At 39.0% G+C, this 57,671-nt stretch carries 53 protein-coding genes, 1 riboswitch and 1 other annotated feature (2 of these 55 cut by a window edge); of the genes, 36 read left to right on the top strand and 17 right to left on the bottom strand.

Translation table 11 applies throughout. The features are described from left to right. The 5 genes from AC1ECF_RS07610 to AC1ECF_RS07590 all read right to left on the bottom strand — a co-directional run. A protein-coding gene (locus AC1ECF_RS07610; protein WP_480388801.1) for a MetQ/NlpA family ABC transporter substrate-binding protein crosses the window boundary here: on the bottom strand, positions 1-735 show its 5' portion. 117 nt of this gene lie to the left of the window's left edge; 735 of the gene's 852 nt are visible here — the first part of the coding sequence; its start codon is at positions 733-735; its stop codon lies off the left edge, out of view. A 12-nt stretch (positions 736-747) separates the two neighbouring features. Further along, positions 748-1,410 (bottom strand): methionine ABC transporter permease, encoded by a 663-nt coding sequence (locus tag AC1ECF_RS07605; protein ID WP_480388800.1) that lies wholly within the window; start codon positions 1,408-1,410, stop codon positions 748-750. Further along, positions 1,400-2,425, bottom strand: a complete 1,026-nt coding sequence (locus AC1ECF_RS07600) for a methionine ABC transporter ATP-binding protein (RefSeq protein WP_480388799.1) — start codon at positions 2,423-2,425, stop codon at positions 1,400-1,402. The genes AC1ECF_RS07605 and AC1ECF_RS07600 overlap by 11 nt, the downstream gene beginning before the upstream one ends. A 214-nt stretch (positions 2,426-2,639) precedes the next feature. Further along, positions 2,640-2,743: riboswitch (SAM riboswitch) on the bottom strand. A gap of 117 nt (positions 2,744-2,860) precedes the next feature. Next, on the bottom strand, positions 2,861-3,172 hold the full coding sequence (locus AC1ECF_RS07595; protein ID WP_480388798.1) for an AzlD domain-containing protein: 312 nt from the start codon (positions 3,170-3,172) through the stop codon (positions 2,861-2,863). Position 3,173: 1 nt separating this feature from the next. Further along, positions 3,174-3,875: an AzlC family ABC transporter permease gene (locus AC1ECF_RS07590; protein ID WP_480388797.1), complete on the bottom strand. Its 702-nt coding sequence runs from the start codon at positions 3,873-3,875 to the stop codon at positions 3,174-3,176. 109 nt (positions 3,876-3,984) lie between these two features. Here AC1ECF_RS07590 and AC1ECF_RS07585 point away from each other — a divergent pair, with 109 nt between their 5' ends. From AC1ECF_RS07585 to AC1ECF_RS07550, 8 genes are all read left to right on the top strand, one after another. Next, positions 3,985-4,626, top strand: coding sequence for a TVP38/TMEM64 family protein (locus AC1ECF_RS07585; RefSeq protein WP_480388796.1), 642 nt, complete (start codon positions 3,985-3,987; stop codon positions 4,624-4,626). Next, a complete protein-coding gene (gene lepB, locus AC1ECF_RS07580; protein ID WP_480388795.1) occupies positions 4,619-5,158 on the top strand; it encodes a signal peptidase I in 540 nt (179 codons plus the stop codon). Before AC1ECF_RS07585 ends, lepB begins: the two co-directional genes overlap by 8 nt. A gap of 79 nt (positions 5,159-5,237) precedes the next feature. After that, positions 5,238-8,732 (top strand): helicase-exonuclease AddAB subunit AddB, encoded by a 3,495-nt coding sequence (gene addB, locus AC1ECF_RS07575; RefSeq protein ID WP_480388794.1) that lies wholly within the window; start codon positions 5,238-5,240, stop codon positions 8,730-8,732. Further along, entirely contained in the window at positions 8,719-12,423 is a 3,705-nt protein-coding gene (addA, locus tag AC1ECF_RS07570) for a helicase-exonuclease AddAB subunit AddA (RefSeq protein WP_480388793.1), read from the top strand. The genes addB and addA overlap by 14 nt, the downstream gene beginning before the upstream one ends. A gap of 8 nt (positions 12,424-12,431) precedes the next feature. After that, on the top strand, positions 12,432-13,604 hold the full coding sequence (locus AC1ECF_RS07565) for a DUF418 domain-containing protein (protein WP_480388792.1): 1,173 nt from the start codon (positions 12,432-12,434) through the stop codon (positions 13,602-13,604). A gap of 69 nt (positions 13,605-13,673) precedes the next feature. Further along, entirely contained in the window at positions 13,674-14,570 is an 897-nt protein-coding gene (locus AC1ECF_RS07560; protein WP_480388791.1) for a fumarylacetoacetate hydrolase family protein, read from the top strand. A 43-nt stretch (positions 14,571-14,613) separates the two neighbouring features. Next, complete coding sequence (locus AC1ECF_RS07555) at positions 14,614-14,985, top strand: YisL family protein (RefSeq protein WP_480388790.1); 372 nt, start codon at positions 14,614-14,616, stop codon at positions 14,983-14,985. Positions 14,986-15,664: 679 nt separating this feature from the next. Beyond that, positions 15,665-17,098: an alpha-amylase family glycosyl hydrolase gene (locus AC1ECF_RS07550; RefSeq protein ID WP_480388789.1), complete on the top strand. Its 1,434-nt coding sequence runs from the start codon at positions 15,665-15,667 to the stop codon at positions 17,096-17,098. A 65-nt stretch (positions 17,099-17,163) separates the two neighbouring features. On the opposite strand, the gene AC1ECF_RS07545 is transcribed toward AC1ECF_RS07550, so the two are convergent. The 3 genes from AC1ECF_RS07545 to AC1ECF_RS07535 all read right to left on the bottom strand — a co-directional run bounded on the left by AC1ECF_RS07545 (position 17,164) and on the right by AC1ECF_RS07535 (position 19,477). Next, complete coding sequence (locus AC1ECF_RS07545) at positions 17,164-17,670, bottom strand: DUF3231 family protein (protein WP_480388788.1); 507 nt, start codon at positions 17,668-17,670, stop codon at positions 17,164-17,166. 118 nt (positions 17,671-17,788) lie between these two features. Next, positions 17,789-18,646 carry a DegV family protein gene (locus AC1ECF_RS07540; RefSeq protein ID WP_480388787.1) on the bottom strand — a complete coding sequence of 286 codons (858 nt, stop codon included), beginning with the start codon at positions 18,644-18,646 and terminating at the stop codon, positions 17,789-17,791. A gap of 21 nt (positions 18,647-18,667) precedes the next feature. Next, positions 18,668-19,477 carry a Cof-type HAD-IIB family hydrolase gene (locus AC1ECF_RS07535; RefSeq protein WP_480388786.1) on the bottom strand — a complete coding sequence of 270 codons (810 nt, stop codon included), beginning with the start codon at positions 19,475-19,477 and terminating at the stop codon, positions 18,668-18,670. A 122-nt stretch (positions 19,478-19,599) separates the two neighbouring features. Here AC1ECF_RS07535 and AC1ECF_RS07530 point away from each other — a divergent pair, with 122 nt between their 5' ends. Beyond that, the gene (locus AC1ECF_RS07530; RefSeq protein WP_480388785.1) at positions 19,600-20,358 is read left to right on the top strand and encodes a prolyl oligopeptidase family serine peptidase; all 759 of its coding nucleotides are present in this window, start codon (positions 19,600-19,602) and stop codon (positions 20,356-20,358) included. A 54-nt stretch (positions 20,359-20,412) separates the two neighbouring features. Further along, entirely contained in the window at positions 20,413-20,721 is a 309-nt protein-coding gene (locus AC1ECF_RS07525) for a metal-sulfur cluster assembly factor (RefSeq protein ID WP_480388784.1), read from the top strand. A 246-nt stretch (positions 20,722-20,967) separates the two neighbouring features. Here the strand turns inward: AC1ECF_RS07525 and AC1ECF_RS07520 are convergent, their stop codons facing one another. Further along, entirely contained in the window at positions 20,968-21,663 is a 696-nt protein-coding gene (locus AC1ECF_RS07520) for a Crp/Fnr family transcriptional regulator (protein WP_480388783.1), read from the bottom strand. 123 nt (positions 21,664-21,786) lie between these two features. Here AC1ECF_RS07520 and AC1ECF_RS07515 point away from each other — a divergent pair, with 123 nt between their 5' ends. Next, the gene (locus AC1ECF_RS07515) at positions 21,787-23,919 is read left to right on the top strand and encodes an ATP-dependent Clp protease ATP-binding subunit (protein WP_480388782.1); all 2,133 of its coding nucleotides are present in this window, start codon (positions 21,787-21,789) and stop codon (positions 23,917-23,919) included. Positions 23,920-23,973: 54 nt separating this feature from the next. Here AC1ECF_RS07515 and AC1ECF_RS07510 read toward each other — a convergent pair whose 3' ends face one another. Continuing rightward, positions 23,974-24,168 carry a DUF2929 family protein gene (locus tag AC1ECF_RS07510; protein WP_480388781.1) on the bottom strand — a complete coding sequence of 65 codons (195 nt, stop codon included), beginning with the start codon at positions 24,166-24,168 and terminating at the stop codon, positions 23,974-23,976. 162 nt (positions 24,169-24,330) lie between these two features. Here AC1ECF_RS07510 and AC1ECF_RS07505 point away from each other — a divergent pair, with 162 nt between their 5' ends. From AC1ECF_RS07505 to opp4C, 7 genes are all read left to right on the top strand, one after another. Continuing rightward, the gene (locus tag AC1ECF_RS07505) at positions 24,331-25,266 is read left to right on the top strand and encodes a beta-ketoacyl-ACP synthase III (RefSeq protein ID WP_480388780.1); all 936 of its coding nucleotides are present in this window, start codon (positions 24,331-24,333) and stop codon (positions 25,264-25,266) included. Between the two features lie 25 nt (positions 25,267-25,291). Continuing rightward, complete coding sequence (fabF, locus tag AC1ECF_RS07500; RefSeq protein WP_480388779.1) at positions 25,292-26,530, top strand: beta-ketoacyl-ACP synthase II; 1,239 nt, start codon at positions 25,292-25,294, stop codon at positions 26,528-26,530. A gap of 361 nt (positions 26,531-26,891) precedes the next feature. After that, positions 26,892-27,920, top strand: coding sequence for an ABC transporter ATP-binding protein (locus AC1ECF_RS07495; RefSeq protein ID WP_480388778.1), 1,029 nt, complete (start codon positions 26,892-26,894; stop codon positions 27,918-27,920). After that, a complete protein-coding gene (locus AC1ECF_RS07490; RefSeq protein ID WP_480388777.1) occupies positions 27,917-28,936 on the top strand; it encodes an ABC transporter ATP-binding protein in 1,020 nt (339 codons plus the stop codon). The genes AC1ECF_RS07495 and AC1ECF_RS07490 overlap by 4 nt, the downstream gene beginning before the upstream one ends. A gap of 21 nt (positions 28,937-28,957) precedes the next feature. Next, positions 28,958-30,688, top strand: a complete 1,731-nt coding sequence (opp4A, locus tag AC1ECF_RS07485) for an oligopeptide ABC transporter substrate-binding protein (protein ID WP_480388776.1) — start codon at positions 28,958-28,960, stop codon at positions 30,686-30,688. Between the two features lie 147 nt (positions 30,689-30,835). Then, positions 30,836-31,801 carry an oligopeptide ABC transporter permease gene (gene opp4B, locus AC1ECF_RS07480; RefSeq protein WP_480388775.1) on the top strand — a complete coding sequence of 322 codons (966 nt, stop codon included), beginning with the start codon at positions 30,836-30,838 and terminating at the stop codon, positions 31,799-31,801. 15 nt (positions 31,802-31,816) lie between these two features. Then, a complete protein-coding gene (opp4C, locus tag AC1ECF_RS07475) occupies positions 31,817-32,743 on the top strand; it encodes an oligopeptide ABC transporter permease (RefSeq protein WP_480388774.1) in 927 nt (308 codons plus the stop codon). A gap of 413 nt (positions 32,744-33,156) precedes the next feature. Here opp4C and trpS read toward each other — a convergent pair whose 3' ends face one another. Both trpS and AC1ECF_RS07465 read right to left on the bottom strand, forming a co-directional pair. Continuing rightward, positions 33,157-34,146 (bottom strand): tryptophan--tRNA ligase, encoded by a 990-nt coding sequence (trpS, locus tag AC1ECF_RS07470; RefSeq protein ID WP_480388773.1) that lies wholly within the window; start codon positions 34,144-34,146, stop codon positions 33,157-33,159. 43 nt (positions 34,147-34,189) lie between these two features. Then, positions 34,190-34,404, bottom strand: a binding site (T-box leader). 52 nt (positions 34,405-34,456) lie between these two features. Further along, on the bottom strand, positions 34,457-34,801 hold the full coding sequence (locus AC1ECF_RS07465) for a DUF3899 domain-containing protein (RefSeq protein WP_480388772.1): 345 nt from the start codon (positions 34,799-34,801) through the stop codon (positions 34,457-34,459). A 1,114-nt stretch (positions 34,802-35,915) separates the two neighbouring features. Here AC1ECF_RS07465 and AC1ECF_RS07460 point away from each other — a divergent pair. From AC1ECF_RS07460 to pepF, 11 genes are all read left to right on the top strand, one after another. Beyond that, positions 35,916-37,625 (top strand): peptide ABC transporter substrate-binding protein, encoded by a 1,710-nt coding sequence (locus AC1ECF_RS07460; protein WP_480388771.1) that lies wholly within the window; start codon positions 35,916-35,918, stop codon positions 37,623-37,625. A gap of 200 nt (positions 37,626-37,825) precedes the next feature. Further along, positions 37,826-38,758 (top strand): oligopeptide ABC transporter permease, encoded by a 933-nt coding sequence (gene opp3b, locus AC1ECF_RS07455; protein ID WP_480388770.1) that lies wholly within the window; start codon positions 37,826-37,828, stop codon positions 38,756-38,758. After that, positions 38,758-39,777, top strand: coding sequence for an oligopeptide ABC transporter permease (gene opp3C, locus AC1ECF_RS07450; RefSeq protein WP_480388769.1), 1,020 nt, complete (start codon positions 38,758-38,760; stop codon positions 39,775-39,777). The genes opp3b and opp3C overlap by 1 nt, the downstream gene beginning before the upstream one ends. A 14-nt stretch (positions 39,778-39,791) precedes the next feature. After that, complete coding sequence (locus AC1ECF_RS07445) at positions 39,792-40,856, top strand: ABC transporter ATP-binding protein (RefSeq protein ID WP_480388768.1); 1,065 nt, start codon at positions 39,792-39,794, stop codon at positions 40,854-40,856. Continuing rightward, complete coding sequence (locus AC1ECF_RS07440; RefSeq protein WP_480388767.1) at positions 40,856-41,797, top strand: ABC transporter ATP-binding protein; 942 nt, start codon at positions 40,856-40,858, stop codon at positions 41,795-41,797. Before AC1ECF_RS07445 ends, AC1ECF_RS07440 begins: the two co-directional genes overlap by 1 nt. 538 nt (positions 41,798-42,335) lie before the next feature. Further along, positions 42,336-43,550, top strand: a complete 1,215-nt coding sequence (locus tag AC1ECF_RS07435) for a putative glycoside hydrolase (protein WP_480388766.1) — start codon at positions 42,336-42,338, stop codon at positions 43,548-43,550. Positions 43,551-43,930: 380 nt separating this feature from the next. Beyond that, on the top strand, positions 43,931-44,326 hold the full coding sequence (gene spxA / locus AC1ECF_RS07430) for a transcriptional regulator SpxA (protein WP_053590237.1): 396 nt from the start codon (positions 43,931-43,933) through the stop codon (positions 44,324-44,326). Between the two features lie 202 nt (positions 44,327-44,528). Then, positions 44,529-45,194 carry an adaptor protein MecA gene (gene mecA, locus AC1ECF_RS07425; RefSeq protein WP_480388765.1) on the top strand — a complete coding sequence of 222 codons (666 nt, stop codon included), beginning with the start codon at positions 44,529-44,531 and terminating at the stop codon, positions 45,192-45,194. 86 nt (positions 45,195-45,280) lie between these two features. Continuing rightward, complete coding sequence (locus AC1ECF_RS07420; protein WP_480388878.1) at positions 45,281-46,408, top strand: competence protein CoiA; 1,128 nt, start codon at positions 45,281-45,283, stop codon at positions 46,406-46,408. Between the two features lie 16 nt (positions 46,409-46,424). Then, a complete protein-coding gene (locus AC1ECF_RS07415) occupies positions 46,425-46,547 on the top strand; it encodes a hypothetical protein (protein WP_480388764.1) in 123 nt (40 codons plus the stop codon). Between the two features lie 129 nt (positions 46,548-46,676). Next, positions 46,677-48,491, top strand: a complete 1,815-nt coding sequence (gene pepF, locus AC1ECF_RS07410; protein ID WP_480388763.1) for an oligoendopeptidase F — start codon at positions 46,677-46,679, stop codon at positions 48,489-48,491. 488 nt (positions 48,492-48,979) lie between these two features. On the opposite strand, the gene AC1ECF_RS07405 is transcribed toward pepF, so the two are convergent. From AC1ECF_RS07405 to AC1ECF_RS07390, 4 genes are all read right to left on the bottom strand, one after another. Beyond that, a complete protein-coding gene (locus tag AC1ECF_RS07405; RefSeq protein ID WP_480388762.1) occupies positions 48,980-49,789 on the bottom strand; it encodes a ClpXP adapter SpxH family protein in 810 nt (269 codons plus the stop codon). Continuing rightward, the gene (locus AC1ECF_RS07400; RefSeq protein WP_480388761.1) at positions 49,786-50,184 is read right to left on the bottom strand and encodes a globin domain-containing protein; all 399 of its coding nucleotides are present in this window, start codon (positions 50,182-50,184) and stop codon (positions 49,786-49,788) included. The genes AC1ECF_RS07405 and AC1ECF_RS07400 overlap by 4 nt, the downstream gene beginning before the upstream one ends. A gap of 123 nt (positions 50,185-50,307) precedes the next feature. After that, positions 50,308-50,940: a lytic transglycosylase domain-containing protein gene (locus AC1ECF_RS07395; RefSeq protein ID WP_480388877.1), complete on the bottom strand. Its 633-nt coding sequence runs from the start codon at positions 50,938-50,940 to the stop codon at positions 50,308-50,310. 6 nt (positions 50,941-50,946) lie between these two features. Beyond that, positions 50,947-51,513 (bottom strand): CYTH domain-containing protein, encoded by a 567-nt coding sequence (locus tag AC1ECF_RS07390; RefSeq protein ID WP_480388760.1) that lies wholly within the window; start codon positions 51,511-51,513, stop codon positions 50,947-50,949. 73 nt (positions 51,514-51,586) lie between these two features. Here AC1ECF_RS07390 and AC1ECF_RS07385 point away from each other — a divergent pair, with 73 nt between their 5' ends. The 6 genes from AC1ECF_RS07385 to AC1ECF_RS07360 all read left to right on the top strand — a co-directional run bounded on the left by AC1ECF_RS07385 (position 51,587) and on the right by AC1ECF_RS07360 (position 56,623). Then, on the top strand, positions 51,587-52,003 hold the full coding sequence (locus AC1ECF_RS07385) for a UPF0738 family protein (protein ID WP_480388759.1): 417 nt from the start codon (positions 51,587-51,589) through the stop codon (positions 52,001-52,003). 25 nt (positions 52,004-52,028) lie between these two features. Then, positions 52,029-52,688 carry a GTP diphosphokinase gene (gene yjbM / locus AC1ECF_RS07380; protein WP_480388758.1) on the top strand — a complete coding sequence of 220 codons (660 nt, stop codon included), beginning with the start codon at positions 52,029-52,031 and terminating at the stop codon, positions 52,686-52,688. 16 nt (positions 52,689-52,704) lie between these two features. Next, the gene (locus AC1ECF_RS07375) at positions 52,705-53,508 is read left to right on the top strand and encodes an NAD kinase (RefSeq protein WP_480388757.1); all 804 of its coding nucleotides are present in this window, start codon (positions 52,705-52,707) and stop codon (positions 53,506-53,508) included. Further along, complete coding sequence (locus AC1ECF_RS07370) at positions 53,505-54,413, top strand: RluA family pseudouridine synthase (protein WP_480388756.1); 909 nt, start codon at positions 53,505-53,507, stop codon at positions 54,411-54,413. The genes AC1ECF_RS07375 and AC1ECF_RS07370 overlap by 4 nt, the downstream gene beginning before the upstream one ends. Positions 54,414-54,817: 404 nt before the next feature. Continuing rightward, the gene (gene mgtE, locus AC1ECF_RS07365; protein ID WP_480388755.1) at positions 54,818-56,182 is read left to right on the top strand and encodes a magnesium transporter; all 1,365 of its coding nucleotides are present in this window, start codon (positions 54,818-54,820) and stop codon (positions 56,180-56,182) included. Positions 56,183-56,236: 54 nt separating this feature from the next. After that, the gene (locus AC1ECF_RS07360) at positions 56,237-56,623 is read left to right on the top strand and encodes a hypothetical protein (protein ID WP_480388754.1); all 387 of its coding nucleotides are present in this window, start codon (positions 56,237-56,239) and stop codon (positions 56,621-56,623) included. A 126-nt stretch (positions 56,624-56,749) separates the two neighbouring features. On the opposite strand, the gene AC1ECF_RS07355 is transcribed toward AC1ECF_RS07360, so the two are convergent. Next, a complete protein-coding gene (locus AC1ECF_RS07355; RefSeq protein WP_480388753.1) occupies positions 56,750-57,274 on the bottom strand; it encodes a CotY/CotZ family spore coat protein in 525 nt (174 codons plus the stop codon). Between the two features lie 129 nt (positions 57,275-57,403). Between AC1ECF_RS07355 and AC1ECF_RS07350 the strand changes: the two genes are divergently transcribed. After that, positions 57,404-57,671, top strand: the 5' portion of a protein-coding gene (locus tag AC1ECF_RS07350; protein ID WP_480388752.1) for a hypothetical protein. 122 nt of this gene lie beyond the right edge of the window; the window shows 268 of its 390 coding nt (coding positions 1-268); its start codon is at positions 57,404-57,406; the stop codon falls past the right edge of the window.

Genomic DNA, 57,671 nt, shown 5'->3' with positions numbered 1-57,671 from the left:
CTCGACGATACGTTGGTATACCTCATTATCTTTGTCCTCAGCTCGAGCAGCTATGATGTTCACGTAAGGGTAGATAGATTCACTTTCGCCGGCCTCTTTGTAAATTGGATCCTCACCGGGAGAGAAGCCTGCTTGACCAGCGACACCGTTATTGATAACAGAGGCAGTAACGTCTGGTAAAACTCGTGGTGTTTGCTGAGCTGTCATTGGGATGATTTCTAAGTTTAATGGGTTATCGATAATCTTAGATGGATCTCCGTAAAGTCCAAAATCGTCTGCTAATGTTATCAAACCAGCCGTCTCTAATAATCGAAGTGCACGAGCTTGGTTAGATGGGTCGTCAGGGATTGCAATCTTGTCTTTTGCTTTGATTTCACTAACGTCCGTAATTTTTTCTGAATAAAGTCCAAGCGGTGCAAACATAGTAGAACCAATTGGAGCTAAGTCATTGCCACTTTCCTTTACGTAAGAAGCTAGGAAGGAAATATGCTGGAATGCGTTTAAATCAATGTCTCCTTCAGCAAGTGCGTTGTTAGGAAGGGTATAGTCTGAGAATTCCTTTAGCTCAATTTCAATTCCTTCTTTTGCTGCTTTCTCTTGAAGGATTGGCCATTGGACACCGTCAGAACCGTTTACCCCAATGATGACCTTCTTTTCGGAAGCTGATGAGCTGCTACAAGCGGATAAAACAAGTGCTGTAATTACTGCAAATAGTAGTAAGCTAATTTTTTTCATGTCAATCTCTCCTTATCGTCTTAAGAATTTTTTCGATAATGTATTTCCAATCCATTGGGCAAATTGCACAAGTATAATTAAAATCAGTACAGTGACGATCATGACACTTCCGTCAAATCGTTGATAGCCATAGGTCATTGCCACGTGTCCAAGTCCACCTGCGCCAACTGTTCCTGCTACTGCGGAGAAGTCGATTAAGCTGACGGTAGTGAATGTAAGACCTAGAATCAGTGGACCTAGTGCCTCTGGAATTAGCACAGTAAAGATAATACGTAGTGGGCTTGCTCCCATTGCCTGAGCTGCTTCAATTACACCGGTATCGATACTTACTAAATTGTTCTCCACGACCCTAGCTATGGAAAAGCTGGCTACAATGGTCATCGGGAAGATGGCACCTGCTATTCCGATCGTTGAACCGACTACTAATCTAGTAAGCTGCGAAATGGCAACTAAGAAAATAATGAACGGGATCGGTCGAATGATATTTATCAATAAATTTAGTAATTGAAACAAAAACTTATTTTCTAAAATATTTTTCTCACGAGTTACAAAAAGTAGTAGACCAATACTGATTCCTAGAATAGAGGAAAAAATCAGTGTCACAATGACCATGATGATCGTTTCGCCAGTCGATTCTAAAATCGTTGGCCAAAATGTCGTCCAATCAACCTTCATTTGGTGTCACCTCCTGAAGTTCTACAATGGTTGTTAATTCATGAATGGCATCCTTTATTCCCTGCGGGTCTCCTTCAAAGGAAATGAGTAGATTTCCGAATAGCTTTTCCTGCAGCTCTCGAATAGAGCCGTAGACGATGTTAAAGTGTACGCGGTGTTTTTGCGTAACCTGGGAAAGGATGGACTGGTTTGTAACATCCCCTTTAAAGATGACCTGATATAATTTTTTCCCACCGTTCTCTCGCCACTCCTGTAACACAGTAGGGGAGGGGAGATCCTGCTGGACGGATTGGATAAACCGTTTGGTGGTCGAGTGCTGAGGGTTTGTGAATACATCGAAAACGTCCCCTGTTTCAATCACCTCGCCGTCTTCCATGACAGCCACCCTATTACAGATAGATTGAATAACATGCATTTCATGAGTGATCAGCAAAATAGTAATCCCAAATTCCTTGTTCACTTTTTTTAGTAGCCTTAGAATATCAGCCGTAGTTTCTGGGTCTAGTGCAGAGGTTGCCTCGTCACAAATCAGAATATCGGGAGAAGTTGCAAGTGCACGAGCGATTCCTACACGCTGCTTTTGACCACCTGATAGCTGGCTTGGAAAATCCTTTGCCTTGCTTGTTAGCCCGACAAAGCTCAGCAGTTCCTCTACTCGTTTGTCTATTTCTTGTTTTTTTAGACCGGCAAGCTTTAGTGGATATGCTACATTTCCAGCTACAGTACGAGAATGGAAGAGGTTGAAGTTTTGAAAAATCATCCCGATGTTTCTTCTTCTCGTTCTTAAATCCTTAGAGGAAAGGCTGTTCACGTCTGTGTTTTGAATAAAAACGGAACCCTCTGTAGGACGCTCTAGCATATTCACTAAGCGAAGCAGCGTGCTTTTTCCTGCACCGCTGAATCCGATAATACCGAAAATATCTTCTTTCTCAATGGAAAGAGAGACATTCTTTACAGCGTGCACCTTTCGTTTTCCAAGAAGAAAGGTCTTTGAAACATTTTTGAATTCAATCATGGGATCCCTCCTAGAATCATACTTCTTCAAACAACGTAGCCATCTTACTTTCCAGGAAAGAGACTTGATTAGAAATGTGCTAAATGCCTTATTATAATTGGGCAAGACCTCGATGGGGTCTGGCACGGAGTAGGAAGTTAAACAAAAAGAGCTCTCTTTTCTTATCAGATAGACAAGAAAAAGAGAGCTCTTCAAAAGATTTGAAAAACCATCTCTCTCATCTCTCAAGCTAAGCTTGCAGGAATTGGCACAGTGTTCAAATTTGAACCTGTTGCCGAAACGTCATTGGGCCTGTCCCTCGGTTTCTCTGGATAAGAAAGTGATGCGCTATGTAATTGTTGTAAGAATTGATTATAACTTTAAACGCTTTAGTCAAACTAGTCAAGTTATTTTTACTATTAATTTTATTTTGAATATTAATATCGTTTTGATGTACTATAAAAAAATAAGGCTATAAATTGCTAAAACACCAATAGTTCCTAGTACAACAGTCATGGCATTAGAAAAAATAAAAGCCAAAGAAAAAGCTACTATTGCGCCTATTAATCCAAATAAGTAATTTCCTTCTTGGATATAAAGAATGGCTGGAAAGATTAATGCCCCTAACACGGCATAGGGGATATTTGCTAACACGCCAGACACGATAGGAGGTAGTTCCCTGCCTTCTAAAAATGTCAAAGGGAACGCACGTGGGATATATGTAACAATGGCCATGCCAAGGATGGTCCACCAATACCAATCACCCATATTAAGACTCTCCTTTCACGATGGGTCTTGCTTTTTTGGAATAAATCAGTTCAATTAGGATAGAAGCTGCCAGCGTAGCGATTAAAATGGACCAGCCTGTAGATAAGAGTTGTGTCCAATAAAAAAAGCCGTTGATACTTGCGGCAGTTAAAGCTAGCATGACCACCTTTCTATTGCCTTTCATGGAGGGCACTAGAAGTCCGATAAACATGGCATAGAGTGCAACGGACATCGCAGCTTGAAAAAATAACGGCAGATTGGCTCCAATGACATGTCCAACTGCAGTAAAAACCACCCAGCTGCTGTATGCGATGAGGATCACTCCAAAGGCGAAGGAGGTTGTGAGCTTTTCTTCTTTACGGGTTGCCAGAACGGAAAAAGCTTCATCCGTGATTCCAAAAGCATATATTCCTTTTATCCATCTTTTTTCCCGATGCATCTTTTCACTCAGTGATGCCGTCATAAGGAAATGACGTATATTGACGACAAATGTATTTAAAACGATTAAAATAGGGTCAACACCTTTCGTCAAAAGCGTCAAAGACATATATTGGGCAGCTCCGGCATAAACGAGTATACTCATTGCAGTGGCTTGCCAGATAGTTAAGCCAGCCGTTTTTGCAAGAAGTCCAAATGTAAGGGCAATCGGAAAATAGCCAATAGCGATATTTACCCCGGCCCTTAAGCCTTTTGAAAAAGTCACAAATTTCTCACCACCTTCATGATAATGAAGAAATTATACTATAAGAAAGTCGTTTTATGTATACACTAAAAGGGAAAGATTAATTACATAGGAATGCGGAGGGAAAAGTATGCCTGATTGGTTTTCTATAGAAAATTTTACACATTTAGCACAGGACTATCGAGCATTAGGGCCGATAATTGGTATTTTACTTCCTTTCTTGGAAGCGTTTCTTCCATTCTTGCCACTCGTTGTTTTTATCGTGGCAAACGTAACAGCATATGGTCTGTTTTTTGGGTTTTTACTAACTTGGGTGGGCTCTGTTGCAGGATCTTATGCCGTCTTTTTGGTCATTCGTAAATATGGACGAGCTAGAGTTTTAAATTTTATTACAAGACATGAACGAATCCAGAAATTAATACTATGGGTAGAGAGAAATGGATTTGGACCGCTGTTCTTATTTATCTGTTTTCCGTTTACCCCTTCTGCGCTAGTGAACATAGTCGCAGGTTTATCAAATATGAAGAAGCATACATACTTTTGGACATTGACGCTGGGTAAACTAATTATGATATTTGTGGTTAGCTTTATCGGTTCGGATATTAAGGCTTTAATCACTCAGCCAATAAGAACAGCAATCGTTATTGTCCTCATTGCGATTCTTTGGTATGTAGGAAAGAGAGTGGAGAAGAGGTTAGACAAAAAGGTAGAGGCAGATTTTCGAAACATAAGACTAGAGAGAAGCCGAAAAAGAGGAGAGAATCTTGAATAAAGAAGTAAAGGAATGGCTATTAGCGATAGTCATTGGTTTAATCCTGGTGTTTGGATTTAAGGCGTTGATTGCGACCAATTATCATATTATTGGCGAATCCATGATGCCCACTCTTTCTGATAAGGACCGAGTGATTGTCAGTAAGTTATCTAGCCTGGAAAGGATGGATATCGTGATATTCCGCTCAGGGGAGGAGGACTTTGTAAAGAGGGTGATAGGGCTTCCAGGTGATACCATTCACTATGAGAATGACCAGCTTTTTATAAACGGTAAGTACATAGAAGAGCCCTTTCTACAGTCCCATCTTGCATATAAGCAGCCAGAGATGAAATTTACAGAGGATTTTGATCTTCTTGAGCTGACAGGCAGTAAACGGGTTCCGAAAAATAAAGTATTCGTTCTTGGAGATAATCGATTGTCGAGCCTTGACAGTAGGCATTTTTCGTTTGTTGAAAAAGAGGATATTGTAGGTGTCGTAAAAGCAAGATATTGGCCAATATCCGATATGACCATCTATTTACATTCTGAATAATTTCCCTCTACACTCTATGTTTTGTACAATAGAGAGAGGGAAGTTATTCGGATTTTTTTATGGAAAGGAGCTGCTTGGTTTGACATTTCGAATGGTGAGTGGACGATCAGGATCAGGAAAAACGAGATTCATGCAAACGGAAATAATAAGCACCATCCAGGAAGCTCCGTTTGGTGATCCAATTTTTTATATAGTGCCAGATCAAATGTCATTTTCTAGTGAATATGATTTGGCTGCCCGTAGCGGCTTGCCGGGGATTATCCGTGCGCAGGTCACTACCTTTAAACGATTAGCCTGGCGAGTACTGCAGGAGACAGGCGGTATCGCAAAAGAGGAGATTAGTGGATTTGGCTACCGCATGCTTATCAGAAGCTTATTGGAAGAGCATAAGGATCAATTTACGTTATTCCATCGTGCTTCGACAAAGCGAGGCTTTACGGATCAAGTCGAAGTATTATTAAAGGAATTCAGCAGATACTGTCTGGATTATTCTACTATGTCTAATGCCTTTCAAAGTCTCGAGGCTATGAACGCTCCTCAGACACTACTAGACAAATCCTCCGATTTAATGTTCATGCTTGAGCTAATGGAGCAAAAATTAGGAGCAGGCTATATTGATGGAGAAGGGTATTTAACACTTCTCGCAAATAACATACAGGATTCTAGTTTGCTAGAGACTGCGGAAATTTATATAGACGGCTTTACCTCGTTTACGACAAGAGAGCTGGAAATTATCAATGCACTGATGAAAAAGGTAAAACGTCTTTCTGTCGCCTTGCCTTTTGAAACGCTTTCGGACGCATTAGACGAGCAATCACTTTTCTTCCAGCCTGCTAATACAGCAGCAAGACTTTTAGAGATGGCACAGGTTGATCAAGTGAAAGTGGAGGAAGCAGTCCACTTCTCAGAGTCTCGTCGTTTTGCAGTACCAGAGCTAGCTCATCTAGAGGCTAACTTTGATACAATCCCTGCTCCTACTATCGAGACAGAGGGCTATATACGCATTACAGAAGCAATGAATAAACGAGCAGAGGTTCACGCAGTAGCGAGACAGATTCGAGAGCTGATGCAGGACAAACAGTTTCGATACAAGGATATGGCGATTCTACATCGAGATGCGGAAAATTATGAGAGCTTAATAGAAACAACCTTCCCTCAATACGAGATTCCATATTTTATTAGTCAAAAGAAATCGATGCTTCATCATCCGCTCATTGAGCTAAGTAGAACAGTGTTTGAAATTATTCGGTCCGAGTGGAAGTACGAGCCTATTTTCCGTGCAATCAAAACGGACCTTTTCTTCCCAATCGAATCAGCTAAAACAAGATGGCGAGAAAGGGCGGATCGCCTAGAGAATTTTGTGCTTTCCTTTGGGATATATGGAGACCGCTGGTTTGATGAAAAACGGTGGATTTATAAGAAATATAAGGGCTTGGAGTTCTACTCGAAAATTCAAACAGATGAAGAAAAGCTTATTCAGGCCGAAATACATGCTGCGAGAGATATCTTTGTACAACCAATGCAAGTGCTAGTGGAAATGCTGGAGAACGCAAAAACAGGAAGAGATTATGCGACAGCTCTCTACTCCTTTATGGAGCAGCTCCAGGTTTATGATAAGCTAATGGCCTTACGGGCGTATGAGGAAGAAAATGGACAGCTGCTGCTTGTATCGGAGCATGAGCAGGCTTGGAATGAGTGGGTCGACGTACTAGACCAGTTTGTCCTCATGTTTGGTGAAAAGGAAATGCCTCTTGATCAAGCAATGAAAATACTAGAAGAGGGCTACGACCAGCTTGAATTTTCTAGAATTCCACCAACCTTGGATCAAGTGATTATAGGAAATGTCGATACGGCAAGGCTTACACATATGAAAGCAGTGTTTGTATTGGGAGTGAATGACGGCACATTTCCAAAAAGAATTGATCATGAGGGGCTATTATCTGATTCAGAGCGTGAGTGGTTTAATCAGGTTGGCTTCGAGCTAGCTCCAACCTCCCGAATGCGCTTGCTGGATGAAAATTATTTAACCTACAAGGCATTTGTCACTCCTTCTCATTATTTATTCGTCTCTTATTCTATCGCTGATAGTGAGGGGAAGGCCTTACTTCCTTCGATGTATATTAAAAAGCTAAACCAGCTTGTCGGCGGAATAAAACCAGAGCTTGCGGTAATTGATCCGACAGATGTGAAGGATAGAAGGCTAGACAGAGAGGTAATTAGCCATCCTCGAACTGCGTTGCCTTATTTGATTATGCAACTGAGAGAGGCAATAGATTCAGGAGAGCTTCCGGAAGTTTGGCAATCTGTCTATCAATATTATATGGAAGACCCTTATTGGTCGAGGTTAATAAAAAGAATACTGAAGCCAATGCTAAAAGGGAACAAGACAGAACGATTAGCCCCTGAAATTACAGCTGCCCTTTACGGGGAAACAATCAATTCAAGTGTATCACGGGTGGAAACGTATTATAGCTGTCCGTTCGCACATTTTGCAGGCTATGGTCTGAAGCTGGAGGAACGCTCCGAATATAGACTCGAGCCACCTGCAATGGGAGATTTGTTCCATGCTGCGCTTAAGTGGATTTCCGATGAAACTAAGCGATTAAATGTCACATGGGGTGAGCTGACAAGAGAGCAATGCTTAAGACTGGCCAAAGAAGCAGTAAGTTATATCGTGCCGGTATTTGTCCATCAATTGCTGTTAAGTACCAATCGCTATCGCTATATCCAGAGAAAGCTGGAGCAGATTGTGGGCAACACGTTAATTGCGATGAGCAAGCATGCAAAGGGCTCTAATTTTGTGCCTATTGCAATAGAGGCAGGCTTTGGTCCAGGGGAGCAGCTTCCGCCACTTGAAATACCATTAAAAAACAGACGGAAGATGCGTTTACGTGGGCGAATTGACCGAGTGGATGCTGCAAATGTAAACGGCAATATGTATATGAGAATCGTTGATTATAAATCATCCAAGCAAGGTATTGATTTGAACGAGGTGTATCATGGACTATCCTTGCAAATGCTGACTTATTTAGATGTGGCAGTTGAAAATGCGAAGATTTGGCTTCAAGAGGATGCGGAGCCGGCTGGCGTACTATATGTTCATCTGCATAATCCACTTATTCAAAGTGCTAAAGAAATAGGGGATTATGAGCTGGAGGATGCAATCTATAAATCCTATAAGATGAATGGTCTTTTATTGGATGATCCAGAGGTTGTCATGGAAATGGACCAGGAGATAGATGGTTTTTCGAAGGTGCTTCCGGTACGGATGAATAAAGACGGTCAGCTTTCCAAGTCATCCTCTAAGGTAGTTGAGCCTGAACAAATGCGCTTGCTGCAATCCTTTGTGCGCAAAAAGCATGAGCAGGCAGGGAACGGGATGAATGCAGGAGATACGCGAGTGTATCCATACCGTTTAAAGGATAAAATGCCATGCACTTATTGCTCCTATCGAAGCGTATGTCAATTTGACCCACAGGATCCAGCTCAGCAAGTGAGAGCAATTAAAATAGAGAATCCAGAGATAATCGCAGAAAAGATTCAAAGGGAGATGAGTACAGATGAACATTCCTGAAATGCCAAAGGATTTAACATGGACACCGGCACAATGGAAGGCAATATGGGCTACAGGGTCTGACGTACTTGTTGCTGCAGCCGCTGGATCTGGGAAGACTGCTGTGCTAATTGATCGACTCATACAAAAAGTATTGGCAAAAGAGAATCCGATAAATGTAGATGAGCTTTTAGTCGTTACCTTTACGAATGCCTCTGCTGCTGAAATGAGACATCGTATGAGAGAGGCGCTGGAGCGTGCGATAGCAGCTGACCCAGAATCAGCGCATCTACGGAAGCAGTTGAACCTTTTGAACAAGGCACAGATCTCCACGCTGCATTCCTTTTGCTTAAATATTGTACGTCAGTATTCTTATATGCTTTCCATCGATCCAGGATTTCGAATCGCAGATGAGACAGAGGCTGCCTTGATGCGTGACGATGTGTTAGCAGATATTTTGGAGGAGGCATATCAGCTAGAGAACCCAGAGCCCATGTATTTATTATCCGATAGCTTTACGAGCGACCGTGATGACCAGTCGATTGAAATCATGATAGACAAGCTATACTCCTATGCAAGAGTTCATCCGGAGCCGGAAAAGTGGCTACGTGCGATCCCAGCGGCTTATGAATTGCCGGCAGATATGACCATTGACGAGCTGCCTTTTATTGAACCGTTAAAGCTTTCCTTGATTCATCAGCTGGAGGAGGCAATAGCAGTTTCCGAGGAAATCAAGCGATTGGCAAAACTGCCGAATGGACCAGCGCCCCTTGCAGATACCGCAGACAAGGATCAGCAATTGATACAAGGAGCCGTTGAATTATTGAAGTTAGGGTCATGGGAGGATACTTATTTTTATTTCCAAGGTCTCACCTGGGGAAAAGCAGCGGCAATTCGGAAGGACTCATGTGATGAAAAGCTGAAAAAGCAAGCAGCAGACAAACGAAATAGAGTGAAGAAAATAGTTAACGAAATAAAAGAAAAGTATTTCATGAGAACCCCAGCGCGGCTTTTAGAAGAAATGCGCTTAATGGCACCCCATTTACGTACCTTGACCGAGCTTGCGATTACTTATGGCGACCGTTATATGGCTGCGAAAAATGAAAGAGGTCTGGTAGATTTCTCTGATTTAGAGCATTACGCTCTAGAGATTCTGACGGACAGAGATGAGGAAGGAAATCTAATACCGTCTGCTATTGCAATGGACTACCAAGCCCGCTTCAAAGAAGTGTTAGTGGATGAGTATCAGGATACCAACTTGCTGCAGGAAACCATTCTTCAGCTAGTGAAAAGCGGTCAAGAGCCAGACGGCAATATGTTCATGGTTGGGGACGTGAAGCAGTCCATTTACCGTTTCCGTTTAGCTGAGCCTATGCTTTTTCTAGGTAAGTACCGAGAGTTTAAGGAAATACCAGATAACTCTGGAATTAAAATAGATTTGAATGCCAACTTTAGAAGTCGACAAGAGGTACTCCATGCGACCAACTATATATTTCAGCAAGTTATGGGAGAAAAGGTTGGAGAGATTGCGTATGATGATGCAGCTTCCCTAAAGCCACAGGCACCTTATGATGACAAGGATGCGGCAGTGGAGCTGGCATTACTGTATGAGGTAGAGAATGGCAGTGTGGAGATAGAGGAAGAGGAATCGGAGACAACTAGAGCTGAAGAGGATTTAAAAAAATCGCAAGCAGAGGCTCGTTATATTATCTCGAAAATAAAAGAGATGATGCGTACTGGCCACACTGTGTACGACCCATGGAAAAAGCAAGCAAGACCACTAGAATATAGTGATATTGTTATCTTGATGCGTTCCATGACATGGTCGCAGGAGGTTACGGAGCAATTTAAAGAGGCGGGAATTCCTTTATACGCTGAGCTGTCGAAGGGCTATTTTGAAGCAATCGAGGTATTAATCATGCTTCATACCTTGCGAACGATCGATAACCCTTACCAGGATATTTCTTTGGCATCCGTGTTAAGAGCACCATTTGTTGGATTAACAGAATCAGAGCTGTCCTTGATTCGTCTATCCGCACCTAAGGAACCATTTTATGAAGCATTGAAGACCTTTGTATCGAAAGGTGGCTCTGGACTATCTGCTGAGACAGGAGAGAAGCTGCAACGCTTCTTGCTTCAGTTTGAGGATTGGAGAAACTTGAGTAGAAGGGGTTCTCTTGCAGACTTAATCTGGCAAATTTATTTAGACACCCATTATTATGAGATTGTCGGCTCAATGCCGAATGGCAAGCAGCGTCAGGCAAACCTGCGAATCCTGCATGACCGTGCAAAGGATTATGAACGAACTTCTTTCCGTGGGCTGTTCCGTTTCTTACGGTTCATTGACCGGATGCGTAAGCGAGGAGATGACCTTGGAGCAGCAAGAGCAATCAGTGAAAAGGAAAATGTTGTACGACTTATGACGATTCATTCCTCGAAAGGATTGGAGTTCCCAGTTGTCTTCCTTGCTGGAATGGGGCGCTCTTTCAATCAGATGGATTTTAATGAACCGTATTTATTTGACCAAAACTTTGGACTAGCTGTGAAAGCAATCGATCCAGTGAAGCGTTTATCCTTCACCTCTCTGCCGTTTTTATCTATCAAGGAAAAGAAACAGATGGAGCTGAAGGCAGAGGAAATGAGGGTGCTTTATGTAGCGATGACAAGAGCAAAAGAGCATCTCTATTTGGTGGCTACCATCAAGGACCTAGCCAAAACGCTTGAAAAATGGGAGGATGCGCAGTATTTATTGAGCCACGAGATGCTGCCTGACTATGTGCGGGCGAAGGCTAAGGGATACCTAGATTGGATAGGGCCTGCTCTTGCGAGACACGTCGATTACCAGCATCTTTCGTCCATCAATGAAGCCAACATTGTAAGTAGTGAGTCTAAATGGAGGCTAAAGGCAATCCCGATAGATGCACTAAAAGTGGAGCAGAAGAAAGAAGAGACGAAGCAAACGAATTTAAAAGAGCTTATCACTCAACCAGACATCCATTTGGGAGAGGTAAAAAGAAGATTTGACACAAGATACCATTATGAATTATCCACTCAAAAACGCTCGAAGCAAACGGTCAGTGAGATAAAGCGGATGATGTTGCTCATGGAACGAGATGACGAAGAATACTTTCAAACGAAAAGTCCAGCAAGCTATCAGCAAAGAGTGGCAAAAAGACCATCCTTTCTTCAAGAGGGCTCTCGTCTTACAGGTGCAGAGGCGGGAACAGCAGTCCATGCTTTTATGCAGCACATCGATTTGCAGGAAATAAAAACACAGGAACAGATTAAGCTTTTTGCAGAGAGGCTAGTAGAAAGAGAAATTATTAGCGAAGCCGAGAAGGAAGCGATCAACCCAAGAAAAATAGAGCCGTTCTTTCATTCCACTATATTTGATCGTTTAAAAAATGCCGAGCAGGTAATGAGGGAATTTCCTTTTACATATGTTCTGGAGGATGAGCTTGGCGATAGACAAATTATCCAAGGGGTAGTGGATTGCCTATTTTTAGAGGACGGGCAATGGGTGCTGCTCGATTATAAAACAGACCGAGTAAGACATTTAGCTGAAAATGAAGAAATGCTAAAGAAGGAAATGGAACATCGATACGAGGTCCAGCTTTCCTTATATGCAAAGGCACTGGAAGAAATTTTACACATCAAAATTAAAGAAAAGATTCTATATCTATTTGATATAAATAAAACAGTTTCTATTTAGGGGGAAGTATGTTGATTTTACCAACGCAAGAGAAAGAGAGAGTTGTGTCCATCGATATTATGAGGGGGTTTGCATTACTAGGGATTTTTGTAGTGAATATGCTGTTTTTTCATGGTCCTTATATTTATGTAAATCCTTACACATGGTATCAAAATCCACAGGATTATGAGACGTTTAAGTGGATTGATATATTTGTGCAAGGAAGTGTGTATCCGTTATTTGCCATGCTGTTTGGGTATGGGCTTGCGATGCAGTTTACAAAATCAGAAAAGGCGGGAACTTCCTTTTGGAAGCTTGCTGTTAGAAGACTACTGATTTTATTAGGAATTGGTTGTATCCATGCTTTTCTAATTTGGTCTGGAGATATACTGATTACGTATGCGTTTGCTGGGTTATTGCTTATCTTATTAATGAGTTTGAAGCCAGTATGGCTATTTGTTATTGGGGCTGTGCTATTTCTAATACCAAACGGTCTGTTGATGGGGCTGGTATATATAGCGAGCCTTATAGACCCAGAAGCATTAACCGTATATGCAGGAATGCAAGAGGTAGAAGCTTCTATCTTAGCTTATTCACAGGGAAGCTGGGGAGAGATTTTATCCCGAAACCTGGCAGATTGGTGGTATATGAATCAGTGGGGCTCTAATTTTCTACTCGCCATCACCAATATACTTCCATTTTTGCTTATTGGGGCAGCAGCGTCAAAGCTTAAGCTTATCGAGCGAGCAAAAGAATTGAAGGTTTTTTGGATTATTACTGTTTTAGTATCCTTCATTGTGGGAACATATATTAAATGGTTGCCATTTACAAAGGAAGCTAATATTTTTTATAGTTCAGCAGGTGATTTATTTGGTGGAGCACTTCAAGCGATTGCATATGGAGGGTTCTTAGCTCTTATTTGTAGTATGCCAATCGTGGCGAAGATCCTATCGCCTGTCGGAAAAGCGGGACGTATGTCGATGACCCTTTATCTGATGCAATCCATTATTGCGACTACTATCTTTTATTCGTATGGCTTTGCGTTGTACGGTAGAGTGGATGTAAGCACCGGAACGTGGATGGCCGTTGGGATTTATGTGCTCCAAATCATTTTTGCAGAGATTTGGTTTACGAAATTTAAGCAGGGACCAGTAGAGCTAGTCTGGAGAAAACTGACTTATTCAAATAGTTCAACAAAATAGATGAAAACATTGTCAAAGTATAATAGACTAGATGAATAGATTGTAAATTTCTTTGGAGGAGTGTTATAGATGAAACTGTTGTCATACCGAATAAACGACAAAATTTACTTTGGTCCTAAGGTGAAAAAGGAAGAGGCAGTGTGGGATGTACTAACAATTCAGGAACAGCTTCAGATACTTCCAAGTTTCCCGGCCACTATCGTCCAAGGTGTAAGCTTCGGTATCGATTTTGTGGAACAGATTCGCGTATTAGTGGAAGCAGCTTTGAAGGAAGAAAACCCTAATATCTTTAAGCGTGCATTTACAGAAATTGAATGGCTAGCGCCAATCCCTAGAACACCTAAAAATATAATGGCAATTGGGAAAAACTATGCAGATCACGCAAAAGAAATGGGAGGAGTAGCAGAGGAATTTGTGGTATTTACCAAAGCACCAACAAGTATCGCTGCGGATGAACAGACACTTCCAATTCATTCAGATATAACGGATTCCTTAGACTATGAAGGCGAGCTTGCCATCGTTATAGGAAAAGAAGGGAAGAATATTCCTTCTAAGATGGCCTATGACTATATATTCGGTTACACAATAGCAAATGACATTACAGCGAGAGATTTACAAAAGAAACATCAGCAGTTCTTTTTAGGAAAAAGCCTTGAATGCTCCTGTCCAATGGGACCGTACGTAGTAACGAAGGATGAAATTCCAAACCCACAGGACTTAACGATTGTGACAAAGGTAAATGACGAAATACGACAAAACGGAAAAACATCCGATATGATCTATTCGGTTGAGGACATTATCTGCGAGATTTCGAAGGTCGTAACACTAGAGCCTGGAGACGTGATTCTAACCGGCACTCCAGCAGGGGTAGGAAAAGGATTCAATCCACCTAAATTCTTAAAATCTGGAGATATTGTGAAAGTTTCCATTGAAGGCATCGGAACTCTAGTGAATAAATTCGAGTAGTTGCTAGAATTGTGCTACAATAAAGTCATTAAACGATGTTGAGGTGAGCCAATTGGATATTTTAGCAAATACGCATTTACACATTACAACTTGGGCAGTAGGATTAATTCTTTTCTTTATTGCATTAGCTATCAAGAACCCAAAAGTTGTACACATGATTTTACGAGTGGATTACTTACTAATTATAGCTACTGGTGTAGCACTATTCATCAAAGGAATGGACTACGGTGAAGGAATGCTTTACGGATTTAAGTTCATTGCTGGTCTTCTAGTAATCGGAATGATGGAGATGGCTTTAGTGAAAAAAGGAAAAGGAAAGCCATATACTACTTTCCTAGTACTAGTATTTGTATTCTTCTTTATCACTGCATTCCTTGGCTTCAAATTGCCAATGGGTTTCAATTTCTTAGCTTAATAACAGAACGAGAGAGTATAGATTCGCAGTTTGCGAGTCTATGCTCTTTTTATTTGGGGAATTATTGAGTGGTAAGGAATATTGTTCGCTGAGGAATCTATTGCTCGGAAACGAGGGGTTACTGCGCGATAGGAGAGGGCTATTGCGCGAAAGAAGAGGTTTATTGCGCGGAAATGAGGACCTACTGCTCGCAGAGGAATCTATCGCTCGGAACTAGGACTCTACTGCGCGGTTGGAGAGGGTTATCGCTCGAAAGAAGGAGTCTATTGCGCGGAAATGAAGGGTTACTGCTCGCAGAGGAATCTATTGCTCGGAACTAGAGTCCTATCGTGCGATATGAAGGATCTACCGATCGAAAAAGGGTTTGTACCGAGCGATATAGGTGGTTCTATCGTGCGAAACTGAGGTTGTATCGAGCGCTAGTAAATCTATCGCTCGGAACTGTGGGTGTTCTCGCAAAAACTAGTTGTCTATCAATGTAAGATATATCTCTAGAACTTGGTGTGTAATACCTCTTTTATTGGTAATAAACTTCTCGTCTTTAAACTTCCTCCTATCAACCACGATTTCACAGTTTAGACGAATTATAAATACGGAATTCTTCGTAAATAATAGCGATTAGAACGGACCTTTGTTAAAATTAACGATGGACAAGTTCTTATTATAAGGAGGATTTCCTTTGACATGTAAAAAGTTTGTGTTATCACTGCTACTTATTGGTAGCTTGTTGATTTACAATATTCCTACTGTATTTGCTGAAGAAAATGAAACCATACAGGATGAAAGCATTTATGATTTATTAGTAGACCGATATTTTAATCAGTTATCAGCAAATGACTATAACATTGATACGAAGAACCCTGCTGCGTTTGCCGGTGGAGATTTTGTAGGGGTAACAGAAAAGCTGTTGCATATTTCGGATATGGGCTTTACTATTCTATCAATTGGACCAGTCTTCTCGACAGAAAGCTATGATGGCAAAGCAATTCTTAGCTTCGATGAATTAGAGAAGCAATTCGGGACGGAAGAAGAGTTGAAAACCTTAATTGAAAAGACCCATGACAATAATATGAAGATCATGGTAGAATTTCCGCTAAATAACTATAGTGAAAATCATGCGTGGGCCACTAAAGCAGATTGGGTTCAATCAAATGAAGATGGAAGAATACAATTAAATCTCCAGAACCCAGAGGTTCAAGATGCTTTAATCGAAGTGTTTGTTGGGTTTGCTCAGAAATATGAAATTGATGGAGTGAAACTATCTGAATTGGAGGGTGCTCCGTCTGATTTTATTAACCGTCTGATACAAGCATTAAAAGAAATTCGCTCACCGATGTATGTCATTACTTTGGAGGAAGCAGAAGGGAACTTTGATACCCAATACAGTTCAGAATCGCTTGAAATTTTCCGGAATGCATTTAAAAATGTTGATCTCTCTACTGAAGGAATCGACCAAATAGCATCTAATCAGCTTGTCATGATTGATAGTGTGGATACACCAAGATTCACGGTTTATAGTGCATTAGAAAATATGTTTCCTCCCACTCGTATCAAGAATGCGATGGGAGCCATTCTTACTTTGCCAGGCGTGCCTTATATGACCTATGGTACCGAGATTGCGATGAATGGTGAGAAAAGGGAAGATGCACACCAAATCATGAACTTCCGAGTAGATGAAGAGCTGATTGAATATATTCAAGACATCCATTCCATTCGAAATAAATCCGAAACCATGAGAACTGGTGATTTGGAGCTAATAAAAAATGAAAATGGCTATATTGTCTATAAGCGATCTTCGGAGGATGAAACATTTATAGTAGTAGTAAATAATACTTCCAAAACGCAAAGAATAGATATAGCAAGTGAAGTTGTAGGAGAAGAGAAGGAGCTAAGGGGCATTTTCGAATCTGATGTGGTTCGACCGTCAGACGATGGATCTTATCGCTTAGTGATAGACCGTGAAATTGTGGAAGTGTTTCAGGTAACCGATAGAAAAGGTCTCAATACTTCTTATATTATTGCAATGGCTGTTTCTTATCTATTATTTATTGTTTTTCTCGTTATTGTTTGGAGAAAAGGAAAACAACGAAGAAAAGATGAGGAAACAAAATAGGTAAAGAATTAAGGCGCATTCTATTTTGTATGAATAGAATGCGCCTTATCGTTTAGCATGGACAGTTATGCTTGGTGTTGAAGATATGGAGGAGGGACGATTAGCCAGCCCTTTTCCTTTACCAGCTTTAAAAGCTTCGCGCTAAGCTGTGCCTTTTTCATATGGAATTGTCCATACATCATGGCGATATCTTCTCGCGTACAGATACCCATTGCCTCACTACAAGATACTAAGCCAGCTGCTCCGTCCATTCCTAACGCTGCAGCAATTTCAGGGTCATTGAATCTTGCTCCTGCTGGGATGTCCTCTAGGTTAGCGACAGGTCGTTCAGGAGGGGCAGGTGGAAGCCCTACACCATTTACTTTTAATACTTTTTCAAGCTCCTTATTCTCGTCCTTTGCGCAGTCAATAAAATCAAGGATGATCTTGCGTAAGTCTTCATCACCAGTGTGGTTATAAAATGTTTGATACGCTGCAACGAAACCTTGGTTTACTGTTAGGTTTGTCCAAATAGTAAAAACCTCGCCACAATGCAGTGGCTCATTTTGTTGATTGCCTGATAGGATTCCCATAATTTATCTCCTTTGTTGATTATCATGAATTTCTTCATGTAGAGATTAGTATGGATGTAAACAGCAGAAGTATCCAAAAAAGTAGGCAGGTCTCAAAAGACTTGCCTACTCTAAAAAGTTATTGGAATGATTGCTTATTCAAGAAAAATAGAGCTACAGCTCCAGGACCAGTGTGTGCACCGATTACGGAGCCAATTAAATGGATTTGTACTTCTTTTGGTTGGTAACGCTCTTCGATCATTTGCTTTAATTCATTCGCCTTTTCCAAATCATCTGCATGGCTAATCGCTACGATTTGCTCCGAAAAATTGGATCCTCTTTCATCCATTAAATCAACAATTCGTTTAATTACTTTTTTAGAGCCTCTCACCTTTTCAATCGGAACAAGCTTTCCATCTTCCACATGCAAAACTGGCTTAATATTTAATAGCCCACCAATAAATGCGCTAGCTTTTGAAACTCGGCCACCTTTGGCAAGGTAATCTAAATCTTCTACTGTAAATAAGTGCACCATGTTCAAAGCCATGCTTGTAATTGTCTTCTCTATTTCTTCAAGAGTAGAATGAGAGTCTCTCATTTTTACAGCTTCTTGGATAAGGAGACCATAGCCAAGAGATGCACATTTTGAATCGATAATGGTTAATTTCAACTCTGGGTATTTTTCTAAGACTTGTTCCCTCATCATAACAGCTGTACTGTATGTACCGGAAAGCTCGGAGGAAAAGGAAATATAAATTCCTTCTTCGCCTGATTTTGCTAGCTCTTCAAAAACGGTTAAAAATAGCTCCGGTGAAACCTGGGAGGTTTTCGGCTGACTTCCATTTCGAATTGCTTGATATACTTCCATAGAGTTAATAGCTACAATGTCTTCATATTCCTTGTCCTCAATATGAACACGAAGAGGAAATAATTCCACGTTATTCTCTGTAAAAAATGATTTTGGTAAGTCACTGCCACTATCTGCAAATATTTTCATATCCATCCCCCTTAAATCGTTTTACGTTAATTTTAATCTTTCCTTTAAGAATTCTGCAATACCATCTTCGTTATTAGAAAAAGTTATTTCATTCGCAATATTTTGTAATGGTTTAATTGCATTGCCCATCGCTACACCGATTCCGGCATATTCTATCATTTCTAAATCGTTGTCTTCATCCCCAAATGCAATAATTCTCTCTTTCGGTATGCCCAAATAATTTGATACATGGGAAAGGCCGACTGCTTTGTTCAAGCCACTTTTCACGATTTCTATTACATCCCAAGGTGCGCCCCAGCGACGGTGGTCAATTACCTCTGCATGCACGTCTCCTAGATGCTTTCTTACTTGCTCTACTGATTCCTCTTCTGGATGAATGAGTAAGCAGGTAGGATCTGTTGTTAAAAAAGTGCGCAAGTCTCCAGTTGTTAGATAGGGGTTACCCAAAGCAAAGGCAGAGATCATTTTTTCATCGTGGTAATGCATGTACACATCATCTTTTACCTCTGCAAGCATGTTCTTAATAGAATATTCTTCTACTGCTTCGATTACCTCTTTTACAACTTTCAAGTCAATAGGAGTATGTTTTATCTCCCAAGAAGCATTTTTTGGATGATGCACGAAAGCTCCATTAAAATTTACGATGGGAGTATGTAATCCTAGTTCACGATAATACATTTCACTAGCTCGATAAGGTCTCCCAGTAGCAATCATAACCTCGTGGCCAGCTTCCTTTGCTTGAAGAAGGACTTTCTTCGTTTTGGAAGATATGACCTTTTCATCTGTTAATAAAGTTCCATCTAAATCTAAAACAATTAAATGACGATCCATTTCTTAAACTCCTCTCTATTGTAAAGTGTATCCTGTTAAAGGTAGGACGTCAAAACGAATTAACGTCTTTTGAAAAAGAGCTTTTGCTTTGGTAAAATAATATATTATCGGAGGTGGATGGAATGATTGTTCAATCAGAAAAGTGGGATGGTATACCTCTCTTACATATATACAATAATAGTATGGATGAAGAAGCGCCCATCGTAATTTTTTTACATGGGTTTGAAAGTGGGAAAGAGCACAACCTGCATTATGCGTATCAGCTTGTACAAAAAGGTGTTCGAGTATTCATGCCTGATGCTCATTTACATGGGGAACGCGACGAGCAGTTGGATCAAATCCAAATGAGTCTTCGGTTTTGGGAAACTGTTTTAACTTCTATAGAAGAAGTAGGGAAGCTAAAGAAGGAACTCGAGAAAAGAGGCTATCTTACAACTCAACGTATGGGAGTTGCAGGAACCTCCATGGGTGGGATTACAGCCCTTGGGTGTTTAACTGCATATCCATGGATTGACTCAGCTGCTATTATGATGGGAACGCCAGGCTATGTAGAGCTTGCGAAGCAGCAAATTTCGACATTTGAAACAAGTGGCTTCCAAATTCCTCTGTCAGATGAAGAAAGAGAAAAAATGTTTGCTACGCTTGCAATGTTTGATGTTACCACTCAAATGGAAAAGCTGGAGGGGAAGGGCTTGTTTTTCTGGCATGGTGAGAAAGATGAAGTGGTTCCTTACAAGCCAACTGCAGCTTTTATTCAGAAATTTCAAGCTGCATATGGTGAGGAAAGCATCGAATTCATGAGTGAAAAATCCTCAGGGCATGCAGTTTCTCGTAAAGGCATGCTAAGAGCGATGGAGTGGCTTGCAAACAGTTTGGCATAATGATGTTAGTTTGCTATGATTAGGTGAAATGAAAGAAGTTAGGAGGAATCATAAATGGATCAAGACATGAAAGATAGCATGATGTCGGCCCTTGAAAATGTGATCGATCCTGAGCTAGGAGTCGACATAGTAAATCTAGGCCTAGTATATGAGGTAGATTTGACAGAGGAAGGACTAGCTACTGTAACAATGACACTAACTTCCATCGGTTGCCCAATGGGACCTATGATTGTTGATCAAGTAAAAACTGCATTGGCAGAGTTGCCTGAGGTTAAGGATACAGAGGTTAATGTCGTATTTAATCCACCTTGGTCAAGAGATAACATGTCACGTTATGCAAAGATTGCTTTAGGGATAAGGTAAAAAGAACAGCAAAAAGTGTATGCTCCTTATTCAGGGGCATACACTTTTTTATTTTAAAAATACAAATTTTTCAATTTTGGCGCTTGCGTATTTCAGTGCTGTTCAGCTCCAGCGCCTTGCCCCTCGAGGGCCAACAAGATGTTGGTCAGGAAAACGTTGTCACACAATGTGACGTTCTTAGTTTTCCTTCCGTACTCGCCGTACCCCATTTGCTTGTTGGGGCAGACGTAGGCGCTTGCGCATTTCTTAATCTATTCGACAAATACATAAGGGACAGTTTTCACATTGGTTTTCATTGCGCAATTTTTCTATGTCATGAATGGTAATGATACCCTTTTGAAAGGATACGATGCCTTCACTTTTTAAGTCATTTAGCATTCTGTTCACTACTTCTCTACTCATCGCACAAAGGTTGGCAATATTTTGATTGGTTAAAGGGAAGTTTATTTTAATACTCCCATGATTCTCAGGAACTCCATAAGTATTCGCTAAACGAATCAAAGTAGAGTACAGAGCACCTTTTTTCCCATTTAACATTAAATCTCGGAACCTTGTTTGATTTCTAGAGTATATAAGCTGTACATATTTCGTCCACTCTACCATTATACTCGTTGAGTTTACTAGAAGTGCTTCGAATTTACTTCTATTTAACGCGGTTAAAAGAGTGGGCTCCATAGAAATTGCCGAAAAATGATGGATTGAGCTGTCTGAGAAGATTGAATCCTCCCCTATGCAATTCTGAGGACCAACAATTCTTAGCATCATCTGTTTGCCACCCTCTGTATCTTTTACGATACTAATAGAGCCAGTATGGATGAAGAAGATATCATTGGATTGCTCTCCCTCTTTAAAGACGGGTCTATCTTTTTCAATCTTTATATTTGTACCATATTGCTGAAATAAAGCTACAATGTCTGGGGATAATAATATATTATCGCTCACTTATGACCCCCACCTTTCCAGTTTTCTATCCATCATAGCATATTTCTTTACAATATATGCTAGAAGCAATACTATTGTATTAGTCAAGAAAGGTCAAACTTTTTTAGAACGGAGTTGAAAGTAATGCAATTAAATCAGCAAGATCAAAAAAGCCCGTTAGATACTTATGGAAGAAACCTAGTAACAGCAGTTAAAGAAGGAAAGATGGATCCTGTCATCGGACGAGATCAAGAAATCAGAGATGTTATTCGTATTTTGTCTAGAAAAACAAAAAATAACCCTGTCTTAATAGGAGAACCAGGCGTTGGTAAAACTGCTATAGTAGAAGGACTCGCTCAACGGATTGTAAAAAAAGACGTGCCGGAAGGATTAAAAGAAAAAGAAATTTATGAGCTTGATATGAGTTCGTTAATTGCTGGAGCAAAATACCGTGGAGAATTTGAAGAGCGCCTTCAAGCTGTGTTAAAGCAGGTCAGAGAAAGCGAAGGACAAATCATTCTTTTTATTGATGAAATCCATACGATAGTTGGTGCAGGGAAGTCAGATGGAGCAATGGACGCAGGTAATATGCTGAAGCCTATGCTCGCTCGTGGAGAATTACACTGTATTGGTGCGACTACATTAGATGAATACCGAATGCATATTGAAAAGGACCCTGCTCTTGAGCGGAGATTCCAACAGGTTCTAGTTCGTGAGCCGTCTGTAGAGGATACTATTTCTATTCTACGTGGGTTGAAGGAACGTTTCGAGTTACACCATGGTGTACGAATACATGACCGAGCAATAGTGGCAGCTTCCCAGCTATCAAATCGTTATATAACGGAGCGTTTTCTTCCGGATAAAGCAATTGACTTGATAGACGAGGCTTGTGCAATGATTCGTACAGAAATAGATTCTATGCCTCAGGAATTGGATGAGGTCACTAGACGTATTATGCAGCTCCAAATTGAAGAGCAGGCGTTAATGAAGGAAAAGGATGCTGCTAGTCAGAAGCGTTTAGAACTATTGCGTGAAGAGCTGAAGGAATTGGAAGATTCTACAAAAGAAATGAGAAGCAAATGGGAAAATGAAAAGAAAGCCATCCAAGTTATTCAGCAGAAGAGAGAAGAGCTGGACCGTTATCGTAGAGAATTAGAGGAAGCGGAAAATAACTATGATTTAAATAAAGCAGCAGAGCTTCGACACGGGCGAATTCCATCACTTGAAAAAGAATTAACTGAATATGAGCAGGATGTTAATAAAGGAGCAGAAAATAGATTGCTTCGTGAGGAGGTAACCTCCGACGAGATAGCTTCTATTATTTCTAGATGGACAGGGATACCTGTGACGAAACTTGTCGAAGGAGAACGAGAAAAGCTGCTTAGACTAAAGGAGACACTTGGTGAAAGAGTAGTTGGCCAAGACCAAGCAGTTCGATTAGTGACAGAGTCAGTATGGAGAGCAAGAGCTGGTATTAAGGATCCAAATAAGCCGATTGGAAGCTTTTTATTCCTAGGGCCAACTGGTGTTGGGAAAACGGAGCTTGCTAAATCATTGGCTGCAAACCTATTTGATTCGGAGGACCATTTTATTCGAATCGATATGTCTGAGTATATGGAAAAGCATAGTGTTTCCCGCTTAGTTGGTGCTCCTCCTGGTTATATAGGATATGAAGAAGGCGGACAGCTGACAGAGGCAGTAAGAAGAAATCCATATTCCGTTGTATTATTGGATGAAATTGAAAAGGCTCATCCAGACGTTGCGAATATTCTGTTGCAGCTGATGGATGATGGTCGTATTACCGATAGTCAAGGTAGAATTGTAAACTTCACGAATACGGTTGTAATTTTAACCTCTAATATAGGTTCACAATACCTTACAAATACAACAGGTACAGTGGAAGAAGCAGAGGAAGCAATGGTAATGGCGGCGCTACGTGACCATTTTAAACCGGAGCTGCTTAATCGAATGGATGACATCATTATGTTCCATTCTTTATCGACTCAGCATTTTGAAAAAATAGCAGAAAAATATGTGAAACAGCTACAAAAGCGTTTAGTAGAACAAGAAGTGAGCTTACAGGTTCACGAAGATGTGTATAAATGGATTGTAAAGGAAGGGACAGATGCGGCATACGGTGCGCGTCCTTTAAAGAGATTTATCCAGCGTCATTTAGAAACTGCGGTTGCACGTATGCTCATAAGCGGAAGTATTCCACCAGGCGGAAAAATTGAAGCTAGGATTGAAAACAATGAGCTTGTAGTCACTGCGGCTTAAGTTGATAAAAAAAGAGGGTACCCAAAATATCGGGACACCCTCTTTTCTTATAGATTAATGATGGTCATGTGTTGGAGCTGGATCGTTTGGAATAATTGCAGTAATCAACAAAATGATAATAGCTGCCGGAATGGCCATATAAAGCCCGTCCATTAATTCAAACTTCGCTACACCTTGAACGGAACCAACTACATAGTTAAGCATTGTAACTAAGATAATTGTCCAAAAGAACGTCATAATATATTTCATTTCATTCACCTCATGCTTAAATTGACTAACTGTATCATACCATATGTTGTCCCAATGCAAAAGAATATTTATAAATGGTTCTAATTATATTGAAAATTAATGTTTTATTCGCTATTATTAATACCAGGTACTAATAATAGATTACAAGAAGAGAGGGATACGATGAATGCTGGTATTATCGGTTTAGGAACCCACACTCCAGAGAAAATTCTAACTAACCACGATTTAGAAAATCGATTAGATACTTCAGATGAATGGATTCGTACAATGACTGGGATTGAAGAGAGAAGAATTGCAGGTCCTGAGGAAGATACTTCTCATATGGCATTCAAGGCGGCTGAGAATGCAATCGAACATGCACAAATTTCTCCTGAAGAAATTGGGTTGATTATCGTTGCAACTGTAACACCTGACAAACCTTTTCCAAGTGTGGCAACGATGATTCAAGAACGGCTCGGTGCAGTTCATGCAGCTGCGATGGATATTTCGGCAGCTTGTGCTGGATTTATGTATGGATTAGTAACGGCAAAGCAATTTATCGAATCAGACACATATAAGTATGTTTTAGTAGTAGGTGTAGAAAAATTATCGAAAGTCACTAATTGGGAGGATCGAAATACAGCTGTTCTATTTGGAGATGGAGCAGGTGCAGCTGTGGTTGGAAAGGTTTCAGAAGGTAGAGGAATCCTTTCTTACGAGCTTGGAGCAAACGGCACTGGTGGAAAGTATTTATTCCAAGACGGACCTCACATCTATATGAATGGTCGTGAAGTATTTAAATTTGCAGTTCGTCAGATGGGTGAGTCCGCTGTCAATGTCATAGAAAAGGCTGGTCTGAAGAAAACGGATATAGATTTACTGATACCTCATCAGGCTAATATTCGAATTATGGAGGCTGCTAGAGAACGACTAGAGCTTCCGGTAGAAAAGATGTCGAAGACAATTCATAAATATGGGAATACTTCTTCGGCTTCTATTCCTTTATCATTGAAAGAAGAGCTTAATAATGGCAAAGTGAAAGACGATGATGTCATTGTCATGGTAGGCTTTGGTGGAGGATTGACATGGGGCGCTATTACACTTAAATGGGGAAGATAAATATAAAAAAAGGGGAGTAATAAGGATGACAAAGCGTAGAGTTGTGGTAACTGGATTAGGTGCAGTTACCCCGCTAGGGAATGATTTGGAGACAACTTGGTCTGGAATTAAGGCAGGTAAATCTGGAGTAGGAATGCTAACTAGGTTAGATGCAGATTTATTTTCAGCTAAAATAGCGGCAGAAGTAAAGGATTTTCAAATTGAAAATTATATTGATAAAAAAGATGCTAGGAAAATGGATCGATTCACTCATTATGCCCTGGCTGCTTCCATTATGGCTGTAAAAGATGCAGGACTTGAGATAACAGATGAGCTAGGACTTCGTACTGGTGTATGGATTGGCTCCGGCATTGGAGGAATGGAAACATATGAACAGCAATTTCGTGTGTTTTTAGAGAAGGGTGCTAGAAGAGTAAGTCCATTCTTTGTTCCGATGATGATTCCTGATATGGCTTCTGGACAGGTGTCTATTCATTTTGGTGCTAAAGCAATAAATTCTTGTACAGTAACCGCATGTGCTTCTGGCACGAACTCCATAGGCGATGCTTTTAAGGTTATTGAACGTGGAGATGCGGACATTATGATAGCAGGAGGCGCGGAAGCACCCATTACAAGTATGTCAGTTGCAGGATTTTGTTCCAGTACAGCGCTTAGCTTAAATACAGATCCTGAAAAAGCATCCAGACCGTTTGATGCAAATCGAGATGGTTTTGTTATTGGCGAGGGAGCCGGGATAGTAATTCTAGAAGATTATGAGCATGCAAAAGCACGTGGTGCAAAAATCTATGCAGAAATAATTGGCTATGGTTCAACCGGAGACGCTCACCATATCACGGCACCAGCGCCAGAAGGAGAGGGAGCTGCAAGAGCGATGAAACAGGCATTGGAGGATGGAAACGTTCAACCAGAAGCGGTAGATTATATTAATGCGCATGGTACCAGTACCTCTTATAACGACGCATTTGAAACAATGGCTGTGAAAAGCGTTTTTGGAGAGCATGCATATAAGCTTGCCATGAGCTCCACAAAATCAATGACTGGTCATTTATTAGGAGCAGCAGGTGGTGTAGAGGCCATCTTTACAGTCCTAGCCTTACATGAAGGTATCCTTCCGCCAACGATCAATTTAGAGACGCCAGATCCACAATGTGACCTAGATTACGTACCAAACGAAGCAAGAGAAAAGAGTATTCAATTTGCTATGAGTAACTCGTTGGGCTTTGGTGGTCATAATGCAAGTATATTATTTAAAAAGCTAGATTAGCATATCAGTCTATCTTGAGAAATTTGTTTTACTCCTGATTAAGTTTAAAAACATCATCTAGTTTAATTTTCCTATCAGTTACCTATTCTTTCCATATAAATGAGAAGGAATAGGTTTTTTTGTAATCATTCTATGAAATTAGTTTGAAAAAAAGTCGAATATTTGATGGTAAATAAAAAAATTTTTTTCAAACAACTAATATCCTTCCAAATATAGATGGCAGTTGACTTTCTTGTACTTTATGGAATTGAGTAAATATATCAAATTGATTGAAAAGTTAAAAAATGTATTGCTCTTGAAATAAACTTGTAATAAAATTCATATCTAAGAGAACAACAAATAAAAAATTTGAGGTGTACACATGGCAATCAATCATACTTTTAAGAAAGAGACACCCTTATTGAAAGTGAAAAACTTACAAACTGGTTTTAAGATAGATGGTGAATATTATAACGCTGTCGATAATGTTTCTTTCCACGTAAACAGGAAGCAAATTGTCGGAATAGTAGGAGAATCTGGTTGTGGAAAGAGCGTTATGTCCCTTTCTATCATGCAGCTCTTAGCTCAAGGCATTGGTAAAATCCGCGGTGGAGAGATTGTTTTTGAGGACAAAGTAATTTCCGAAATGAACGACAATCAGATGAATAAAATCCGAGGAAAAGATATCTCTATGATTTTCCAAGAGCCAATGACATCTTTAAATCCTGTATTTACCATTGGCTACCAAATACAAGAAGTGCTTTTAAATCACGAAAAGATATCGAAAAAGGCTGCTAGAGAGAAAGCAATCGCGTTGTTAAAGAGCGTTGGTATTCCAAGAGCAGAGAAAATTGTGGATGAATATCCTCATCAATTATCTGGGGGAATGAGACAAAGGGTGATGATCGCTATATCCATTGCCTGCCAACCGAAACTTCTTATCGCAGACGAGCCAACAACTGCCCTTGATGTAACCGTACAAGCTCAAATCTTAGAATTACTTAAAAACATTCAAGAAGTGAATGACATGTCAATCATCCTAATCACGCATGATTTAGGCGTGGTAGCCGAGATATGTGATGAAGTTATTGTTATGTACGCTGGTAAGATTGCCGAAAGAGCGAATGTCGTAGAGTTGTTTGAACGACCGAAGCATCCATACACACAGCTTCTGATGCAAGCAATACCTAAAATGGATGAGGATGTGGAAAAGCTAGCAACAATTGATGGGCTAGTTCCATCTCTAAAAGATATGCCAGCAGTGGGATGTAGATTTGCTAATCGATGCCCAATGGCAATGCCTCAATGTACAGTTATTACACCTGAATTAATAGAAACGGAAGCTGGGCACGAAGTTGCTTGCCACCTATATGATATGAGCATAGTGAAGGAAGGAGCAAGCGTAGTATGACAACAAAGGATTTCGCACAGGAAGAAAAGTCAGAATTATTAGAACCCGAAGAGCTGCTAAGGGTAGAAAATTTAAAGCAGTACTATCCGATTCACGGGGGATTTTTTAGAAGAGTAGTAGGAAATGTAAAAGCAGTTGATGACATATCCTTTACTATACGCAAAGGTGAAACCCTTGGTCTTGTAGGAGAATCAGGTTGTGGGAAATCAACTACAGGTAGAACAATTCTCCGATTGATGAAGCCGACTGGTGGAAAAATATTCTTTGATGGAAAAGATATTACAAACCTTAAAGGCAAGAAATTGCAAATGGCTAGAAGAGATTTTCAAATGGTTTTCCAGGATCCTTATGCTTCCTTAAACCCTATGCAAATGGTTGGGGATATTATTGCAGAGCCCATACTAAACTATGAAAAACGGAATCCTAAGGAATTAGAATCATATATTAAAGGATTATTACTCAAAGTTGGTTTACCTGAAGCAGCATATTACAAATATGCCCATGAGTTTTCAGGTGGTCAAAGGCAGCGTATAGGAATCGCCCGTGCGCTAGCATTAAACCCGAAGATGATTATAGCGGATGAACCAGTTTCAGCGTTAGACGTATCTGTACAATCACAGGTATTGAATCTTCTAAAGGATCTACAAAAAGAATACGGTCTAACTTATTTGTTTATTGCCCACGATTTAAGTGTGGTAAAGCATATGAGCGATCGTATCGGAGTAATGTATTTGGGCAACCTCGTTGAGATTGCTTCAAATAAAGATTTATACAGTGAACCGCTGCATCCTTATACGCAAGCGCTCATCTCTGCTATCCCGGAGCCCAAGCCGACAGTGAAGAAAAAGCGCATCGTGTTACAAGGTGATGTTCCGAGCCCTGCAAACCCGCCAACCGGATGTCCGTTCCATACAAGATGTCCAATGGCACAGGAAGCTTGCTCACAAGTAAAGCCTTCTTTGAAGGAAGTAAGACCAGGGCATTATGTAGCGTGTATCTTGTATGATCAAAACTAAAAAATATTTGGGGGGAAAAGAATGAACAAGAAGTCTCTATTTTGGCTAGTTGCCATGATGTTAACGTTAACTTTATTCTTAGCAGCATGTAATGAAGATAGCCAAGAAAAAACACCAGCTGATGACACAAAGAAAGAGCCAACTGAAGCAGTAACACCAGAAGAAGATAAAAAAGGCGGTACTTTAGTATACGGTCTAGATGCAGCTCCAGAAGGATTATTTAACTTCTCATTCTATGGAATTGCTACAGATGCAGAAATTATTGGCCTATTTGATGAAGGGTTAATCGAATTCGATGAAAATCTTGCTCCACAGCCAAACCTTGCTTCTTGGGAAACAGAAGATAACAAAGTGTTCAAATTTACATTTGAGCAAGGTGTTAAATTCCATAATGGCGATGAACTTACAGTTAATGACTGGGTATTTGCTTTAGAAACACTTGCTCATCCAGATTATGATGGTCCACGTTATTCTAACGTTCAAAATATCGTAGGTGCTGCTGAATTCCGTGAAGGAAAAGCAGACAGTATCTCTGGTATCAACGTAATCAATGACTATGAAATTGAAATAACATTTGATCAAGCTCGTGTAAACAACTTAACAGATCTTTGGACATACGTGATGCCATCTAAAGCATTTGCAGACATCCCAGTTGCTGAAATGTCTGCTAGTGACCTGGTAAGAACAAATCCAATTGGTCTTGGTGCATTCAAAGTAGAAAAAATTGTACCAGGTGAGTCAGTTGAATTAGTACGTAACGAAGATTACTGGAAGGGTGAAGTTAACCTAGACAAAATCATCGTACGTGTAATTGATAATACTTCTACTGTAGGTGCTCTACAAAATGAAGATGTTCACATGATCGCTTTACAACCAGTTTCTGGTCCTGAAGTAGAAAAATTAGATAACGTAGAAATTATGACAGCTCCAGGTCTTTCTTATTACTATGTTGGATTTAAGTTAGGTAAGTTTGACAACGAGAAACTTGTTGTTTCTGAAACATTACCAAAATATCAAGATAAAAAATTACGTCAAGCGATGATGTATGCACTTAACCGTCAAGAGTGGGTTGATGCATTCTGGTTTGGTTATGCGAAACCAGTAAGTAAGCCAGTTCCTTCAGCACACTGGATTTCTGCTGATGAGAGCGAATTAAACACTTATGACTACAATCCTGAAAAAGCGATGGAATTGTTAGACGAAGCTGGCTTTGTTGATAAAGACGGAGACGGTAAACGTGAAGATCCAAATGGTGAGAAATTTGTTGTGAAATTCTCTCACTATGCTACAGGAAACCCTACATTTGAAGCACGTGCAAAAGCACTTACTCAATACTGGGATGCAATTGGTTTAGCTACTGAGTTAGAAATGGTAGAAGTTAACCTTTACTATGACATGATTGAAAAAGATGACCCAGCTATCGAAACATTCTTCGGTGGATGGAGTGTTGGAGCAGATCCAGACCCAACTGGTACTCAAAGATCTGACCAATTATGGAACTACACTCGTTACAGCAATCCTGAAACTGATAAAATGCTAACCGATGCATTAGACATTGAGGTTGTTGGAACAGACCAAGAAAAACGTAAAGAAATTTATGTTGAATGGCAAAAAATCATGAACGAAGAGCTTCCAATGCTTTATATTGCAGAGCTTGAAGAAATCTTAGCTGTTACTAAATCAGTTGGTGGGGTTACAATCGACGTTTCTGGAACAAATAACCCATCTGAATGGTACATGATTAAAGAATAATAGAGTGTAAAGATTCAGCGGCACGCAAATATGCTGCCGCTGAATTCTAATTTTTTGCTCTTATGCACGGTAAGATTTATTTCCTGAAATGTGTCTTACCGTGCTTGAGAGCTAGCAACAAAGATTGTCAGACAAGGAGAGTATGCAATGTTAAAATATACAATCAGACGGATTCTTGGAATGATTCCAATGCTTTTCCTTGTATCCATCGTGGTGTTCACTCTAGCAAAGCTAATGCCAGGGGATTCCTTCAGTGGCGAAATAGATCCAAACAACACTGACCCAGCTTACATTGAAGAGATGCGTCAAAAGTCTGGATACTACGACCCTATCCCTGTGCAATATTGGAACTGGATTACAAATTTTGTACAAGGAGAGTTCGGAAAATCTACTCGCTATAAAATAGATGTAGCAGACTTAATTGCAGAAAAGCTGCCAAATACCATTTTTCTTGGAGTATCAGCTCTTGTCATTACATATTTCTTAGCTTTCCTAATGGGAATGTATTCTGGTAGAAAGCCATATACTCTGGGAGACAATCTAATTGCCGGCTTTAATTATACGGCATTAGCTGTGCCATCATTTGTAGCAGCAGTATTTGCCATTTACTTCTTTTCTTTTAATTTGCACTGGTTTCCTTTCGGGGGCTCAGTGGATATCCAAGTAACTGATGGAACATTCGAATATTATTTAAGTAGGATTCATCATGTAATCTTACCTGCATTAGTATTAGGGGCATTAAGTACAGCATCCTATACGCAATTTTTACGAAATGATATTATCGAGAATTCCCGAAAAGACTATGTGCGTACTGCAAGGGCAAAAGGAACAAAAATGTCTAAGATCTATAACGTGCATATTCTTCGAAATTCCATTATTCCATTAGTAACTTTCTTAGGATTTGATTTTGTAAGCTTAGTTGGTGGTGCAATTATTACGGAAACCATCTTTACTTACCCAGGTATTGGACAGCTATTTTTACAATCTGTAACTAATCGTGATTATCCAACACTTATGACCTTGACGATGATGTTTACGGTTTTAACCTTAATAGGAAATCTAATCGCAGACCTATTATATGGCGTTGTAGATCCTCGAATTGGTTTGGAATAGGGGGGAGGAAAGAAAATGACAACATCAACGACTACCACGGCTTTAAATCAGCCACAGAATAATAATAAAAGTCTTTCTCCCTTAGCAATAGCAAGGAGAAAATTCCTTCGAAATAAGCTTGCGATGATCAGTGTTGTCTTTCTATCTATAGTTATTATCACTTCATTACTCGCACCAGTAATAGTACCAATGGTATCTCCAATTGAGGATATAAAGACAGTTAACATTGCGCATATGAGTAAGCCACCTAGCGATGAGTTTGTACTAGGTACAGATAAAAGTGGGCGAGATGTCTTTGCTCGACTTCTCTATGGTGGAAGAATCTCATTATTAGTTGGATTTTCGGCGACATTGATTGTAGTAGTGATCGGATCTTTAGTTGGAGCGTTGGCAGGTTTCTTTGGAGGAAAAATAGATAGCCTACTCATGCGTTTTACCGATTTCGTTCTAAACTTTCCATTCCTTGTTTTTGTTATCGTTTTAAATACGATTTTACGTGACAAAGTTGATGGCTTATGGGTATTAATAGGGGTAATTGGATTGCTTAGCTGGGGTGGTGGCGCACGTTTGGTAAGGAGTAAAATACTTGCTGAAAAAGAAAATGAGTATATACTTGCCGCTGTTTCCATAGGTAGTAGTCCAACAAAAATCATTATGAAACACTTATTACCTAATGTAGTTTCTACGATTATTGTGCAAGCAACACTATTATTTGCTGGAATGATCGTGGCAGAGTCAGGTCTGAGCTACCTAGGGTTTGGTGTTCCTCAAGAAATACCGAGCTGGGGGAATATGTTAGCATTTGCAAATGAGCCAGACGTACTTCAAGGGAAACCTTGGATGTGGATGCCACCAGCTCTAGTAATTACGTTAACTATTCTTTCCATTAACTTTATTGGAGAGGGTCTAAAAGATGCCTTCAACCCTAAATCTTTAAGATAATAAAGAAAAGCGCTAGCGCCTATGTCTGCCCCGACAAGCAAATGGGTACCGGCGAGTACGGAAGGAAAACTAAGAACGTCACATCGTGTGACAACGTTTTCTTGACCAACATCCTGTTGGCCCTCGAGGGGCAAAGCGCTGAACAATAGAAACGCATAAGCAAAAAAGTCTCATGCAAAAAAACCGTTCCTTTACGAAAGTTTAGGAACGGTTTTTCATATGTTTTAGGAAGGATGTGATAATTATAAAGCTTTTATTATTTTTAATAAGCTACGGAATTGCAATTTTGAGCTGTTCCAATATTATTCTCTACTTAAACTTTTTAGCGCTTGGTCATTCCTTGAGCTCTGTTATTTTGTACATGCTTAATTCAAACGATTTTATTGTATTTTGTATTTCCATACTCTGTATGACTATGGTCGTTTTCTTCCAAGACCCATTCCGGCTTCCATCTTAGCTAGTGTTTTATTCGCAAGTTCATTTGCCTTTAAAGCACCTTGGTCTAAAATCTCATCTAGCTCTTTAGAATTTATAAGCTCGTTATAGCGTTCTTGAATAGGGGTAAAGTGGTTAATGATTGCTTCTGCAACGGAAGCCTTGAAATCCCCATAGCCTTTTCCTGCATATTTTTCTACAAGCTCTGGAATAGAGGTATTTGTTAAGGCTGCCTCGATTGTAAGTAAGTTAGAAACCCCTGGCTTATTCTCAGGGTCAAATGCAACTACTCCCTCTGAATCTGTTACAGCGCTTTTAATCTTTTTCTCAATTTGTTTCGGTGTATCTAAAATTCGAATGGTCGCTTTTTGATTCTCATCGGATTTGCTCATCTTCTTTAAAGGATCCTGTAACGATTTAATTCGTGCACCATTTTTAGGAATAAGCGGCTCCGGTATTGTGAGCATTTTACCGTAGCGTTTATTAAAGCGCTCAGCAAGGTCTCTCGTTAGCTCTACATGCTGCTTTTGATCCTCACCAACTGGTACAACATCTGTTTGATATAGTAGAATGTCAGCTGCCATTAAAGGTGGATAGGTCAATAAGCCGGAAGATACGCCTTCTTTGCCGGATGATTTATCCTTGAACTGTGTCATTCTTTCCAACTCGCCAATATAAGAGACACATTGCATCATCCATCCTGCTTGAGCATGTGCTGGAACCTCTGATTGAATAAATAAAATGGATTTTTCAGGATCAACGCCAATTGCCAAGTATAGGGCAGCTAAAGAACGTATATGCTCACGAAGTTCTTTTGGATCCTGGGCAACAGTGATTGCATGCTGATCAACGATGCAAAATACACAATCATGAGAATCTTGTAAATCTACAAATTGCTTAAAAGCACCGATATAATTTCCGAGGGTAATGACACCGGTTGGTTGAACACCTGAAAATACTCTTTTCATCCATAAATTCCTCCTTAAAATAAAAAAACATCATGCCTCCCTAAAAAGGGACGAATGATGTTAAAATCCGTGGTACCACCCAGCTTGCTAAATACATAGCCACTCATCTTCGTAACGTGAAGGTCTCGGTATACATTACTGTTATTTCACATATACTGCTCAGAAGCCCATTCGATTTAAGGTATGATCTGTTTGCACCAACCACAGACTCTCTCTACATACAACATTAAATGTACTATTCTTCCTCATAGCCCGATATTTATTTCTAAATATTATATATAGAAGTAACTCAAAAATCAACCAACAATTTTTAGCTGTAATAGAAGAATAAAGCAATGCACATACATAGAAGAGCGGAGAATCCTAACGCTATAATTGGCTTATATGGAAAAGAAAAAATTTCTGAGGGCAATCTCATCTGGTCGACTTCTTCTTTCATCCGTTTAGGCGTAAAAACCTTTCTTGTGCTTTTGGTGAAAAAATCAAAGAAACCGCCAGCCACCACATATGTGAGAAGCCCGAACACAGTAATGGAGCCTCCTATATAAAATGACATATTTGCATAGCTCTCTAAGTCTAGCCTTCTATATACAATTACAGTAAAAAGGATGATTAATAGCTGAAGTCCAATAAAATATAAAACTCTTTTTTTCATAATTCACCTCTATCCATAAAGATTATAGAGGATAGCGAGAAAAGAATCAAAAGTAAGTTAATCATGTAGATATCAGATCAATTAGGAAAGACTTTGTATCAAAAAGGAAAGTCATCCCTTCATCTCTACATGGCATTGACCATTTTAGCCGAGAAGAAATCTCGACGAATGAGAGTACCAGATCAATAAGAAAGCCTTTTACAAGTCATCCCTGGTTATCTAGCATGCACCGGCCATGCCCTTCAACCATTTTAACCGAGAGTAAATCCTAGCTATCCGAGAAAAAAATGAGAGTAAAGTGGCTGAATGAGAGTAAATCATCTCTAACCGAGAATAAATAGCTGCTAACCGAGAATAAAATCACCACGAACGAGAATAACCAGATCAACAAGAAAGCCTTTTACAAGTCATCCCTGGTTATCTAGCATGCACCGGCCATGCCTTTCAACCATTCTAACCGAGAGTAAATCCTGGCTATCCGAGAGTAATCTTCTTCCGAATGAGAGTAAAGTGGCTGAATGAGAGTAAATCATGGCTATCCGAGAATAAATAGCTGCTAACCGAGAATAAAATATCGACGAACGAGAATAAGCTAACGCTAAACGAGAGTAAAGCAAATTTAATGGGGAAGTGGTCGCCGCTCGCTTACTATCCAAAAGTCACTCGCAGAAGCCGACCGAAGACTTTGATTCCCGACCGCTAATAACAAAACACCGAAATCAGAAAAAATTCAATCAACCAAGAGTAAATTCCACCTCACCGAGAGTATTACCAACCTATGAATAGGGTAGTAGACAATAAAATAATCCAGAAAGCAATCTATCTATTACCACAAAAATACAAGACAAAAATTGATTCCAAAAGATAATTTTCACTTAATTAGGAAATATTGTGATTAAACAGTCAAATAATAGATTGTAAAATTGGAATTTTCTCAAAGTAAGAATATCAAAAATAAACTAAAAATTAAATTTGCGTTCACAAATTTTAGTACAATGTAATGATTTTGTTACCAAACTGTAAAAATAATTATAGAAAGGTATGTACAACCGCTTTAGAAAATGTATAATAATATAGGTAATGAATTTTTCTGAATATTAGGGAGGTTATTAAAGTGAAAAATAGCAAATTAACATGGCTTCTTGGCCTATTGCTAGTTGTTACTCTTTTCCTAGCTGCTTGTGGCGGGGACGATAAAGAAGCAACTAAAGAAACACCAGCTGATACTGATACACCAGCAAAAGATGAACCAGAAGCAACACTAGACGAAGAACAAGTATTAAACTTAATCATGGGATCTGAGATTCCAACACTTGATTCTGCTCTAGTAACTGACTCTGTTGGTTTCGATCTACTTAACAACGTCAACGAAGGTTTATATCGCTTAAACCAAGAAAACGTTGCTGTACCTGCAATTGCTGAAGGTGAGCCTGAAATCTCTGAAGACGGCTTAGTTTACACTTTCAAATTACGTGATGCAAAATGGTCTGATGGATCTCCAGTAACTGCTCACGACTTTGAATTTGCTTGGAAACGTGCTATGAACCCAGATACTGCTTCTGAATACGGTCCATACATGATGGAAGGTGTAATCAAAAATGCTTCTGAAATCGTAGCAAAAGAAGTGGAATATACTGAACTAGGTGTTAAAGCTGAAGATGACAAAACTTTAGTTGTAACTCTTGAAAAACCTGTACCATACTTCTTATCATTAATGTCATTTGGTACATTCTTACCACAAAAAGAAGAATTCGTTACAGCTCAAGGCGAAAACTATTCTAAAAACTCTGATGCATTATTATATAACGGTCCATTCGTTCTAAAAGGATGGGATGGAACAAACTTAAATTGGCAACTAGTGAAAAATGATCAATACTGGGATGCTGAAACTGTAAAACTTACTGAAATTAACTATGACGTAGTAAAAGAAACTGCTACTGGGGTTAACCTATACCAAAACGGTGAAAAAGACCGCGTAGGTTTATCTGGTGAATATGCGATGCAATATGCAAACGATCCAGAGCTTGTAACTGAATTAGAAACAAATGTATTCTACTTTAAGTACAACCAAGAACGTAATGGAGAAAAAACTCCACTTGCTAATGTAAATATTCGTGAAGCAATTTCTAAAGCATTTAACAAAGAAGATTTAGCAGCAGTAGTACTTGCTAATGGTTCTGTACCTGCTAACTACTTAGTGCCTCAAGGCTTTTCGTTTGACCAAGACGGTAATGACTTCCGTGATGTGAATGGCGATATGGCTACTCACAACGCTGAAGAAGCTAAAGCTGCATGGGAAAAAGGATTAGCAGAACTAGGTGTGGAAGAAGTTACTCTTGAAATCTTAGGTGGAGACTCTGATCTTTCTAAGAAAATGGATGAGTACTTCAAAGATCAATTAGAAAAAAATCTTCCAGGTTTAAAAATCTCGCTTAAAGAAGTGCCTTTCGCAGTTCGTTTAGAGCTTGATACTAACCAAGATTATGATATTCAAGTTGCTGGTTGGGGACCTGACTACCAAGATCCATATACTTTCATGAGCTTATGGTTAACTGGTGGAGGAAACAACCAAATGTCTTACTCTAATCCAAAGTATGATGAATTAGTTACAAGTGCTAATAACGAATTAGCATTAGATGCAGAAGCTCGTTGGCAAGCACTTGCTGAGGCAGAAAGAATCCTTATCGATGAAGATTTCGGTATTGGACCAATTTACCAACGTGGAGCTATGCAGCTTCAAAAACCATATGTTAAAGGTGTGGTAGCTCACCCATTCGGTGGAGACTATAGCTACAAATGGGCTTACATCGAAGGTAAAAACTAATTTGTAAAAGCTTTAAAATCTCATAAGATGAGAGTATATGAATTCCTAGGGGATCATATACTCTCTTTTTAAATGAAGCTAAATTAACGAAATATTTTATCTACGATGTTTTGACTTTGACAACTCAATATGTTTTCTGTTTATATAGATTAGTAGATTGTTTTGTTAATTCAGTAATATTTATTTAGGAGGTGCAAAAGATGGCAAAGTATATTCTACGTCGTGTAATATATATGGTTATTACATTCTTCCTGATTGCGACCGCAACATTTTTCTTAATGAAGGCGCTCCCAGGATCCCCCATTAGTTCTGCTTCAAAATTATCCTCTGAACAACTTGCGATAGTGGAAGCGAAATATGGTTTAGATCAACCGGTGCCTGTTCAATATGCAAAGTATATGCTTAATTTGGTACAAGGTGATTTAGGTAACTCCTTCCAGTTTAAAAATGCTGAGGTTACAGATCTAATCATCAGTCGATTAGGACCATCTATGATTTTAGGTGCGCAAGGGATGATTTTAGGTGTGACCATTGGTATAGTATTAGGAATGATTGCTGCACTGCGGCAAAACACAATTTGGGATTATGGTAGTACACTAATTGCTATCATTGGTATTTCAATACCTTCTTTTGTATTTGCAACATTTTTGCAATATTGGTTTGCAGTAAAACTTGAATGGTTCCCAGTAGCGTTATGGAAAGATGGCTGGATGTCAAGTGTACTTCCGTCAATCGCTTTGGCAATGGGACCTTTAGCAACAGCTGCACGTTTTATAAGAACGGAAATGATTGAAGTGTTAAGCTCCGATTATATTGTCTTAGCTAAATCAAAAGGTGCGAACTGGTTTGAAATTGCGTTTAAGCATGCATTCCGAAATGCTTTGATTCCTCTAGTAACTGTATTAGGACCAATGGCTGCAGGTTTATTAACAGGTTCCCTGGTTATCGAACAAATTTTCGCAATCCCTGGAATAGGGGAGCAATTTGTAAAGTCTATTAATACAAACGACTATTCTATAATTATGGGTACAACACTGTTCTTCTCTGCATTCTTAATTCTAGTAATCTTCATAGTAGATTTACTATATGGAGTTATAGACCCACGTATTCGTTTGTCAGGAGGTAATAATTAATGAGTAACGAAATACCGAAATTACCTGCTGAGTCGTTTGAAAGAGTTCATATTGATAGTACCCAAGCTGAACGTATTGTTAAACCTAGTTTAAACTTTTGGCAAGATGCTTGGCTAAGAATACGTAAAAACAAGGCTGCTATCGTAAGTATGATTATTCTATTATTGATTGTTTTGATGTCTTTTATTGGACCAATGCTGAGTCCTCATGAGTCGGACCATCAAACAATTACACACGCAAACTTACCTCCAAAGGTTCCAGGTCTTGAAAAGCTTGGAATATTTGATGGTGTTGGTACATTAGCAGGAAAAGAAGTAGATTTATACGAAATGAAAAATGTCGATACGTATTATTGGTTCGGTACAGATGGATTGGGCCGTGATTTATTCTCACGTGTATGGGAAGGAACAAGAGTTTCTCTTCTCATCGCATTTGCAGCTGCATTGATTGATATGGTTATTGGTGTGGCATACGGTGGTATTTCTGCCTACTATGGTGGGCGAGTAGACGATATCATGCAGCGTATAGTAGAAATTCTAATCGGTATTCCAACGTTAGTTATCGTAATCCTAATGATTTTGTTCATGCCGCCTGGCATATTGGCTATCATTATAGCGATAACCATAACCGGTTGGACTGGTATGTCGCGTATTGTTCGAGGACAGGTATTAAAATTCAAAAACCAAGAATTCGTACTTGCATCTCGTACGCTAGGAGCAAGCGATAGTCGGATAATTACTAAGCATATTCTTCCTAATATTCTTGGTATTATCATTATTAATACTATGTTTACGATTCCTAGTGCTATATTTTTCGAAGCATTCTTAAGCTTTATCGGTCTAGGTTTACAGCCGCCAGATGCATCATTGGGTACATTAATTAACGATGGGTATAAATTAATTCAATTCCAGCCACATATTCTATTTATCCCAGCTACGATTATCAGTTTACTCATGATCTCATTTAATCTATTAGGTGACGGTCTTCGTGATGCACTAGATCCAAAAATGAAGGACTAAGGAGGAAAGCCAACATGGAAAACATTTTAGAAGTAAAAGACCTAGAGCTTTCCTTCCATACATTTGCAGGTGAAGTAAAAGCTATTCGTGGCGTTAACTTCGATCTTAAAAAAGGGGAAACACTTGCGATTGTTGGAGAGTCTGGTTCTGGTAAATCTGTAACTACTAAGGCTATTATGCGTTTATTGCCTGAAGCAAGTTCAGAGTTTAAAAATGGTCAAATTCTGTTCAATGGAAAGGACCTTACGAAACTATCTGATAAAGAGATGGAGAAAATCAGAGGGAAAGAAATTTCGATGATTTTCCAAGATCCGATGACATCACTAAATCCTACGATGACGATAGGAAACCAAATTATGGAGCCTATTTTAAAGCATCGTAAAGTAGGGAAGGCAGAGGCTAGAAAACTAGCTATCGACCTTTTACGTATGGTTGGTATGCCAAAACCTGAAACACGCATTAAGCAATATCCGCATCAGTTTTCTGGAGGACAACGTCAACGTATCGTTATTGCGATTGCCTTGGCTTGTAATCCACAAATTTTAATAGCGGATGAGCCAACTACTGCATTGGACGTAACAATTCAAGCACAGATCCTTGAACTAATGAAGGACCTTCAAAAGAAAATTGATACATCTATCATCTTCATTACCCACGACTTAGGTGTTGTGGCAAATGTTGCAGATCGTGTAGCAGTAATGTATGGAGGAAAAATCGTAGAGGTTGGTACAGTAGATGAAATATTCTATAACCCACAGCATCCATATACTTGGGGATTACTAAGCTCTATGCCTTCATTGGATACAGCAGAAGAAAAATTATACGCTATTCCAGGAACACCTCCGGATCTATTGTATCCTCCAAAGGGTGATGCATTTGCTCTTCGTAGTGAATATGCATTAAAAATAGATTTAGAGCAAAATCCTCCATTCTTTAAGGTGAGTGATACGCATTACGCTGCGACATGGCTATTACATCCAGATGCGCCGCAGGTAGAACCACCGCTTTCTGTAATCGAAAGAATGAAAAAGTTTCCTGGTAGCCGCTACTATGAAGGTACGGAAGGAAGTGCTTACTAATGGCTGAAAAATTACTTGAAATAAAGAATTTAAAGCAATATTTTAATCCTGGTAAGCCAAACGAAGTTAAGGCTATTGATGACATTAGCTTTGATATTTATAGAGGAGAAACATTAGGGCTAGTAGGAGAATCAGGTTGTGGTAAGTCTACAACAGGTCGTACTATTATTCGCCTTTATAATGCAACTGATGGAGAAGTTATTTATGACGGCGTAAACGTTCATGGAAAGAAATCTAAGAAAGAGCTAAAGACGTTCAACCAGCGTATGCAAATGATTTTCCAAGATCCATATGCATCTTTAAATCCTCGTATGAAGGTATTAGATATTATTGCAGAAGGTCTTGATATTCATGGTCTTGTAAAAAATCCTAAGGAGCGTAAGGAGCGAGTGGTAGAGCTTCTTGAAACGGTAGGATTGAACAGAGAGCATGCGGACCGTTATCCACATGAGTTTTCTGGCGGACAACGTCAACGTCTTGGGATTGCAAGAGCATTAGCTGTAAACCCAGAGTTCATCATTGCCGATGAGCCAATCTCTGCTCTAGACGTTTCCATTCAAGCGCAAGTTGTTAACTTGTTGAAAGAGCTGCAAGAAGAAAAAGGTTTAACATACTTGTTCATCGCGCATGATCTTTCCATGGTTAAATACATCTCGGATCGAATTGGTGTAATGTATTTTGGTAAGTTGGTTGAGCTAGCTCCAGCGGATGAATTGTATAACAATCCATTACATCCTTATACTCAATCACTGCTTTCTGCTATACCACTTCCAGATCCAAATTATGAGCGTACACGTGTGCGTAAATCCTATGATCCTTCTTCGCATAATTATCAAGAGGGAGAAGAAGTGGCAATGAGAGAAGTAACTCCAGGTCATTTCGTATACTGTTCAGAGAAAGAATTTGTTAACTTACAAGCTATTTCAAAAACAAGAGCTTAATAGAAAAGAAGACTGCAGACAAACCCACAGTAAAGCGTTTGTCTGCAGTTTTTTATTAGATATGGAAGGTTTCTGGTGTCCTATTAATTAGATAAGGGTGTCTGAATGAGAGCAAATTAGTGCTATACGAGAGTAACAACATGTTAACCGAGAGTAATGAATCAATATGAGAGTAAAACCCCTCTATCCGAGAATAAAGAAAGTTCATCCGAGAATAAACTATGCTTAACTGAGAGTAATCACCCCTTATAAGAGAGAAAACCCTCTTATTTCAGAATGACTCTCCCTTCAAATGATAGCTTCCATTTCCTCCTATATCGATATTGTAATAATTTACTAGTAAATTTACGAAGATTAATGGTTTTCTCGTGCTATATGCCCTATGACAACATTTCTATAACAAAAAAATGTCGAAACATACAATAAAAAAGGCAGAATGCTTACGAAGTACGAAATATCTTGTCTACTAATGTCACTTTTCATCGACATAGTTAATTGATAGAATGATAGACGTAGGTACTGGAAGGAGTTAATACATATGGAAAAGATAATGAAGCTGTTTGCAGTGACAACAATTTTATTTTTTGTATTTACTGGTACTAAAACGGTTGCAGAAACAACTATTTTTTCAAAGGATTTTACTGAAAAAGAATTTGCATTAAAGCAAATTGAGGAGCAGACGGTCGGGAGCTCAAAGTTATTTGTATATGATTCTGGACTTCAATTTACTTATCCAGATGCAGTGCGTGGTGTCTACGTCACGGGTCATTCAGCTGGTGGAGAACGTTTTAAGCAATTAGTCGAATTAATGGATTCTACAGAGCTTAATGCAATGGTAATTGATATAAAAGATGATTTTGGAAATTTAACCTATAAGCCAGCGGAGGATTCCCCACTTTTTAATTATGATATTGGGAAGCCGTATATTAAAGATCTAGAAGGTATCTTGAAAACAATGGAGGAAAAAGAGATATATCCAATTGCAAGAGTGGTTGTTTTCAAGGATTCAGAGCTTGCTGAAAGGAGACCAGAGCTTTCCTTTGTCGAAAATGGCCAGGTATGGAAGAATGGCAGAGGAGAGGCATTTGTCAATCCATTTATGCAAGAGGTTTGGGATTACAATGTAGAAATAGCAATTGAAGCTGCAAAAATGGGTTTCCAAGAAATACAGTTTGATTATGTACGTTTTCCTGAAGGTTTCGAAAATCGGGATGACATATTAGAGTACGGAGTAGGAAGTTTTAGAGATTCAGACCCTAATCCAATCCAAAGGAGAGTTCATGCTGTAACTGACTTCGTAAAATATGCGAAAGAAAAGCTAGAGCCATATGGAGTACAGGTTTCTGTCGATATTTTCGGCTATTCTGCTACATTGCCAGAGGCACCGGGAATTGGTCAAAACTTTTCGAAGATATCTGAGCACGTGGATGTCATATCTTCGATGATCTATCCAAGCCATTGGACTTCCTATTTTGGGATATCCAAACCAGACTTAGAGCCGTATCGTTTAGTAAAGGCCTACGCTGAAGTGGAAAATGCCAAGCTTGCAGAGTTAGAAAACCCTCCAGTCTCCAGACCATGGCTCCAAGATTTCACCGCTTCCTATCTTGGAAAAGGAAATTATTTAGTATATGGAAAAGAGGAGGTAGAAGCACAAATTCGTGCTTTAAATGAAGCTGGAATAAATGAATTCCTCCTGTGGAATGCTGGAAATAAATATTCAAAAGGTGTGGATTACACTCCAATTGACTAAATAGAAGAAAAAGCAGGTTAATTCACCTGCTTTTTTGTGTTTTTTGAAACCTTTTTTCATAGAAAACGTATTAAATAGTGTAACAGTTATTTTCAATAGCCTCTTACTAATTGAGAATGAAAAAAATAATTTCTTTTTGGTTTAAATATGAAAGAAGACGGGTATAAATTGAGTAGAAAGTTTTTCTCATTTGTATCTTTTCACGAATTCTATGTAGAATCTTGATAAAATAAGAAGAATTATAGAACAGTTAATTTTTTCTAATAAAAGTATTTTAAATGTAATGTAATTAGTGTATACTTAAGAAGTGAAATTAAATTAAACTAATTACAATCTAGTATATATAACACAAGTACCTATTGAGAGGAGTGTTTTGAATGATGGTCACATTATTTACTTCACCTAGCTGTACTTCATGTAGAAAAGCGAAAGCATGGTTAGAAGAACATGATATCCCATACACGGAACGTAATATTTTTTCAGAACCACTAAGTATAAGTGAAATAAAAGAAATCCTAAGAATGACTGAGGATGGTACTGATGAAATCATCTCTACTCGCTCAAAGATTTTTCAAAAACTAAATGTAGATGTGGAAAGTTTACCTCTACAGCGTTTATATGAGTTAATACAGGAATATCCAGGCCTTTTACGCAGACCAATTATATTGGATGAAAAACGTTTACAAGTTGGGTATAATGAGGACGAAATCCGTAGATTCTTACCTAGAAAGGTTCGCGCTTACCAGTTACTCGAAGCGCAACGTCTTGTTAACTAGTGAATCGTAAGCTGGTTGTTTTTCAAATTGTTATTTGAAAATCAACCGGCTTTTCTTTTTCTTCCACTATTTTATTTCCTCTATGTATTGTTTATTTTTTAAAAAAAGTGGAGCTGGAATCCTTTTCTTTTTTTCACAAACAACATACAATAGTATTAGACACTACAAAGAGACGGTTAGGAAGCGAAAGGAGATGTGTTAAATGGATATCGAGCGCATCAATGATAACACTTTCAAAGTATACATTTCATACATCGACATTGAAGAAAGAGGCTTCAGCCGAGATGAAATTTGGTTTAATAAAGATAAGAGCGAGCAGCTTTTTTGGGAAATGATGGATGAGGTTCATGAGGATGACCATTTTGATGAATTAGATGGGCCTTTGTGGATACAAGTCCATGCGATGGAAAAAGGCTTGGAAGTGATTGTAACTCGAACGGAAATGGCTAAAGATGAACGATCAGATGATGGCACAAAAAATGACGATATAGCAAGCAAATTATTTAAAAGTAGTACATCTGGTTCTATAGGTTCGCACGAGTTTGATGATTTTTCTAATTATATGGATGATTTAGATGATATACCGGATAGCTACCTCTTCGAATTTAAAAATTTTGAAGATGTGATTGGTTTATCAAAAAAATTAACCCCTGGTGATTTCGAGACCTCTTTATATCACTATGAGGAAAAATACTATCTAAACATGATTTTTGATATGGATGCTGTAGAGCTTGAAGACATTTTAAATGTGCTTAGTTTAGTCTCAGAGTTTGGACAGACAACAAAAACCACTATACATCTTATTCAAGAGTATGGAAAAGAGATAATAGGTGAAAGTGTACTAGAAGAACTCAATAAATATTTTTAAAACCTTCTGAAAGGAAGGTTTTTTTATTTTTCTATCGAATTAAACCAACTAGCAGTGCTAATACAATAAAAAGGAGAGGATGACTAATTTTAATTGCTAGAACGGAAAATGGAAGACTGGTTGTACCTGCAAAGCTAACTAGAGAAGAACTGGATTTGCTTAAGAAATATCACATTTTCTTTTGTCCACATTGTAGAAAAAGGGTTATTTTGAAAAAAGGAACAAGAAAGATTCCTCACTTTGCTCATCAGCAAAATAGAGATTGTGCTTATTTTTCTGAAGGTGAAACGGAGCAACATCTAAATGGGAAGCTTCAACTCTATGATTTATTCAACAGAATATCTGAAAAAGCAGTGCTAGAAGGATATATTGCAGACATTCAGCAACGTCCCGATATTCTTCTCTCTTTTCAACAAAAAGAGTATGCCATTGAGTTTCAATGTAGTTCTATTCCCATTTCTCGTGTGATCGAGAGAAATAACGGCTATCTGTCTCATTCTATCATCCCCATCTGGATCCTCCTATCACCGACCTGGAAAGTAGGTAATCAGCTTGTTGTGAAACTGACCAGCTTCCAACAGTTTTTTATTACAGACTCCTTATTGACTTATCATCCCAAAACGAAAAGCTTTACCTATCTGTCAAATCTACTTCACATTCAATCATCCACTTATATCGCTAAAGTGGATAAACTCCCTAGTCATTCTCAGACCTGGCCACTAGCAACAGCAAAGAAAATTCCTTTCTCTACTTTTCAAAGCTACCTCGAACTATATTTTCGTAAACGAGACAGTCATTTGACAAACGTCTATCGATACAATCAAAAAGGGATTCAGAATACAGTGTTAAGAATTTGCTACCACCATCGGATTCAACCCTCCGCTTTACCTCCATTTATCGGTATTCCTAGTAGATATGCAAGCAATTTTACAGAGCATGCATGTGAATGGCAATTAGCATGGTTGGATTTTCTATTTCGTCATGTCATTTCAATCGATGAAATCAGGAAAGAACATTACGCTCTTTTTTTTAGAGAATATAAGAGGAAGTTGACTGATATAGGGCAAAAAACATTAGCGATTCAAACATACTCTTCCTTGCTAAGCGATATTTTAATAAAGCGAGAAGGAAATTTTCTACTTTGGGAGGTAAATATTCGCCAAATGGAGCACTTACTTTATAAACACTTTCTTGCCAAAAGCATTCATTCCTAAGAATGGAGAAATATCTTTGTCAGTTGATCTTAAAAATGAAATACCCACAAGAGATAAAGTTAGTGAGCATGTAACATGGAGGCTAGGGGATATATTTGCAAGACTGACTGGACTAGAACGATTATTAAAAAATCAGTAGATAGAGAATCGACACAGATCCGGCAAAGCAGCTACAAAATACCTTTTACTATCATTCCCTTGCATAATGACCAGAAAATTGAGAAAATAATAAGTGATGTTATTTATAAGTTTGGAAGGAGAGTTCGGATTGTCAGCTGATACAAAAAATAAAATTCTCACTCGTGAAGAAGTAGAAGAGCATTTAACATGGAAGCTAGAAGATATTTTTCCTTCTGATGCTGAGTGGGATCAAGAGTTTCAAGAGGTTTCTGCACTTTCTAAAAAAGCTTCGTCATTTCAAGGGACGATAGGAAATGGAGCAGATGCCCTACTTGAGCTATTCACTTATCAAGATGAGCTTACAAAACGCTTACGAAAGCTTTATACGTATGCGCATTTGAAGCATGATCAAGATACTGCCAATGGTACTTATCAAGCTATGGAAAGCCGTATTAAGTCTTTGTTTACAAAGGTTTCAACGGACTTATCATTTGTGGTGCCAGAAATATTATCTCTAGAAGAATCTAAAATTGAAGAATACCTAAAGGAAAACAAAGGGCTTCAGCTATATAGACAGCTTTTAGAGGAAATCAATAAAGAACGTCCTCATGTACTTTCTCAAGAGCAGGAGGCAATACTAGCGCAGTTTTCGGAAGTTGCGGGTGCTTCCGCAGATACGTTTGGCAAACTGAATAATGCTGATTTAGAATTCCCGTCGATTCAAGATGAGGAAGGCAATGAGGTTCAGCTAACACACGGACGTTATAGCCGTTTTCTAGAAAGTGAAGACAGAAGGGTTCGAGAAGAAGCATTTAAGGCTATGTACAGCACTTATGGAAAGTTTCGTAATACTTTCGCTTCTACATTGAGTGGCAATATTAAATCAGATAATGTAAATGCCCAAATCAGAAATTATGCTTCTGCAAGGGAGGCAGCATTATCAGCAAATCATATCCCAGAATCGGTTTATGATAACCTAGTAAGCACGGTAAATAAAAATCTTCCTCTTCTACATCGATATGTTAGTCTACGTAAAAAGGTATTAGGAGTAGAAGAGCTTCACATGTGGGATTTGTATACTCCTCTTGTTAAGGAAGCAAACATGAAATATACCTACGAAGAGGCTTGCGAAACGATGCTTGCAAGCTTTGAGCCATTAGGCGAAGAATATGTCTCAACCGTAAAGAAAGGCTTAGAGAGCCGCTGGGTAGATGTTGTGGAGACGAAAGGAAAACGTTCAGGAGCTTATTCATCAGGGTCCTATGGAACAAATCCATATATTTTAATGAACTGGCAGGACAATGTGAATAATTTATTTACATTAGCTCATGAATTTGGACATAGTATGCATAGCTATTACACAAGAGCTAATCAGCCTTATGTGTATGGCAGTTATTCTATTTTCGTAGCAGAGGTTGCATCTACCTGTAACGAGGCGTTATTAAATGATTATCTTTTAAAAACTATTACGGATGAGAAGAAGCGCATTTATTTGCTGAACCATTGGTTAGAAGGATTTAGAGGAACCGTTTTCCGTCAAACGATGTTTGCTGAGTTTGAACATATTATCCATCAGTTAGACCAAGAGGGAGAAGCGCTTACAGCGGATAGGCTGACCGAAGTTTATTATGACCTAAACAAAAAGTACTTTGGTGATGAGATTGTCATTGATGAGCAAATCGGCCTTGAATGGGCAAGAATTCCTCATTTCTACTACAATTATTATGTTTATCAGTATGCAACTGGTCTAAGTGCAGCTACTGCATTAAGCAATCAGATCCTAACTGAAGGAAAACCAGCGGTAGACAGATACATTAATGAATTCTTAAAGGCTGGATGCTCAAACTATCCAATCGAGGTATTAAAGAATGCAGGAGTGGACATGAATACAGCTGACCCGATTGAAGAAGCATGTAAGGTATTTGAGGAAAAATTAAACGAATTAGAAGCATTACTAAGCTAAACTTTAGAACATACAGAGAAGGGGCCGTCTGAAAAGTCATTTTGAGACGGCCCCTTTGCGACCACCGCAGGAGCAATGCAACATACCAGATAGCTGTCAAAGAAGGAAGGGGGTGTCCCATAAGTTTTTTACTTATGGGACACCCCCTTTTAATTTGCCCAGTTGGTCTCAATTCCCTATAGTTTGACGAATTTGTGAAATTAAATCACAAACTGTTGAATTTATTGATTGAGCGTGCTAAAGTAAGAGTGTGAAATAAATCACAAGAAAACATACACCCCTTTGTTTGAACGTGAACATTTCTCCCATCCCCTTTGTAAAAAGCCCTTTCCATCTAGAGGAAAGGGCTTTTTCTTTTGTCTTTCATTTTCTCCGTAACAATTGCCCTCGGACTATCCATTCAATTATCCTTCTAAAAAGTAATTCCTTCTAAACAAAAAACTGTATACAAGCTCAAAAAAATTGAGTTTGTATACAGTCTGAGAAAGCTATTTCTTAAAACGCCATAGGACTAGGTTAGGAAGTTTAAGTCTTTCTATCTTTTGAAGCAGCAGGAGTTTTTTTAATTCGCATTCTGCTTGCTGCTCTGTTAGGTTATAATAATCAGCCACCTCACTTGTAGTGACTGAATTGAAACGCTCTATTAATTTTTCGAGCCTTGGTGGTGTTTGTTTTTTTGGTACATCATAAAGCATCTCTTGTAAAATTTGCACGTAGATATTATATGGATAAATGCCAGATACTTTGATACCTTCGTCTTCAATATTTTCGTTAAAGAACACGATTGTTGGGAACGAGCTTACTTCCATTTCTCTTGCGATGGATAGATCGCTTTGAAAGGAACGGGCGCAGTCCTTTGATTGAAAATCCTGAGTAAATTCCTCCACATCTAGCTGGGCTTCAGAAGCCAGTTCTTTCAATGCTTCGTAGGAAGTAATATTTTTTGTTTGCAGAAAAAGATATTCCTGAATTTTATCTAAGAATCGTTGGGCAGCTTTTTTTCCTTGAAACTCTGCTGCTTTTACTGCAATAGATGGTAAAACAGCGTGCTCATGAATGGCGTATTTATATTTTTTCTCATGTTCTGACAAGTGGCAAGTAGTATTCAAGTTATTTAGCCGTGTACTGAGAACTGTTCGAATAGTAAAATACTGACCGTACTCTACTTGCAACTTCCGAAGAATTGGTTGCATATCCCAACAAACAGAGCATAATGGATCGAGAAACAGATACATTTCTATTGGTTTGTTAGTATGGGGGGATGCGATCACTTCAGCCGGAATTTGTATTCTTGTCACATTTTTTCCTCCTCATGACTCAATTGGTTGACCATGTGGTTGGCAGTAAGTACAAGTCTTCTATAGAAATCGTGGCGTAGTTTTCCGTCTAAGCCAATCTCGTCCATTGCTTCACTCATACAAGCGAGCCAAGCTTCTGCTCTTTCAGGCGTAATGGGAAAAGGATTATGTCGCATCTTTAGCATAGGGTGCCCATGCTCTTCAGTATATATGTTTGGACCACCAAGATACTGTGTTAAAAATTGTTTTTGTTTCCTAGCAGTCTCTGTTAAATCATCAGGAAAAATTGATTTTAGCTTTGGATGCTTGGCTACTTTGCTATAAAAAGTATCCACAAGCAATGAAAGTTTCTTTGCGCCTAGCTCATCGTAAGGTAGGATTGGCTTTTGTGTCATGGTTGTTATACCCCTTTGCTTTAGCACTATACTCATTCTATCAACCAAGTTAGAATATCTCAAACAATTAGATTGTGAGAGATATCCATATATAAAAAAACGACCTTAATCGGTCGCTTTTCATTAGCCAATCATATTGGCTAAAACTTTTCGTACATAATTTTCCGTTTCCTTAAAAGGAGGAATACCGTTATATTTTTTTACAGTTCCAGGTCCTGCATTGTATGCAGCTAAAGCTTTCTCCATGCTTCCAAACTGATCAAGCATTTGTCTCAAATATTTAGCTCCACCCATCACGTTTTGTTCCGGATCAAAGCTGTTTTGAACACCTAAGAATTTGGCGGTCCCCGGCATTAACTGCATGAGTCCCTGAGCCCCAGCGTGGCTAACAGCATTCGGATTAAAGTTCGATTCTTGTTTAATCACTGCTTGCAGAAGCTTTTCTGGAATTTGATATTTTTCAGAAGCCTTTTGAATAATGGAAGCAATGTCTTCTGTTATTGTAGACAGTCTATTATTTGTGGAAGTAACATTTATCATATTTTCGTATTTATTTGTCCAGTTTTGGGGTACATATACAGGAGAATCACCTTCATAATAGAGAGAGGCCGTTTCGCCTTCTCCAGAAGCTTGCTCTAGTACTTGACCCAGTATTTCGGAAAAAAGATCGGAAGAAGAGGATTGTGAGCTATTCACACCTCCCAATGTCTGCATTGCATTAATTTCCATCAATGTTTTAACCGATTGTATGTCGATAAAGCATCAGCCTTTCAAGGTTTTTACAAGTCTTGCGATTTTTTTATCTGTTTTTCGAACAGGAATCTGGTGTTGTTTCAAGAGCTGAAGAAAAAACGCTTGTCCATTTTCGACATCTTGACTTTCATATTCTACCTCATAATCCTCTATTTGGCTATAAAAGGAATGGTCGAAAAAGAGCGTCCCATCATTTATTTCGACAAAAGCTCGGTTAGTTTTAATACTTCCGATACAAATTGTGGGATAAGGTAGATTTTTTTTCTCTAAAAAGGACAATGTGGGAAAGATAGACTCACGTAAGATTTTGTCTCTTTCCAGGTCGTTTACAAAAATTGTATGCTCCTCCATTACGTGGTCTTCTAATGGGGTTTTCAGTGTAATCTCATTTCTCCCTTCCATTACTCTTAATCGGAACCCAATTTTGTTCTTTTGAAAGTCTTTCTCTGGTGTATCAAAGTAGTAATTGGTTTGGGAATGAAAATCTTCCTTCGTAACATGAAACTCCTTTAAAAGAGTATCGAATTCTCGCTTTGTGAGTAGATTTTTAAATTCTATTTCTTTTTCCGAAAGCATACTATCACAGCCTTTCATTTATTTCATTATAGACGGTTTCCAAGTAGTTTCAATATGTTAAAATAGTTACAGTATGGACAAGATACGAAGAAGGGAACGATATATTTTGCCTATTACTTACCAAATCAAAAGTGGAGTTCAGCTTGAAAATGATATCCGTTTCACCCTAGAGGTGCTACCTGCAGATATTACGATTCATGCAACTGGGAAGATGCTTGCAGATTCAGACGAAATGGCATTTGTCTATCTATTAGAGGATAATACTAGCTATCAGTATGTAAAATTTGGACAAGAGGTATGGCCTCTGCTTGTAAATGCGTTAAAGGCAACAGAAGACCCTACCATTCAGTTTGGAAAACAACGTATCGTCCTTGAACAATTTAGAGAAGAGTTACGTACACTTGTGTTTAACATCGAAGGAAATGATAATTACGGTGAAGCTTTTACTCAAGCAGTGGAGCAATCGTTTAAAGAAATATTACAGTCTTAATGAGCAAGTAATGGAGGGTAAGTGAATGGGACAATGGGATCGATTTTTAGAACCATATAAGCAAGCAGTCTCAGAGCTAAAGGTGAAGCTGAAAGGGATGCGTTCACAATTCGATGTGGAAAATACAAATTCTCCGATTGAGTTTGTCACTGGTAGAGTGAAACCGTTAGCAAGTATCTATGATAAATCCTTAGAAAAGGGAGTCATCTTTGTGCCATCAGAAACACTGGCAAAGGAGATACCAGATATCGCAGGTTTACGTATGATGTGCCAATTCGTAGACGATATTCAAACGGTTGTAGAGTTATTACGTCAAAGAAAAGATATGACCATTGTGGAGGAAAGAGACTACATCTCCCATAAAAAGCAAAGTGGCTATCGTTCCTTTCATGTAATCATCGAATATCCAGTTCAAACGATCCATGGAGAAGTAAAAATTCTAGCGGAAATTCAAATACGAACACTCGCAATGAATTTTTGGGCATCTATCGAGCATTCCTTGAATTACAAATATAAAGGCGTTTTCCCAGAGGAAATTAAAAATAGGCTACAGTATGCAGCAGAGGCTGCCTTTCGATTAGATGAAGAAATGTCTCTTATAAGAGGAGAAATCCAAGAAGCACAAAAATACTTTACGGAAAACAAAGAAATGTCTACTCCTAGAATTCAAGAAGAACATAAATAGTAGGAGGTGTGAATGCATGAAATTTTTTATTCAATCACGTAATGACGATTTATCAAACAGCTTGATGGAAAGTGCGAAGACCTATTTGACGGATTTTGGCTTAGAGCTAGATGAAGAAAAACCAGATATCGTGCTTTCCATCGGAGGTGACGGAACGCTTTTACATGCCTTTCATAAGTACAAGCATCTAACAGATTCCGTAGCTTTTGTAGGGATTCATACAGGTCATTTGGGCTTTTATGCAGACTGGAAGCCAGAGGAGATAGAGAAGCTTGTCATTAGTATCGCGAAGAAGGAATTTAAGGTAATTGAATATCCTTTATTGGAAGTGACGATCAATTACAGTCATGGAGAGGATAGCTCCGTATACCTAGCGTTGAACGAATCTACCGTAAAGTCACCAGATGTTACATTGGTGATGGACGTGGAGTTAAACGGCAGTCATTTTGAGCGTTTTAGAGGAGATGGCTTGTGTATGTCCACCCCATCTGGTAGTACCGCATACAATAAGGCACTTGGAGGAGCGATTGTACATCCTTCCCTTGATTCCATGCAGCTTGCAGAAATAGCATCTATAAATAACCGTGTATTTCGAACGGTTGGATCCTCACTTGTACTACCAAAGCATCACACTTGTCTGTTAAAACCAGTACAGGGACCTGATTTCATGGTAACAGTGGATCATTTGCATCTACTTCATAAGGATGTTTCTTCTATTGAATATAGAGTTGCAGAGCAAAAAGTACGGTTTGCAAGGTTCCGACCATTCCCATTCTGGCAACGCGTACATGATTCTTTTATAGATAGTGATTTAAAATGAGCAAAAGTAATATTCAGCTTTCCTTTCTAGTGGAGGAGAGTGGGCTTCTGAGAGAAGCGATTCGAGGATATGGAATATCGAAAAAAGCATTGACTAGCATTAAATTTGAAGGCGGCTCGATCTTGGTGAATGGAGAGGAAAGAACAGTAAGGCACCCTGTAATGGTTGGAGATCGGGTGACCATTTACTTCCCTCCAGAAAGAAAAAGTGAGAGTTTAATCCCAGAAAGATTCTATTTTCCGATATTATATGAGGATGAGCATGTTTTACTTATTCAAAAAGAAGCAGGGATGAGCACCATTCCGTCGAGAGAGCATCGAACAGGGACGATTGCTAACGCAATAGCAGGATATTTTGATGCAAAAGAGCTTCCGGCTACTGTTCATATTGTCACCCGACTAGATAAGGATACCTCTGGTGTTATGTGTATAGCGAAGCACAGACATGCTCATCATCTATTAAGTGAAATGCAGAAGAACGGTGCTATTTTCAAAACATATGAGGCTCTTGTACATGGCCATATAGAAGAAGATCATCGTATAATTGAAGCTCCCATTGGTAGGAAAATGGATAGCATAATGGAGCGGCAGGTTACACCGGAAGGGAAATATGCCAAAACAACCTATCAAGTTTTAAAAAGATACATGATTGGTGCAGAGAAGGTAACCCATGTCCGTTTACTATTGCATACAGGGAGAACGCACCAAATCCGCGTACATATGGCGCATATAGGACATCCGTTATTAGGAGACGATTTATATGGAGGAAGACTGGATCTTATAGGAAGGCAGGCTCTTCATGCCAGACAGATCGAGTTTCCACATCCATTTACAAAGGAACCAATTTTAATGGTTGCCGATTATCCAAAAGATTTACAGGTTTTATTAGAAAAAAACAATGATTAAGTAATACTCGTACAGGATATGTTGATAAGGCTGCTGTCTGTTTTTGCAGGCAGTAGCCTTTATATTCTAAAGCGAAACTATTCCCTTTTGTTTTCAAAACATTTCCTGGGGAATAAAAACAGTAGACTTACTCTACCTAAAGTAGGGTTTCCTGCTGCCTATCCACCTGACTAGTAACTGGAGAATACCTTATAAAGGTTTTGTTATATTTTTCTGGAAATTGCGCTGTAAGTAAATCGTTCAAATGAAGAAACCTACTAGGAATCCATCCTCTCCTATCTTGCTACGAGAAAGCCTACTCTTACAGGTAGAAGAAACGTGAAGTTTAGCTATATTTACTTGTTGCGTTAAAAAAATGAGGGTTTTACAATAAGGAAGAATAATTGCCGAAAGGAGGGAAAGTGATGAAGGAAGAGCTAAATCAATTAGAGCTAGAAGAAACAAATTTAATTCATTACTTAACGACGGATTCGATGGACGAATTCCGAGCAACATTTATGGAACTGCATCCATATGAGCAATCCACATTTTTTGAAAAGGTAGAGCCGGAGCTCAGGCAAAGAATCTTTCATTACCTATCTCCTAAGGAAATGGCAGAGCTATTTGAGGCCACAAAGTTTGATGAGGAATTATATGAGTATTATTTAAATGAAATGGAAACGACTTATGCTGCAGATATGCTTTCTTATATGTATGCAGACAATGCGGCAGACGTTTTGAATGAACTAGAAGCGGATCAGGCAGCTAGTTACTTGAGTATCATGGATACGGAATCAGCTCAAGAAATTAAAGATTTATTGCATTATGAAGAATACACAGCAGGTTCGATTATGACCACTGAGTACGTGGCAATTCCCGAGAATTCCACTTGTCGCTCTGCGATGAATATACTCAGAAACAAAGCACCTGACGCGGAAACGATTTATTACTTGTTTGTGGTAGATAATGATCATCGGTTAACTGGAGTTATTTCTTTAAGAGATTTGATCGTGGCGGATGAAGACACCCTAATAAGAGAAGTGATGAGTGACCGTGTAGTGAGCGTTCCTGTAAGTGAAGATCAGGAGGCGGTAGCAAGGATGATACGAGATTATGACTTCCTTGCGGTGCCTGTAATAGACTATAACCAGAAGCTTTTGGGTATTGTGACAGTCGATGATATCATTGATGTCATGGAAGAAGAAGCTTCGGATGATTATTCAAAGCTAGCCGCTGTCTCCGATATGGATACCTTTGATAAGGGGCCGCTCCAAGCGGCAAAGAAACGATTGCCATGGCTTGTCATTCTATTGTTCCTTGGTATCCTAACTGCAAATGTAATGAGTATTTTTGAGAAGACATTAGATCAAGTTGCCCTATTAGCCGTTTTTATTCCTTTAATTGCAGGGATGGCCGGGAATAGTGGGACACAGGCGTTGGCTGTTGCTGTCCGAGGGATTGCTAATGGAGATATTGAAGAAGAAAGTAAGCTAAAGCTATTATTTAGAGAAGCTGGCACAGGGCTCATTACTGGATTTATTTGTGGACTTTTGGTCGTTGGAATTGTGTTTGTATGGAAGCATGATTTAATTGTAGGAGCTTTAGTAGGCGCTGCTATTTTCGGTTCTATATTTGTGGCGACACTTGGTGGGTCCTTTATTCCATTATTAATCCATCGCTTAAAAATTGATCCGGCGGTCGCATCTGGCCCGTTTATCACTACTATTAATGACCTAGTGAGCATTCTTATTTATCTCGGTCTCGCTACACTTTTCCTTTCCTCTTTATAGACCTAACACTTTTCCAAGGAATCATGCATAAACTAAAGGAAAAAGGATGTGCCTGTGAACTCATTTAATGATCCTTTGCTGTATATAAAAGGTCCGCCGGTTTTTCATCTTCCTCCAAGTATCCAAACAGTGGTTCCAGAGGAAGTAGGGAGTATGGAGGAAGAAAGTACATCTATTTACGAAATCAAACAAGTTGTACAAGATGATAATAGTAATAATAGTTCTCCAATGATGGAACAGCTTAGATTTCTTTCGTTGCCGTTCCAAAAGAAAGTATATCGACCACTGATGTTCCATCTCGAGGATGGGCTTATGATTCAAGGAGAAGTGGAACGAATAGACCAAAGACATGTGACAATCAAGACGAAAGCAGGAGAAATCCTTGTATTTCCTGTAGGCGAAATAAAGAAAATTACATGGCGAGGCGGTATATTAAAATAAGGTATGGCTACCCTTTTATAAGGGTAGTTTTTTTATGCTTTCTAGTGCTAATGAAAAATGTAAAATGAAGGCAAAAAAACCGTTCGGGTTTGATCCGAACGGAATAGACACTACAGGTTGAAACGATCAGTCACAAATATCTAAATATACATCCTCAATACATTCAATTCCACAGAAGCAGTCTAAATCTACAGTTACACAGCTGTTGCTTTCTTTGAACTTTTTCACTTCGCAAATTTTGTTCAAATCAATTCTGCTAGGATCCTTGTCAGAAACTAATGACACTGGTTTACCCTCATGATCGAATGGACGCAATACGCGTAATGTTGCACAGCAATTATCAAAAATATCTTCTACTCGGAAAAAGACAGATACACAGTCTTCGTTTATCGGTGTATGATGATGTTTATTTCGGAAGAATGCTTTAAAAGGATCACCATTTTTAGTAAGAAGCATAAATACTCGGGTATTTGCTTTGTTTTTTGAAGGGCAAGATAATCCTCCAAGTGGCTCTGCGAAGCAATTTGTAGGACAGTCTCCACAATCGTCAGTTGCATGCTTTTGAATGTCCAAAATTGCACGAACTACGTCACAAATACAGTTTCCTCTACGATTTGAATCATCTAGATGTTCAACTTTTCCACAACCCATTTTTTTCACCTCCTTCATCCTTCTGTTGTAATTTATGTAGCAATTTCCCAAAGAACAGGGCAAATATCACATAGGCGTCGTATATTTCGAAAGGTCGCGCTCATACTAACGAAAAAGGAGAAGTTGCTAATGAAGAAACTGATGTTTGTTATATTAACCCTTCTATTGCTAACGGGTTGCTCCGAAGTGGAGAGCAGGGTTTATTCAGAGGCAGATCAAACCGGTTTAGAAAAGATATTGAATGAACGGGATGACATCACTGGATACACGAGTGTGATGAACAAGGATGATATTCTTGTTGCTATTGAAGTAGGAGCATTTGAGAGGTTCCAAAAAACAAAGATAGAAAGCAAGGTGAAAAAGGCGATAGAGAAGGAGTATCCCGAGAAAGAAGTTC

It is taken from the genome of Psychrobacillus sp. Z3-81 (assembly GCF_056620325.1).
This window is presented reverse-complemented; position numbering and strand designations above follow the sequence as displayed.

What these genes read in the sequence shown, in the direction of transcription:
- addA (WP_480388793.1), top strand. Translation starts at nt 8,719, where the DNA reads ATGAACATTCCTGAAATGCCAAAGGATTTAACATGGACACCGGCACAA.
- spxA (WP_053590237.1), top strand. Translation starts at nt 43,931, where the DNA reads ATGGTCACATTATTTACTTCACCTAGCTGTACTTCATGTAGAAAAGCG.
- trpS (WP_480388773.1), bottom strand. Translation starts at nt 34,146, where the DNA reads ATGAAAAGAGTATTTTCAGGTGTTCAACCAACCGGTGTCATTACCCTC.
- AC1ECF_RS07390 (WP_480388760.1), bottom strand. Translation starts at nt 51,513, where the DNA reads ATGCTTTCGGAAAAAGAAATAGAATTTAAAAATCTACTCACAAAGCGA.
- AC1ECF_RS07490 (WP_480388777.1), top strand. Translation starts at nt 27,917, where the DNA reads ATGACAACAAAGGATTTCGCACAGGAAGAAAAGTCAGAATTATTAGAA.
- AC1ECF_RS07400 (WP_480388761.1), bottom strand. Translation starts at nt 50,184, where the DNA reads ATGACACAAAAGCCAATCCTACCTTACGATGAGCTAGGCGCAAAGAAA.
- AC1ECF_RS07375 (WP_480388757.1), top strand. Translation starts at nt 52,705, where the DNA reads ATGAAATTTTTTATTCAATCACGTAATGACGATTTATCAAACAGCTTG.
- AC1ECF_RS07495 (WP_480388778.1), top strand. Translation starts at nt 26,892, where the DNA reads ATGGCAATCAATCATACTTTTAAGAAAGAGACACCCTTATTGAAAGTG.
- AC1ECF_RS07595 (WP_480388798.1), bottom strand. Translation starts at nt 3,172, where the DNA reads ATGGGTGATTGGTATTGGTGGACCATCCTTGGCATGGCCATTGTTACA.
- mecA (WP_480388765.1), top strand. Translation starts at nt 44,529, where the DNA reads ATGGATATCGAGCGCATCAATGATAACACTTTCAAAGTATACATTTCA.
- yjbM (WP_480388758.1), top strand. Translation starts at nt 52,029, where the DNA reads ATGGGACAATGGGATCGATTTTTAGAACCATATAAGCAAGCAGTCTCA.
- AC1ECF_RS07445 (WP_480388768.1), top strand. Translation starts at nt 39,792, where the DNA reads ATGGAAAACATTTTAGAAGTAAAAGACCTAGAGCTTTCCTTCCATACA.
- AC1ECF_RS07435 (WP_480388766.1), top strand. Translation starts at nt 42,336, where the DNA reads ATGGAAAAGATAATGAAGCTGTTTGCAGTGACAACAATTTTATTTTTT.
- AC1ECF_RS07545 (WP_480388788.1), bottom strand. Translation starts at nt 17,670, where the DNA reads ATGGGAATCCTATCAGGCAATCAACAAAATGAGCCACTGCATTGTGGC.
- AC1ECF_RS07600 (WP_480388799.1), bottom strand. Translation starts at nt 2,425, where the DNA reads ATGATTGAATTCAAAAATGTTTCAAAGACCTTTCTTCTTGGAAAACGA.
- AC1ECF_RS07530 (WP_480388785.1), top strand. Translation starts at nt 19,600, where the DNA reads ATGATTGTTCAATCAGAAAAGTGGGATGGTATACCTCTCTTACATATA.
- AC1ECF_RS07605 (WP_480388800.1), bottom strand. Translation starts at nt 1,410, where the DNA reads ATGAAGGTTGATTGGACGACATTTTGGCCAACGATTTTAGAATCGACT.
- AC1ECF_RS07525 (WP_480388784.1), top strand. Translation starts at nt 20,413, where the DNA reads ATGGATCAAGACATGAAAGATAGCATGATGTCGGCCCTTGAAAATGTG.
- AC1ECF_RS07535 (WP_480388786.1), bottom strand. Translation starts at nt 19,477, where the DNA reads ATGGATCGTCATTTAATTGTTTTAGATTTAGATGGAACTTTATTAACA.
- AC1ECF_RS07540 (WP_480388787.1), bottom strand. Translation starts at nt 18,646, where the DNA reads ATGAAAATATTTGCAGATAGTGGCAGTGACTTACCAAAATCATTTTTT.
- AC1ECF_RS07465 (WP_480388772.1), bottom strand. Translation starts at nt 34,801, where the DNA reads ATGAAAAAAAGAGTTTTATATTTTATTGGACTTCAGCTATTAATCATC.
- opp4C (WP_480388774.1), top strand. Translation starts at nt 31,817, where the DNA reads ATGACAACATCAACGACTACCACGGCTTTAAATCAGCCACAGAATAAT.
- AC1ECF_RS07510 (WP_480388781.1), bottom strand. Translation starts at nt 24,168, where the DNA reads ATGAAATATATTATGACGTTCTTTTGGACAATTATCTTAGTTACAATG.
- opp4B (WP_480388775.1), top strand. Translation starts at nt 30,836, where the DNA reads ATGTTAAAATATACAATCAGACGGATTCTTGGAATGATTCCAATGCTT.
- AC1ECF_RS07355 (WP_480388753.1), bottom strand. Translation starts at nt 57,274, where the DNA reads ATGGGTTGTGGAAAAGTTGAACATCTAGATGATTCAAATCGTAGAGGA.
- fabF (WP_480388779.1), top strand. Translation starts at nt 25,292, where the DNA reads ATGACAAAGCGTAGAGTTGTGGTAACTGGATTAGGTGCAGTTACCCCG.
- AC1ECF_RS07440 (WP_480388767.1), top strand. Translation starts at nt 40,856, where the DNA reads ATGGCTGAAAAATTACTTGAAATAAAGAATTTAAAGCAATATTTTAAT.
- mgtE (WP_480388755.1), top strand. Translation starts at nt 54,818, where the DNA reads ATGAAGGAAGAGCTAAATCAATTAGAGCTAGAAGAAACAAATTTAATT.
- AC1ECF_RS07585 (WP_480388796.1), top strand. Translation starts at nt 3,985, where the DNA reads ATGCCTGATTGGTTTTCTATAGAAAATTTTACACATTTAGCACAGGAC.
- AC1ECF_RS07385 (WP_480388759.1), top strand. Translation starts at nt 51,587, where the DNA reads ATGGACAAGATACGAAGAAGGGAACGATATATTTTGCCTATTACTTAC.
- opp3b (WP_480388770.1), top strand. Translation starts at nt 37,826, where the DNA reads ATGGCAAAGTATATTCTACGTCGTGTAATATATATGGTTATTACATTC.
- AC1ECF_RS07505 (WP_480388780.1), top strand. Translation starts at nt 24,331, where the DNA reads ATGAATGCTGGTATTATCGGTTTAGGAACCCACACTCCAGAGAAAATT.
- opp4A (WP_480388776.1), top strand. Translation starts at nt 28,958, where the DNA reads ATGAACAAGAAGTCTCTATTTTGGCTAGTTGCCATGATGTTAACGTTA.
- AC1ECF_RS07370 (WP_480388756.1), top strand. Translation starts at nt 53,505, where the DNA reads ATGAGCAAAAGTAATATTCAGCTTTCCTTTCTAGTGGAGGAGAGTGGG.
- AC1ECF_RS07515 (WP_480388782.1), top strand. Translation starts at nt 21,787, where the DNA reads ATGCAATTAAATCAGCAAGATCAAAAAAGCCCGTTAGATACTTATGGA.
- opp3C (WP_480388769.1), top strand. Translation starts at nt 38,758, where the DNA reads ATGAGTAACGAAATACCGAAATTACCTGCTGAGTCGTTTGAAAGAGTT.
- AC1ECF_RS07560 (WP_480388791.1), top strand. Translation starts at nt 13,674, where the DNA reads ATGAAACTGTTGTCATACCGAATAAACGACAAAATTTACTTTGGTCCT.
- AC1ECF_RS07565 (WP_480388792.1), top strand. Translation starts at nt 12,432, where the DNA reads ATGTTGATTTTACCAACGCAAGAGAAAGAGAGAGTTGTGTCCATCGAT.